Source organism: Kitasatospora sp. NPDC057940 (assembly GCF_042887425.1).
Lineage (GTDB): Bacteria > Actinomycetota > Actinomycetes > Streptomycetales > Streptomycetaceae > Kitasatospora.
On record NZ_JBHVPH010000012.1, the window covers coordinates 1 to 54394 of the forward strand.

The 54394-nt window shown below is 74.2% G+C and carries 52 protein-coding genes and 1 riboswitch (1 of these 53 cut by a window edge); of the genes, 26 read left to right on the top strand and 26 right to left on the bottom strand.

Features of this window, described 5'->3' with window-relative positions; genetic code table 11:
* Window positions 1–130 precede the first annotated feature (130 nt).
* The gene (locus ACFVTF_RS19420) at window positions 131–1078 is read right to left on the bottom strand and encodes an ROK family protein (protein WP_387814944.1); all 948 of its coding nucleotides are present in this window, start codon (window positions 1076–1078) and stop codon (window positions 131–133) included.
* A gap of 293 nt (window positions 1079–1371) precedes the next feature.
* Between ACFVTF_RS19420 and ACFVTF_RS19425 the strand changes: the two genes are divergently transcribed.
* Window positions 1372–2652 carry an extracellular solute-binding protein gene (locus ACFVTF_RS19425; RefSeq protein WP_387814946.1) on the top strand — a complete coding sequence of 427 codons (1281 nt, stop codon included), beginning with the start codon at window positions 1372–1374 and terminating at the stop codon, window positions 2650–2652.
* A gap of 63 nt (window positions 2653–2715) precedes the next feature.
* Here ACFVTF_RS19425 and ACFVTF_RS19430 read toward each other — a convergent pair whose 3' ends face one another.
* A complete protein-coding gene (locus ACFVTF_RS19430; protein WP_063348234.1) occupies window positions 2716–3066 on the bottom strand; it encodes a cupin domain-containing protein in 351 nt (116 codons plus the stop codon).
* 67 nt (window positions 3067–3133) lie between these two features.
* Between ACFVTF_RS19430 and ACFVTF_RS19435 the strand changes: the two genes are divergently transcribed.
* On the top strand, window positions 3134–3394 hold the full coding sequence (locus ACFVTF_RS19435; RefSeq protein WP_363584876.1) for a DUF3263 domain-containing protein: 261 nt from the start codon (window positions 3134–3136) through the stop codon (window positions 3392–3394).
* Between the two features lie 30 nt (window positions 3395–3424).
* Window positions 3425–4264: a trehalose-phosphatase gene (gene otsB / locus ACFVTF_RS19440; protein WP_371517535.1), complete on the top strand. Its 840-nt coding sequence runs from the start codon at window positions 3425–3427 to the stop codon at window positions 4262–4264.
* Window positions 4265–4330: 66 nt separating this feature from the next.
* On the opposite strand, the gene ACFVTF_RS19445 is transcribed toward otsB, so the two are convergent.
* Together ACFVTF_RS19445 and ACFVTF_RS19450 are read right to left on the bottom strand one after the other, a co-directional pair.
* Window positions 4331–5797, bottom strand: coding sequence for a trehalose-6-phosphate synthase (locus tag ACFVTF_RS19445; protein WP_387814949.1), 1467 nt, complete (start codon window positions 5795–5797; stop codon window positions 4331–4333).
* Between the two features lie 50 nt (window positions 5798–5847).
* Complete coding sequence (locus ACFVTF_RS19450) at window positions 5848–6825, bottom strand: glucosyl-3-phosphoglycerate synthase (RefSeq protein WP_363632276.1); 978 nt, start codon at window positions 6823–6825, stop codon at window positions 5848–5850.
* Between the two features lie 171 nt (window positions 6826–6996).
* Window positions 6997–7133: riboswitch (SAM riboswitch) on the top strand.
* Window positions 7134–7150: 17 nt separating this feature from the next.
* Here ACFVTF_RS19450 and thrC point away from each other — a divergent pair.
* The 8 genes from thrC (at window position 7151) to ACFVTF_RS19490 (ending at window position 14201) form a co-directional block, all read left to right on the top strand.
* Window positions 7151–8431: a threonine synthase gene (gene thrC, locus ACFVTF_RS19455; RefSeq protein ID WP_371517533.1), complete on the top strand. Its 1281-nt coding sequence runs from the start codon at window positions 7151–7153 to the stop codon at window positions 8429–8431.
* A gap of 40 nt (window positions 8432–8471) precedes the next feature.
* Entirely contained in the window at window positions 8472–8750 is a 279-nt protein-coding gene (locus ACFVTF_RS19460; protein ID WP_350877443.1) for a MoaD/ThiS family protein, read from the top strand.
* Between the two features lie 593 nt (window positions 8751–9343).
* Window positions 9344–9547, top strand: coding sequence for a cold-shock protein (locus ACFVTF_RS19465; protein ID WP_030289665.1), 204 nt, complete (start codon window positions 9344–9346; stop codon window positions 9545–9547).
* A 346-nt stretch (window positions 9548–9893) separates the two neighbouring features.
* Window positions 9894–11516, top strand: coding sequence for a chaperonin GroEL (groL, locus tag ACFVTF_RS19470; RefSeq protein WP_049652341.1), 1623 nt, complete (start codon window positions 9894–9896; stop codon window positions 11514–11516).
* Between the two features lie 95 nt (window positions 11517–11611).
* Window positions 11612–11968, top strand: coding sequence for a hypothetical protein (locus ACFVTF_RS19475; RefSeq protein ID WP_063348227.1), 357 nt, complete (start codon window positions 11612–11614; stop codon window positions 11966–11968).
* A gap of 110 nt (window positions 11969–12078) precedes the next feature.
* Window positions 12079–12462, top strand: coding sequence for a PadR family transcriptional regulator (locus tag ACFVTF_RS19480; protein ID WP_387814952.1), 384 nt, complete (start codon window positions 12079–12081; stop codon window positions 12460–12462).
* Complete coding sequence (locus tag ACFVTF_RS19485) at window positions 12459–13457, top strand: hypothetical protein (RefSeq protein ID WP_387814954.1); 999 nt, start codon at window positions 12459–12461, stop codon at window positions 13455–13457. Before ACFVTF_RS19480 ends, ACFVTF_RS19485 begins: the two co-directional genes overlap by 4 nt.
* Before the next feature lie 57 nt (window positions 13458–13514).
* Window positions 13515–14201 (top strand): copper homeostasis protein CutC, encoded by a 687-nt coding sequence (locus ACFVTF_RS19490; protein ID WP_387814956.1) that lies wholly within the window; start codon window positions 13515–13517, stop codon window positions 14199–14201.
* Between the two features lie 58 nt (window positions 14202–14259).
* Here the strand turns inward: ACFVTF_RS19490 and ACFVTF_RS19495 are convergent, their stop codons facing one another.
* Together ACFVTF_RS19495 and ACFVTF_RS19500 are read right to left on the bottom strand one after the other, a co-directional pair.
* Window positions 14260–16311 carry a HelD family protein gene (locus tag ACFVTF_RS19495; protein ID WP_387814958.1) on the bottom strand — a complete coding sequence of 684 codons (2052 nt, stop codon included), beginning with the start codon at window positions 16309–16311 and terminating at the stop codon, window positions 14260–14262.
* Window positions 16312–16594: 283 nt separating this feature from the next.
* Window positions 16595–18232, bottom strand: a complete 1638-nt coding sequence (locus tag ACFVTF_RS19500) for a DNA repair helicase XPB (protein WP_063348223.1) — start codon at window positions 18230–18232, stop codon at window positions 16595–16597.
* Between the two features lie 189 nt (window positions 18233–18421).
* Here ACFVTF_RS19500 and ACFVTF_RS19505 point away from each other — a divergent pair, with 189 nt between their 5' ends.
* Window positions 18422–18673, top strand: a complete 252-nt coding sequence (locus ACFVTF_RS19505; RefSeq protein ID WP_280678786.1) for a hypothetical protein — start codon at window positions 18422–18424, stop codon at window positions 18671–18673.
* A gap of 20 nt (window positions 18674–18693) precedes the next feature.
* Here the strand turns inward: ACFVTF_RS19505 and ACFVTF_RS19510 are convergent, their stop codons facing one another.
* Window positions 18694–21195: a helicase-associated domain-containing protein gene (locus tag ACFVTF_RS19510; protein WP_387814961.1), complete on the bottom strand. Its 2502-nt coding sequence runs from the start codon at window positions 21193–21195 to the stop codon at window positions 18694–18696.
* Between the two features lie 343 nt (window positions 21196–21538).
* Here ACFVTF_RS19510 and ACFVTF_RS19515 point away from each other — a divergent pair, with 343 nt between their 5' ends.
* Window positions 21539–22387 (top strand): hypothetical protein, encoded by an 849-nt coding sequence (locus ACFVTF_RS19515; protein ID WP_387814963.1) that lies wholly within the window; start codon window positions 21539–21541, stop codon window positions 22385–22387.
* On the opposite strand, the gene ACFVTF_RS19520 is transcribed toward ACFVTF_RS19515, so the two are convergent.
* Complete coding sequence (locus tag ACFVTF_RS19520) at window positions 22284–23018, bottom strand: TetR/AcrR family transcriptional regulator (protein WP_387814965.1); 735 nt, start codon at window positions 23016–23018, stop codon at window positions 22284–22286. The genes ACFVTF_RS19515 and ACFVTF_RS19520 overlap by 104 nt on opposite strands.
* Before the next feature lie 101 nt (window positions 23019–23119).
* Here ACFVTF_RS19520 and ACFVTF_RS19525 point away from each other — a divergent pair, with 101 nt between their 5' ends.
* Window positions 23120–23770 (top strand): hypothetical protein, encoded by a 651-nt coding sequence (locus ACFVTF_RS19525; protein WP_387814966.1) that lies wholly within the window; start codon window positions 23120–23122, stop codon window positions 23768–23770.
* Between the two features lie 104 nt (window positions 23771–23874).
* Here the strand turns inward: ACFVTF_RS19525 and ACFVTF_RS19530 are convergent, their stop codons facing one another.
* Window positions 23875–24237, bottom strand: coding sequence for a nuclear transport factor 2 family protein (locus tag ACFVTF_RS19530; protein ID WP_387814968.1), 363 nt, complete (start codon window positions 24235–24237; stop codon window positions 23875–23877).
* Between the two features lie 70 nt (window positions 24238–24307).
* On the opposite strand from ACFVTF_RS19530, the gene ACFVTF_RS19535 reads away from it, so the two are divergent.
* Window positions 24308–25186 (top strand): LysR family transcriptional regulator, encoded by an 879-nt coding sequence (locus ACFVTF_RS19535; RefSeq protein ID WP_387814970.1) that lies wholly within the window; start codon window positions 24308–24310, stop codon window positions 25184–25186.
* Between the two features lie 33 nt (window positions 25187–25219).
* Here ACFVTF_RS19535 and ACFVTF_RS19540 read toward each other — a convergent pair whose 3' ends face one another.
* Complete coding sequence (locus tag ACFVTF_RS19540) at window positions 25220–25825, bottom strand: TIGR03086 family metal-binding protein (RefSeq protein ID WP_387814972.1); 606 nt, start codon at window positions 25823–25825, stop codon at window positions 25220–25222.
* 234 nt (window positions 25826–26059) lie between these two features.
* Between ACFVTF_RS19540 and ACFVTF_RS19545 the strand changes: the two genes are divergently transcribed.
* Complete coding sequence (locus ACFVTF_RS19545) at window positions 26060–27493, top strand: MFS transporter (protein WP_387814973.1); 1434 nt, start codon at window positions 26060–26062, stop codon at window positions 27491–27493.
* Here the strand turns inward: ACFVTF_RS19545 and ACFVTF_RS19550 are convergent.
* Complete coding sequence (locus ACFVTF_RS19550) at window positions 27490–27933, bottom strand: MarR family winged helix-turn-helix transcriptional regulator (protein WP_371517520.1); 444 nt, start codon at window positions 27931–27933, stop codon at window positions 27490–27492. The two genes, ACFVTF_RS19545 and ACFVTF_RS19550, sit on opposite strands and share 4 nt — an antisense overlap.
* A gap of 101 nt (window positions 27934–28034) precedes the next feature.
* Between ACFVTF_RS19550 and ACFVTF_RS19555 the strand changes: the two genes are divergently transcribed.
* Window positions 28035–28868, top strand: coding sequence for a DUF6597 domain-containing transcriptional factor (locus ACFVTF_RS19555; RefSeq protein ID WP_387814975.1), 834 nt, complete (start codon window positions 28035–28037; stop codon window positions 28866–28868).
* Here the strand turns inward: ACFVTF_RS19555 and ACFVTF_RS19560 are convergent.
* The 4 genes from ACFVTF_RS19560 to ACFVTF_RS19575 all read right to left on the bottom strand — a co-directional run bounded on the left by ACFVTF_RS19560 (window position 28831) and on the right by ACFVTF_RS19575 (window position 32780).
* Window positions 28831–29802 (bottom strand): ABC transporter substrate-binding protein, encoded by a 972-nt coding sequence (locus tag ACFVTF_RS19560; protein ID WP_387814977.1) that lies wholly within the window; start codon window positions 29800–29802, stop codon window positions 28831–28833. The two genes, ACFVTF_RS19555 and ACFVTF_RS19560, sit on opposite strands and share 38 nt — an antisense overlap.
* Before the next feature lie 67 nt (window positions 29803–29869).
* Window positions 29870–30676, bottom strand: coding sequence for an ABC transporter ATP-binding protein (locus ACFVTF_RS19565; RefSeq protein ID WP_371517517.1), 807 nt, complete (start codon window positions 30674–30676; stop codon window positions 29870–29872).
* On the bottom strand, window positions 30676–31752 hold the full coding sequence (locus tag ACFVTF_RS19570) for a FecCD family ABC transporter permease (protein WP_387814980.1): 1077 nt from the start codon (window positions 31750–31752) through the stop codon (window positions 30676–30678). Before ACFVTF_RS19570 ends, ACFVTF_RS19565 begins: the two co-directional genes overlap by 1 nt.
* Window positions 31749–32780, bottom strand: a complete 1032-nt coding sequence (locus ACFVTF_RS19575) for an iron ABC transporter permease (protein ID WP_350877476.1) — start codon at window positions 32778–32780, stop codon at window positions 31749–31751. The genes ACFVTF_RS19570 and ACFVTF_RS19575 overlap by 4 nt, the downstream gene beginning before the upstream one ends.
* Before the next feature lie 100 nt (window positions 32781–32880).
* Between ACFVTF_RS19575 and ACFVTF_RS19580 the strand changes: the two genes are divergently transcribed.
* Window positions 32881–33507, top strand: a complete 627-nt coding sequence (locus ACFVTF_RS19580; RefSeq protein ID WP_387814982.1) for an HAD family hydrolase — start codon at window positions 32881–32883, stop codon at window positions 33505–33507.
* A 22-nt stretch (window positions 33508–33529) separates the two neighbouring features.
* On the opposite strand, the gene ACFVTF_RS19585 is transcribed toward ACFVTF_RS19580, so the two are convergent.
* The gene (locus ACFVTF_RS19585; protein WP_350877480.1) at window positions 33530–33772 is read right to left on the bottom strand and encodes a hypothetical protein; all 243 of its coding nucleotides are present in this window, start codon (window positions 33770–33772) and stop codon (window positions 33530–33532) included.
* 474 nt (window positions 33773–34246) lie between these two features.
* On the opposite strand from ACFVTF_RS19585, the gene ACFVTF_RS19590 reads away from it, so the two are divergent.
* Window positions 34247–34630, top strand: a complete 384-nt coding sequence (locus ACFVTF_RS19590; RefSeq protein WP_063348207.1) for a cold-shock protein — start codon at window positions 34247–34249, stop codon at window positions 34628–34630.
* A 10-nt stretch (window positions 34631–34640) separates the two neighbouring features.
* Here the strand turns inward: ACFVTF_RS19590 and ACFVTF_RS19595 are convergent, their stop codons facing one another.
* From ACFVTF_RS19595 to ACFVTF_RS19610, 4 genes are all read right to left on the bottom strand, one after another.
* Window positions 34641–35492 carry a 1,4-dihydroxy-6-naphthoate synthase gene (locus ACFVTF_RS19595; RefSeq protein WP_387814985.1) on the bottom strand — a complete coding sequence of 284 codons (852 nt, stop codon included), beginning with the start codon at window positions 35490–35492 and terminating at the stop codon, window positions 34641–34643.
* On the bottom strand, window positions 35485–36249 hold the full coding sequence (locus ACFVTF_RS19600; RefSeq protein ID WP_387814986.1) for a futalosine hydrolase: 765 nt from the start codon (window positions 36247–36249) through the stop codon (window positions 35485–35487). The genes ACFVTF_RS19595 and ACFVTF_RS19600 overlap by 8 nt, the downstream gene beginning before the upstream one ends.
* Before the next feature lie 10 nt (window positions 36250–36259).
* The gene (locus ACFVTF_RS19605; protein WP_387814988.1) at window positions 36260–36790 is read right to left on the bottom strand and encodes a hypothetical protein; all 531 of its coding nucleotides are present in this window, start codon (window positions 36788–36790) and stop codon (window positions 36260–36262) included.
* A gap of 72 nt (window positions 36791–36862) precedes the next feature.
* The gene (locus ACFVTF_RS19610) at window positions 36863–38218 is read right to left on the bottom strand and encodes an MFS transporter (RefSeq protein WP_387815213.1); all 1356 of its coding nucleotides are present in this window, start codon (window positions 38216–38218) and stop codon (window positions 36863–36865) included.
* 582 nt (window positions 38219–38800) lie between these two features.
* Between ACFVTF_RS19610 and ACFVTF_RS19615 the strand changes: the two genes are divergently transcribed.
* Together ACFVTF_RS19615 and ACFVTF_RS19620 are read left to right on the top strand one after the other, a co-directional pair.
* Window positions 38801–39682: a DUF3027 domain-containing protein gene (locus tag ACFVTF_RS19615; RefSeq protein ID WP_363585068.1), complete on the top strand. Its 882-nt coding sequence runs from the start codon at window positions 38801–38803 to the stop codon at window positions 39680–39682.
* Between the two features lie 174 nt (window positions 39683–39856).
* Window positions 39857–43153, top strand: coding sequence for a sacsin N-terminal ATP-binding-like domain-containing protein (locus tag ACFVTF_RS19620; protein WP_387814990.1), 3297 nt, complete (start codon window positions 39857–39859; stop codon window positions 43151–43153).
* Window positions 43154–43157: 4 nt separating this feature from the next.
* On the opposite strand, the gene ACFVTF_RS19625 is transcribed toward ACFVTF_RS19620, so the two are convergent.
* The 3 genes from ACFVTF_RS19625 to ACFVTF_RS19635 form a co-directional block, all read right to left on the bottom strand.
* Entirely contained in the window at window positions 43158–43415 is a 258-nt protein-coding gene (locus tag ACFVTF_RS19625; RefSeq protein WP_371517509.1) for a hypothetical protein, read from the bottom strand.
* Window positions 43416–43513: 98 nt separating this feature from the next.
* Window positions 43514–45988 carry an HAD-IC family P-type ATPase gene (locus ACFVTF_RS19630; RefSeq protein WP_387814993.1) on the bottom strand — a complete coding sequence of 825 codons (2475 nt, stop codon included), beginning with the start codon at window positions 45986–45988 and terminating at the stop codon, window positions 43514–43516.
* A gap of 52 nt (window positions 45989–46040) precedes the next feature.
* Entirely contained in the window at window positions 46041–46343 is a 303-nt protein-coding gene (locus ACFVTF_RS19635) for a DUF2530 domain-containing protein (protein ID WP_363584948.1), read from the bottom strand.
* A gap of 162 nt (window positions 46344–46505) precedes the next feature.
* Between ACFVTF_RS19635 and ACFVTF_RS19640 the strand changes: the two genes are divergently transcribed.
* A complete protein-coding gene (locus tag ACFVTF_RS19640; RefSeq protein ID WP_387814995.1) occupies window positions 46506–47966 on the top strand; it encodes an NCS2 family permease in 1461 nt (486 codons plus the stop codon).
* A 94-nt stretch (window positions 47967–48060) separates the two neighbouring features.
* Here ACFVTF_RS19640 and ACFVTF_RS19645 read toward each other — a convergent pair whose 3' ends face one another.
* The gene (locus tag ACFVTF_RS19645) at window positions 48061–48510 is read right to left on the bottom strand and encodes a VOC family protein (protein ID WP_387814997.1); all 450 of its coding nucleotides are present in this window, start codon (window positions 48508–48510) and stop codon (window positions 48061–48063) included.
* 129 nt (window positions 48511–48639) lie between these two features.
* Between ACFVTF_RS19645 and ACFVTF_RS19650 the strand changes: the two genes are divergently transcribed.
* Window positions 48640–49563, top strand: coding sequence for a DUF4231 domain-containing protein (locus ACFVTF_RS19650; RefSeq protein ID WP_350877520.1), 924 nt, complete (start codon window positions 48640–48642; stop codon window positions 49561–49563).
* Between the two features lie 260 nt (window positions 49564–49823).
* On the top strand, window positions 49824–51536 hold the full coding sequence (locus tag ACFVTF_RS19655) for an enoyl-CoA hydratase-related protein (protein WP_387815000.1): 1713 nt from the start codon (window positions 49824–49826) through the stop codon (window positions 51534–51536).
* A gap of 143 nt (window positions 51537–51679) precedes the next feature.
* Here ACFVTF_RS19655 and ACFVTF_RS19660 read toward each other — a convergent pair whose 3' ends face one another.
* Both ACFVTF_RS19660 and ACFVTF_RS19665 read right to left on the bottom strand, forming a co-directional pair.
* The gene (locus tag ACFVTF_RS19660; protein WP_387815001.1) at window positions 51680–52495 is read right to left on the bottom strand and encodes an MHYT domain-containing protein; all 816 of its coding nucleotides are present in this window, start codon (window positions 52493–52495) and stop codon (window positions 51680–51682) included.
* A gap of 351 nt (window positions 52496–52846) precedes the next feature.
* Window positions 52847–53278, bottom strand: a complete 432-nt coding sequence (locus ACFVTF_RS19665; protein ID WP_387815003.1) for a VOC family protein — start codon at window positions 53276–53278, stop codon at window positions 52847–52849.
* 151 nt (window positions 53279–53429) lie between these two features.
* On the opposite strand from ACFVTF_RS19665, the gene ACFVTF_RS19670 reads away from it, so the two are divergent.
* Window positions 53430–53864, top strand: coding sequence for a MarR family winged helix-turn-helix transcriptional regulator (locus ACFVTF_RS19670; RefSeq protein WP_063348195.1), 435 nt, complete (start codon window positions 53430–53432; stop codon window positions 53862–53864).
* A 357-nt stretch (window positions 53865–54221) separates the two neighbouring features.
* Window positions 54222–54394, top strand: partial view of an MFS transporter gene (locus tag ACFVTF_RS19675; RefSeq protein ID WP_387815215.1) — the beginning only. The gene runs 1117 nt beyond the window's last position; 173 of the gene's 1290 nt are visible here — the first part of the coding sequence; its start codon is at window positions 54222–54224; its stop codon lies off the right edge, out of view.

Consider the following 54394-nt stretch of genomic DNA (forward strand, 5'->3'; position numbering starts at 1 on the left):
CCCGGCTCGCTCCCGCCTCCGAGGCCGGCGATCCGGTCGCCCTCGACGGCCAGGCGGCCGCCCTCGACGACGCCGCCGGGCAGGACCAGCCGGGCGCCGGCCAGTGCGGTACGGTCACGGTCCGCGGTGGTCACGCGGTCACCTCCATGGAGAGCAGATCCCAGGCGAGCAGGCCCGCGCCCAGGGACGCGGCGGTGTCTTTGAGCATGGCGGGTACGACCTTCGGGGGCATCTGGAAGGTCAGGCGCTCGGTGACCGCCGTGCGCAGCGGGCCGAAGAGCGTGTCACCGGCCTCGGCCAGCCCGCCGCCGACGATCACCGTGGACGGGTCGAGCAGGCTCTGGGCGAGCACGATCCCGTCGGCGAGGGCGTCGACGGCGCCCTGCCAGACCGCGAGCGCGCGGTCGTCCCCGGCGTCCACCGCGGCGGCGCAGGATGCCGCGTCGGCGTCGGGGTCGCCGCTGGCCGCGGCCCAGGCACGGGACACGGCGGAGGCGGAGGCGAGCGTCTCCAGGCAGCCGCGGGCGCCGCAGCCGCACTGCGGTCCGCCCGGGCGGACCACGACGTGGCCGATCTCGCCGCCGTAGCCGTGCGCGCCGGCCTCGATCCGGCCGCCGATGCCGATGGCACCGGCGATGCCGGTGCCCAGCGCGATGAACAGGAAGCGGTCGACGCCCCGGCCGGCGCCGAGCCGGCCCTCGGCCAGGCCGCCCGAGCGCACGTCGTGGCCGAGTGCGACGGGGATGCCGGCGCGGTCGGGCCCGGCCAGGCGCTCGCCCAGGAGCTTGCGCAGCGGGAGGTCCCGCCAGCCGAGGTTGGCCGAGTAGACCGCGATGCCGTTCCTCTCGTCGATCGTGCCGGGGACGGCGACGCCGGCCGCGAGCGGGGCGACGCCGAAGCGGCCCCGGCCCTCGTCCGCCAGGTCGGCGGCGAAGTCGAGGATGGCGGTGACCACGGCGTCCGTGCCATGCTCCCGCCCGGTCGGTCGGCGTGCTTCGAACAGCACGGAGCCGTCCTGGGCGAGCAGCGCGGCCTTCATGCCGGTGCCGCCTACATCGAGTGCGATGACGTGCTTCACGGAGGACAGTTTCCCTTGGTCGGGTAGAAGAGGTCTAGTCCAGTTGTCGGATTGGTCTGGTCCAAAGTAGGTGAGCTTTGTCGCAGATGGGGGCGGTGTGAGCGGCTTTGCGCCGGGCGCCTTCCGTTCACCTTCTGTTGCGCATCGTGCAATGACGTCCGCACTTCGATAACTACTCGGCGGGCTCGGCACAGTGGTGTGGACCACCGCCCGGTGGGTTTGGCAGTGTTGCGCCTCCCCCCTCCCGGATTCCCCCGTCCGGTCGCAGTTCTCCCCTGAAGGCGGTACCCGCGTTGAACAGGCGCGCCCACGTTCCCACCCGCGTCCTCGGCACCGCGCTGGCCGGAGCACTGGTACTCACCGCCGTCAGCGCCTGCGGCGGGAAGGACGACGGGCCGGTCACCCTCAAGCTGGTCGCCGCCGACTACGGGGAGAACGCCGACACCAGCTCCAAGCTGTACTGGGACGAGATCGCGCGCGGCTTCGAGGCCGCCAACCCCGGCATCAAGGTCGACGTCGAGGTGGACAGCTGGACCGACATCGGCAAGAAGGTCGACGACATGATCGCGGCCGGCAAGTCCCCCGACCTGCTGCAGACCGGCGGTTTCGCCGACCAGGTCGCGGCGGACCGGCTGTACCCGGCCGCCGACGTGCTCTCGATGGACACCCAGGCCAATTTCCTGGACACCTTCGCGCACGCCGGGCAGGTGCTCGGCACCCAGTACGGCATCCCGTTCGTCTCCTCCTCCCGGGTGCTCTTCTACAACAAGGCGGTCTTCCGCCAGGCCGGCATCACCCAGCCGCCGGCCACCTGGAACGAACTGCGCCAGGACGCCGAGAAGATCAAGGCCAAGGTGCCGGGCGTGACCCCGTACGGGCTGCCGCTCGGGCCGGAGGAGGCGCCCGCCGAGTCCATGCTGTGGTCGCTGAGCGGCGGCGGCAGCCTCTCCGACGACGTCGGCAACTACACCATCGACAGCACCCAGAACCAGGCCACCTTCAGCTGGCTGAAGAACAACCTGGTGGCCACCGGGCTGACCTATCCGGACCCGGGCAAGATGAACCGCACCCCGGTCTTCCAGGACTTCGCGGCCGGGAAGGTCGCGATGCTGAACGGGCACCCGACGCTGCTGCGGATGGCCACCGCCGGGAAGATCGACTTCGGGACGGCGCCGATCCCCAAGAAGGACGGCGTGGGCAAGACCGGCAGCCTCGGCGTCGCGGACTGGATGATGGCGTTCAAGGCCAACGGGCACAAGAACGAGATCAAGAAGTTCCTGTCCTTCGCCTACTCCCGCGAGTTCCAGCTGAAGTTCGACGAGCAGTACAACCTGCTGCCGGTCACCCAGGACGCGTTCAACCAGATGACGTCCGACCCGAAGCACGAGGACCTCAAGCAGTTCGCGGTCGGGTTGACCAACGCCAGCTTCTACCCGTTCGGGGACCCGGCCTGGGGCGACGTCAGCAACCGGATCAAGGCCGGGATCGGGCAGGCCGTCACCGGGGACCCGAAGCAGGCGCTCGCCGGGCTGCAGGACGCGGCGGTCAAGGAGGCGGCCCGGGTCCGCAAGTGAACCCGGGCCGGGGCGCCCTCCGGGGGCGGGGTCGTCAGGGTCGGGGCCGTCGGTGCGGGCTCGTCAGGGGAGCGTGATGGCGTAGGCCTTGCGGAGCGTCTCGTGGACCGTCCAGGTGGTCCGGTCGCCCTCGCGCAGCACGGCGCAGTCGCCCGGGCCGACCTCCAGGGTCGGGCCGCCCTCGACCTCGATGGTGGCCCGGCCGCTGAGCACCACGAACAGCTCGTCGGCCTCCACGTCGGTGACCACGCCCGGGGTGATCTGCCAGATGCCGCGCAGCTGGCGGCCGTCGGGGGACTCGGAGAGGACCAGGCCGGAGACCTCCGGGGTGCCGGAGACGATCTGGGCCGGGTCGAGCGGATCGGGTTCGAGGTCGGCGGTGGGGATGTGCACGGCGAAGCTGGGCGTGGTCATACCGCCGACGCTAGCCGGGGCGGCCGGGCGCCGGAGGGCGCACAGTGTGTCCGGCTCACGCGGGAGAATGACACTCCGTAGTGATGGCGGAGGTGTCCTGGTGGGCGAGCTGAGTGAGCGGGACGTGGCGGTGCTGGCCCTGGAGGGGCGGCAGTGGCGGACGGCCGGGGCCAAGGAACGGGCGATCCGGGAGGAGCTGGGGCTCTCCTCCACCCGGTACTACCAGCTGCTGAACGCGCTGCTGGACCGGCCGGAGGCCCTGGCGCACGCCCCGGTCCTGGTGAACCGGCTGCGCCGGATCCGGGAGGCCCGGCGGGCGGCACGGTAGCGGGACGGGGCCGCGGGGTAGGGCTCGGGCATGGGCTTTGACGAGAAGTGGGCGCCGGTCACGGCTGCCGGGCGGGACGGGCTGCGGGCGATCCTGGCGGCGCCGGGTGACGCGGTGATCGCGCTGGACTTCGACGGGACGCTGGCGCCGATCGTGGCGGACCCCGATCGGGCGCGGGCGCATCCGGGGGCGGCGGCCGCGCTGCGGGCGCTGGTGCCGGCGGTGCGGGCCGTGGTGGTGGTGACGGGGCGGCCGGCCGCGCTGGCGGCGGAGTACGGCGGCCTGGACGGGCTGCCCGGGGTCGTGGTGCTGGGGCACTACGGCGCCGAGCGCTGGGAGGGCGGCGAGGTGACCGCGCCGCCGGTGCACCCCGGGGTGGCCGGGGCACGGGCGGCGCTGCCTGGCCTGCTGGCGGCGGCGGGGGCGCCCGAGGGGACGTGGCTGGAGGACAAGGGGCGCTCGCTGGCGGTGCACACCCGGCGCACGGCGGCACCCGAGGAGGCGCTGGAGCTGCTGCGGGCGCCGGTCGGCGAGCTGGCGGCCGGGCACGGGCTGGTGGTGGAGCCCGGGCGGCTGGTGCTGGAGCTGCGGCCGCCGGGGGTGGACAAGGGCGCGGCGCTGACCGGCTTCCTGCGTGAGCGCGGGGCGGCTTCGGTGCTGTACGCGGGGGACGACCTGGGGGACGTGGCGGCCTTCGCGGCGGTGGAGAAGCTGCGCGGCGAGGGGGTGGCGGGGCTGCTGGTGTGCAGCGGCGCGGTGGGGGACGCGCCGGTGCGCGAGCTCGCCGACCGGGCGGACCTGGTGGTCCCGGGCCCGGCCGGCGTGGTGGAGCTGCTCGCGGCGCTGGGCGCGGCCGTCGGCGCGGGCTGAGCCGGGCGGCGGCGCGCCGAGCGGGTTCAGCGTGCGTCGAGCCGGTTCACAGCGCGTTGAGCCGGTTCACAGCGCGTTGAGCTGGTCGAGGAACCACTGCTGCGGGGGCAGCGCGGTGGCCGCCGCCGCGAGGCGCTTGGTGCGGTCGGCGCGCTCCTCCTCGGGCATGGTGAGGCCGGCGTGCAGGGCGTCGGCGGTGGCGATGACGTCGTACGGGTTGACGGTGAGCGCGTCTTCGGCGAGTTCGGCGTGCGCGCCGGCCTCGCGGGAGAGCACCAGGGCGCAGCCGTGGTCGGACACCACCGGAACCTCCTTGGCGACCAGGTTCATGCCGTCCCGGATCGGGTTGACCAGGGCCACGTCGGCGAGCCGGTAGGCGGCCAGGGAGCGCGGGAAGTCGTCGTCGACGTGCAGGATCAGCGGCTGCCAGGCGGGGGTGGCGAACTCGGCGTTGATGTCCTCGGCGAGCCGTTGGACCTGCGCGGTGTAGGCGCGGTACTCGGCGAGGTCGGTGCGCGAGGGGTAGGCGAAGGCGATGTGCACCACCCGGTCGTGCCATTCGGGGCGGGTGCGCAGCAGGTGCCGGTAGGCCTGGAGGCCGCGGACGATGTTCTTGCTCAGCTCGGTGCGGTCGACCCGGACGATGGTGCGGCGCCCGCCGACGGCCTCGCGGAGGGCGGCGAGGCGTTCGTCGACGTCCGGGCGGTGGGAGCGTTCGCGCAGGAAGTCGGCGTCGGCGCCGAGCGCGTGCACGCCGAGCCGGGTGGTGCGGCCGGCGTGGGTGACGGTCATGGCGTCCCGGTCGACCTCGGCACCGAGCAGGTCGGCGCAGCAGTCGGCGAAGGCCAGCGCCCAGCGGCGGGTGAGGAAGCCGGCCCGGTCGGCGCCCAGGATGCCGGTGAGGACGGCCTCGGCGACGTCGTCGGGCAGCAGCCGGAAGTACTCGGGCGGGGCCCACGGGGTGTGCGAGAAGTGGCCGATCCGCAGGTCGGGGCGGGCGGCGCGGAGCAGGGCCGGGGTCAGCGAGAGGTGGTAGTCCTGGACCAGCACGGCGGCCCCGGGGGCGGCCTCGGCGGCCAGCGCCTCGGCGAAGGCGGCGTTGTAGGCGCGGTAGGCGGCCCACTCGGTGCGGAACCCGGCGTCGAAGGCGGGGGCGGTGGGGGTGGCGTAGAGCAGGTGGTGGACGAACCAGAGGGTGGAGTTGGCGACGCCGTTGTAGGCGCGGGCGAAGGTGTCGGCATCGATGTCCAGCATGCGGACGGCCTGGCCGCCCACGTCGTGCCCGGCGAGGTCGAGGCGGCCGTCCGGGGCCTCCCTGGCGGCCTGCCGGTCGGCCGCGCCGAGGGCGGCGCAGACCCAGACGGCGTCGGGGTCGTCGATGGCGGAGAGGCCGGAGACCAGGCCTCCGCCGCCGCGGCGGAGGGTCAGCGCGCCGTCGTCCGCGGTGCTGAACGACACCGGTCCCCGATTGGAGGCCACCAGGACGGGGGCGGTGCCGGTCACACTCGAACGTTCGGTCGTGAGATCGCCCATGGTTGGTACGTTGCCGGGGCTCCGGAGCGGCAAACCCTTTCGGTGGGTGTTCAGTGTCGGGTCGCGTACTCGGGCACGGTGTGCATGGGCGGGCGTTCCAGGGCGGTCACCGGGTGGGTGTGGGCGGTGAACTCCCGGCTCTGCGGGTCGCGGGTGAACTGGGTCAGCAGCGGGTGGACGAGGTCGGCCGAGGCCTTCAGCCGGTGGGTGCGGTCGAGGCGTTCCAGGGCGGTGCGGTAGATGGTCGCGGCCATCCGGCCGAGGGCCTGGCCGTCCTGGTGCCGGTGGTGCCGGACGCCGACGTCCACCTGGGCCAGGGCGTCCAGCCCGACCGTCTCCAGCGCGTCGACCAGCAGGCCGAGTTCGACGCCGTAGCCGGTGGGGAAGGGGAGCCGTTCGAGCAGCGCGCGGCGGGCCGCGTACTCGCCGCCGAGCGGCTGGACGAAACCGGCGAGTTCCGGCCAGTGCAGGTTGAGCAGCGGGCGGGCGACCAGTTCGGTGACCCGGCCGCCGCCGGCCGGGACCACCGCCCCCTCGGTCTCCAGCGGCCGGTCGTACATGGCCTTGACCAGCTGGATGTCCGGTTCGGTGAGCAGCGGGCCGAGGATGCCGGAGACGAAGGCCGGGTCGAACTCGCGCAGGTCGGCGTCGACGAAGCAGACGATGTCGCCGCGGGTGACCAGCAGCGAGCGCCAGAGCACCTCGCCCTTGCCGGGGACGGCGGGCAGCCGGGGCAGGATCGCGTCGCGGTACTCCACCCGGGCGCCGGCCCGGGCGGCGACGGCGGCGGTGGCGTCGGCCGAGCCGGAGTCGACCACGACGAGTTCGTCGACCAGCGGGAGGCGCTCCATCAGCTCGCGGCGGATGGTGCGGACGATGTCGCCGACGGTGGCCTCCTCGTCCAGCGCGGGCAGCACCACGCTGACCGTGTGGCCGGTCCGGCGCTTGGCCTCCAGCAGGGCGTGCACCGGCCGGTCGACCGCGCTCCACGAGCGGCGGCGCAGCCAGGACGCCGCCTGCGGGAGCAGCGCGGGGGTCGGTTCGGCGGGCACGGGACTCTCCTCGGCGGGGTCGGTGGGACGCGCCATCTCGCGTGGCGGACGATCCCATTCGGGGTTGACGCCTTCGGATACAGTCTTCGTACAGCGGCCGGACCTTTGCACGCCGGGGTCGCCGTTGAGCACCACCACAATTTCACATGCTCATCCAGAGGGACTGAGGGAACGGCCCGTTGACGTCCCGGCAACCTTCTCGCGCGGCTGTCTGTCGACAGGCCCCGGCGGGACAGGTGCCAATTCCGGCCTGTGGCGCGACCGTGCCACGGGGAAGATGAGGAGAGAGGCCTCCGCCATCATGGCTATCGACACTGTCGCACCCGCATCCGTGGACCTCGGCCCCGCCACCGCGCTGTCCTGTCGGGAGTGCGGCACCCGCTTCCCGCTCGGTCCGAGCTTCGCCTGCCTGGAGTGCTTCGGCCCGCTGGAGATCGCGTACGACTTCGGCAGCGAGGACGCCGAGGAGCTGCGCCGCCGGATCGAGGCCGGCCCGAGCTCGATCTGGCGCTACGCGCCGCTGCTGCCCGTCCCGGCCGACGTCGCCACCAAGCCCAACCTGAACCCCGGCTGGACCCCGCTGGTCAAGGCGGACAACCTGGGCCGCGAGCTGGGCTTCACCGCGCAGCTGCACATCAAGGACGACTCGGGCAACCCGACCCACTCGTTCAAGGACCGCGTGGTGGCCTGCGCCATCGAGGCCGCGCGGGCCTTCGACTTCACGACGCTCTCCTGCTCCTCCACCGGCAACCTGGCCGGCGCGGTGGGCGCGGCGGCCGCCCGGGCCGGCTTCAAGTCCTGCGTGTTCATCCCGCACGACCTGGAGCAGGGCAAGGTCGTCATGGCCGGGGTGTACGGCGGCGAGCTGGTCGGCATCGAGGGCAACTACGACGATGTGAACCGCTTCTGCTCGGAGCTGATCGGCGACCCGGCCGGCGAGGGCTGGGGCTTCGTCAACGTCAACCTGCGCCCGTACTACGGCGAGGGCTCCAAGACGCTGGCGTACGAGATCTGCGAGCAGCTCGGCTGGCGGCTGCCGGAGCAGATCGTCATCCCGATCGCCTCCGGCTCCCAGCTGACCAAGATCGACAAGGGGCTGCAGGAGCTGATCAGGCTCGGCCTGGTCGAGGACCGGCCGTACAAGGTCTTCGGCGCCCAGGCGGCGGGGTGCTCCCCGGTGTCGGCGGCGTTCAAGGCCGGCCAGGACGTGATCCGCCCGGTCAAGCCGGACACCATCGCCAAGTCGCTGGCGATCGGCAACCCGGCGGACGGCCCGTACGTGCTGGACATCGCCCGGCGCACCGGCGGCGCGGTCGAGGACGTCACCGACGCCGAGGTGGTGGACGCGATCCGGCTGCTGGCCCGGACCGAGGGCGTCTTCGCCGAGACCGCGGGCGGGGTGACCGTCGGCGTGCTGAAGAAGCTGGTGGAGACCGGCCAGCTGGACCCGGCCAAGGAGACCGTCGCGATCAACACCGGCGACGGCCTGAAGACCCTGGACGCCGTCGCCGGGTCCGGGATGACCGCCGTCATCCGCCCGACCCTGGCGTCCTTCCACGACGCCGGCCTCGCGTCCGCCTGAACACCCCCCACCCCGCTGGGCCCCGTCCGCTAGGAGAACCATGAGCGCCAACGTCCGTATCCCCACCATCCTGCGCACCTACACCGGCGGCGCCGCCGAGGTGGCCGCCGAGGGCGCCACCCTGGGCGAGGTCATCGCCGACCTGGAGAAGAACCACGCGGGGATCTCCGCCCGCATCCTGGACGACGCCGGCAAGCTGCGCCGCTTCGTCAACGTCTACGTGAACGACGACGACGTGCGCTTCGCCGAGGGCCTGGCGACCGGGATCGCGGACGGCGCCAGCGTCTCGATCATCCCGGCGGTGGCCGGCGGCTGCTGAGCCGCGCCCCGATCGATCCGGGCACCCCGCCCGAGCCGTTCGTCCGACCGGCCGTCCGCGCGTACGGAATTCCGTTCTCCGTACGCACGGGCGGCCGGCCGCATTTCGGCGGGAATATGGCGGGGTCAAGTCGGAGTAGAGTGTGGCTCGGTTGGGAACAGGGCTTCCCCTCATCCTCACCCGCGAATCACCCGCGAATCGCCGGACGGTCGTCCGGCCGCTGAGACCGGTCGGGTGCCCGGGCCGTGAAACATGTCAGGCAGATGTCAGAATTCCCGCGGGGATTTGTAGTAATCCGTCCGCTATGTCCGGCGTGAAATGCCGAATTCCTCCCGCTTTGGCCCGTCCTGCCCCTTGGCGCGGTGCCGGAATTCCCCGCAGCTGACCCTGTTGCAGAGGGCGTCGATCCGGATACATTCAGCCGCGGTCGACGTAATCACCCGCTCACAGGGCGCCGTCAGGCACCCCCGGCGGAGGATTGCGGCGTGCACGGCTGCGCCCAGGGGGGGTTCCCCGGGCCGGCCTTCAAACCAGACCCGGGCCCGCGACCTGCGGGCGCGTGAAGGGCCAGCACAGCACTAGGGGAGTTCGGAATGGCTCAGGGCACCGTCAAGTGGTTCAACGCGGAGAAGGGCTACGGCTTCATCGCGGTCGACGGTGGTGCGGACGTCTTCGTCCACTACAGCGCGATCCAGATGGACGGCTACCGCACCCTCGAGGAGGGCCAGCGGGTCGAGTTCGAGATCTCCCAGGGACAGAAGGGCCCGCAGGCGGACATGGTCCGCGCCGCGGTGTGACCCCCTTCCGACCCCAGGAGCTCGGCGCGGCCCACGGCTGGTGACCACTCGCTTCTCGGCGGGCCCGTACGACACGTGTCGTGCGGGCCCGTCGGCGTTCCCCGGCGGGGAGTTGCGCGGGTCGGCGGGAGCGCCCCGGACGGCTCGCGGGATCGCGATTGGGCTTGCACTCGACCACCCGGAGTGCTAATCATTGGCGTTAGCACTCACAGCGTGAGAGTGACAGCGGACCGGGTCGGTGAGGCCCCCGGGAGCGGTAGGGGAAAGGACCCCCGCACACCAGGGCCGTCCGTCGCGGGCACCCCTTGGTCCGAGCAGTCGACCGTGTCCCGGAGGACCACTTCTGATGGCCAAGATCATCGCCTTTGATGAGGAAGCTCGCCGCGGCCTTGAGCGTGGCATGAACCAGCTCGCCGACGCAGTGAAGGTCACGCTCGGCCCCAAGGGTCGCAACGTCGTGCTGGAGAAGAAGTGGGGCGCCCCCACGATCACCAACGACGGTGTCTCCATCGCCAAGGAGATCGAGCTCGAGGACCCCTACGAGAAGATCGGCGCGGAGCTCGTCAAGGAGGTCGCCAAGAAGACCGACGACGTCGCGGGTGACGGCACCACCACCGCCACCGTGCTGGCCCAGGCCCTGGTGCGCGAGGGTCTGCGCAACGTCGCCGCCGGCGCCAACCCGATGGCCCTGAAGCGCGGTATCGAGAAGGCCGTCGCCGCCGTCTCCGACCAGCTGCTGGCCCAGGCCAAGGACGTGGAGACCAAGGAGCAGATCGCCTCCACCGCCTCCATCTCGGCCGCCGACACCCAGATCGGCGAGCTCATCGCCGAGGCCATGGACAAGGTCGGCAAGGAAGGCGTCATCACCGTCGAGGAGAGCAACACCTTCGGTCTGGAGCTCGAGCTCACCGAGGGCATGCGCTTCGACAAGGGCTACATCTCCGCCTACTTCGCGACCGACCTGGAGCGCATGGAGGCGACGTTCGAGGACCCCTACATCCTCATCGCCAACTCCAAGATCGGCTCGGTCAAGGACCTGCTGCCGCTGCTGGAGAAGGTCATGCAGAGCGGCAAGCCGCTCGTCATCATCGCCGAGGACGTCGAGGGCGAGGCCCTGTCGACCCTGGTCGTGAACAAGATCCGCGGCACCTTCAAGTCCGTGGCCGTCAAGGCCCCGGGCTTCGGCGACCGCCGCAAGGCCATGCTCGGCGACATCGCCATCCTCACCGGTGGCACCGTGATCTCCGAGGAGGTCGGCCTCAAGCTGGAGAACGCCGGCATCGACCTGCTGGGCACCGCCCGCAAGGTGGTCATCACCAAGGACGAGACCACCATCGTCGACGGTGGCGGTGACAGCGAGCAGGTCGCCGGCCGCGTGAACCAGATCCGCGCCGAGATCGAGAACAGCGACTCGGACTACGACCGCGAGAAGCTCCAGGAGCGCCTCGCCAAGCTGGCCGGCGGCGTGGCCGTCATCAAGGCCGGCGCGGCCACCGAGGTGGAGCTCAAGGAGCGCAAGCACCGCATCGAGGACGCCGTCCGCAACGCGAAGGCCGCCGTCGAGGAGGGCATCGTCGCCGGTGGTGGCGTCGCGCTGCTGCAGGCCGGTGTCGCCTTCGACAAGCTGGAGCTGGAGGGCGACGAGGCCACCGGTGCCAACATCGTCAAGGTCGCGCTGGAGGCCCCGATCAAGCAGATCGCGACCAACGCCGGCCTGGAGGGTGGCGTCGTGGTGGAGAAGGTGCGCAACCTCCCCGCCGGTCACGGCCTGAACGCGGCCACCAACACCTACGTCGACCTGATCGCCGAGGGCATCATCGACCCGGCCAAGGTGACCCGCTCCGCGCTGCAGAACGCCGCCTCCATCGCGGCGCTGTTCCTCACCACCGAGGCCGTCATCGCCGACAAGCCGGAGAAGGCCGCTGCGGCCGCCGGCGGCGGCATGCCGGGCGGTGACATGGACTTCTGATCCTGATCGCACCGATCGGATCGGCTGGTTCCTGATCGTGTGGGCGGTTCCCTTCGGGGGGCCGCCCACACGGCGTTCTACCGGAGAATGGACAGATGGCTTCCGACGACATCGAGACCGCGCTGCACAACGCGCGGGCGCTGATCCTGGCCGACCTCACCGCACGGGACGTGGCGGACGCCGCCGTCGTCTCCCTGGTGGAGCAGGCCGTGACGCACCGCCGCTGGTGGCTGGAGCAGTGGCCGGACGGCACCGAGTACGTGCTCGGGCTGGTCGCCCAGGACGTCCAGGACGCGCTGCTGGAGGCGTACGGGCGCTGGCCGCTGTGCACCGCCTGCGCCGCCGACGGGGACCCGCACGCGCTCGGCGTGGAGCCGGAGCTGGGGCCGGAGCCGCACTGGGTGTGCGGCAAGCAGGGCGCGGTGGTCGCGCCGGTGGGGGAGCTCTCCTAGCCTGCGTCCGGCCTGCGCCTGGTCCCTTTTCAGCCCGCTCGTGGTCCGCGTCGTGGACCGGGCGGCGGGAGTACTGGACCTATAGGTAGGTTGGCGATATATGTAGTCGTATGACTGAACGCTCGATGCAGGAGCCGACGCTGCTGCTGCTCACCGCCCTGGCGGACGCCCCGAGACACGGCTACGCCCTCATCCAGGAGATCGCCGCCATCTCCGAGGGCCGGGTCAAGATGCGCACCGGCACCCTGTACGGCGCCCTCGACCGGCTGCTCCAGCAGGGGCTGATCGAGGTCGCCGCGGAGGAGGTCGTGGACGGGCGGGCGCGGCGCAGCTACGCGCTGACCAGCGTCGGCCGGGAGGCGCTGGCCTCCGAGGCGGAGCGGCTGCGGGCCGTCGCCACCGAGGCGGAGCGCCGCCTCGCGAACGTCCTGTCGGTGCTGCAGGGCAAGCCGGAGCCGGAGGGGAAGTCGACGATGAGGGGGTTCTTCGCATGACGATGACCACGCCGACGATCGGGACGCCGTCGACCGTGCTGCGGGCGGCGCTGCAGTTCTACCCGCCGCGCTACCGCCGGGAGCGCGGCGAGGAACTGGCCGCGGTGTTCGCCGACACCACGGCGGAGGCGGGCCGTTCGGCCGTCGTCCGTGAGGCGATCGACCTGGCCGCGTACGGGCTGCGGGTGCGGCTCGGGCTGACCGGCTCCTCGCTGGCCGGGCGGGTGCTCGCGCTGGCCGCGCCGATGGTCGCCGGGGCGCTGGCCGGTGCGGGGCTGGTGCCGTGGGTGCGCGATGCGGAGCTGGCCGCCCACCGGCTGACCTGGGACACCTCGTACAGCACGTACGCGCTGACCATCGCGCCGCCGGTGATCGCGCTGCTGCTCGCGGTGGCCGTCGTGACGGGGCGCTGGACGGCGGTGCGGGTCATCTCGCTGGTCCAGGCCGTCTCCGCGCTGTTCGTGCTGGCGCAGGCCGTCGTGCTGCCGCAGGAATTCGACCTCTGGGGGGTGGGGGACAGCAGCGCGTCCACCATGCCGTTCGTGCTGGGGGCGCTGGTGGTGGCCGCGGCGCCGACGGAGTTGCTGCCCAGGGCCTCCTGGCGCTCCGGCGGGCTGGCGCTGGCCTCGGTCCTCGGGGGCGGGGTGCTGGTGGCGGTCCAGCACTGGGGCGACTCCACCTTCCCGCTGGACATGCAGTGGTTCGCGGTGCTGCTGGTCGGGCCGCTGCTGCTGACCTTCACCGCGCTGCGCGGCCGGGTGCTGCCGGCGGCCGTCGGGGTCGCGGTGCTGTCGCTGACGATGTTCGCGGGCCTGTTCAACATCTGGCGCGAGGGCCGCGGGTTCTGGCACGTGCTGCCGATGGCGGCGCCGGTGCTGCTGCTCCTGGTGGCGGCCGCGGTGGCGATGCGCCGGATCGGGACCGGCGACGGGTTCGGCGGACGGTTCGGCGGATGGTTCGGCGGGGACTCCGGGAAGGGGCGCAGCCTGGCGTGACCCGGGGGGTGGGGAGAAGGGCTCGCCGGGCCCGGCCGGATGTGGCAACCTACTGATATGTCTAGACCAATTTTCGAAGTCATCGCGCTGACGCCCCAGGACGCCCAGGCTGCCGAGTCGGGCGGCGCCGACCGGCTCGAACTGGTCACCGACATGGCCGCGGACGGGCTCACCCCGTCCGTCGAGGACTTCGCCCGGATCCGGGCCGCCGTCGACATCCCGCTGCGCGTCATGCTCCGGATCCGGGACGGCTTCGCGCCCGGCGACCTGGAGGAACTGGCCGCCCGGGCCGCCGCGTTGCGGGCCGAGGGCGCCGAGGAGTTCGTCTTCGGCTTCCTCCACGGCGACGGCGCCGTCGACCTGGCCGCCACCGCCGCCGTCGCCGAGGCGGTGGCCGGCTGCCGCTGGACCTTCCACCGGGCGATCGACCACAGCGCCGACCGGGCCGCCCTGCGGGCCGCCGTCGGCGCGCTGCCCGGGCTGGACACCTTCCTCACCTCGGGCGCACCCGCCGGCGTCGACGCCGGGTACGAGGTGCTGCTGGCGGAGCTGGCCCGCGCGGGCGAGCCCGGGTACGGGCAGCGGATCCTGATCGGCGGCGGCCTGCGGGCCGAACACCTGAAGGGGCTGCGGGCCGAGGGCTTCGACGGCTTCCACGTCGGCGGTGCGGTGCGGGTCGACGGCTGGCGGACGCCGGTGGACGCGGCCAAGGTCGCCGAGTGGCGGGCGCTGATCGACGCCTGAGCGCGCGCGGAGGGCGGGGGCCGGTCCCGGTCGGGGCCGGCCCCCGCCGCCCGGTTCCTCAGCGCAACTGCGCGGGCAGCGGTTCGCCGTGCAGCACCGTCAGGCCCGAGACGGCACGGGTGAGCGCCACGTACAGCCGTCGCAGGCCCGTCCGCTCGTCCGGCTCGCCCGCGATCACCGCGGCCGGCTCGTCCAGCACCACGTAGTCGTACTCCAGGCCCTTGGCCAGCGAGGCCGGGACGAGCGTCAGCCGGGCCTCGGCGCTGGTCTCGGCGCCGGGGGACAGGTACGGCAGGCCGGCCGCGGTCAGCGCCTCGGCGAGCATCGGGATCCGGGCGTCGGCGGCGATCAGCCCGGTCGAGCCCTCGTGCTCCAGCGCCTCGCGGCAGGCCGCCACGACGGCGGGCGCGGCCTCCGCGTCCGGGAGGTGGCGGATCGTCAGCGAGCCGGGGGCGTCGCGGACGGAGGTCGCCGGGGCCAGGCCCGGGGCGATCGCCGGGAGCAGCCGGGAGGCGTACGCGATGACCTCCTCCGGCACCCGGAAGCCCTTGGTCAGCTCCTCGACGTGGGCGTCCGGCTTGCCCAGGTGGCGCAGCGCGTCCGGCCAGCTCGCCGTCGCCCACGGGGTGGTGCCCTGGGCGAGGTCGCCGAGGACGGTCGCCGAGCCGGTCGTGCAGCGGCGGCCGACCGCGCGGTACTGCATCGGGGAGAGGTCCTGCGCCTCGTCCAGCACCACGTGCCCGAGCGAGGGGGTGCGCTGCACCAGGTCCGTCGCCTCGTCGACCAGGACGGCGTCGGCCTGCGTCCAGCGGGCCGTCTTCACCGAGCGGCCCGGCTTGGGCCACAGCACCGCCTGCTGCTCCTCCGGGGTCAGCACGCCCTCCGCGCAGGCGGCCAGGAACTCCGGGTCGGAGAGCAGCCGCAGCACCAGCTTCGCCGGGTCGACGGCCGGCCAGCACTCCTTGGCCACCGCCTTGACCGCGGCGTTGCGGGCCACCGCGTCCTGCACCCGGTCGTCGGGGGCCTCGCCGGACTGCTCCATCTTCAGCAGCACGGTGTGCGCGATCCGCTGCGGCAGGGCGTCCCTGGCGGCGCCGTAGCGCACCTCGCGGCCCTTCAGCTCCTCGATGATCGCGGTGAGCTCGTGCACCTGGACGCGCCAGCGGCGGGAGCCGCGGACCACCACGCAGGGCTCGGTGGGCAGCGTGATGCCCACGCGCACCGCCCGGCGCAGCACCTCGGCCATCCGGGCGTCGCCCTTCAGCCGGGCCGCCTGCGGGTCGTCCTCGCCGCGCACCTCGACGTGCCCGACCAGCTGCTGCACGGTCGCCTGGTTGACGTCCAGCTCGCCCAGGGCCGGGAGCACCTGCTCGATGTAGGAGAGGAAGGCGTTGTTCGGCCCGATCACCAGCGTGCCCGTCCGGGCGAGGCGCTCGCGGTGCGCGTACAGCAGGTACGCGACGCGGTGCAGGCCCACGGCCGTCTTCCCGGTGCCGGGGGCGCCCTGGACGCAGATGGTGCCCGTCACGTCGGAGCGGACGATCTCGTCCTGCTCGGGCTGGATGGTGGCGACGATGTCGCGCATCGGGCCGACGCGGGGCTTCTCGATCTCGGCGGCGAGCAGGGCGGAGGCGGTGTCGGCCTCCGCCGGGTCGCTCAGGTGCTCGTCCTCGTAGGCGGTGAGCTCGCCGCCGGTGTAGCCGAAGCGGCGGCGGCGTTCGACGTCCAGCGGCTCGGTGCGGCTGGCCCGGTAGAACGGCTGGGAGACCGGCGCGCGCCAGTCGATCACCATCGGGTCGCCGTCGGCGTCGTGGACGTGCCGGCGTCCGATGTAGAAGTTCTCGCCGCCTCCGCCTTCGCTCAGCTCCTCGCTGATCGTGTGCAGGTAGTCCAGGCGGCCGAAGAACAGCGGGGTGTGCGAGAGGTCGGCGAGGGCGGCGATCCGGGCCTCGATCTGGTTCTGGAGGACGGCGGCGGACACCCAGGTGCCGGTCACGTCGCGCAGGTCCAGCGACTGGACGTCCTCGCGCATCGCTCGCAGCGCGGACCGGGACGCGGCCAGGTGGTCGCGTTCGCGCTGGAGGGGGTCGGTGGTGGGGGTGGCGGGCACAGCGAACCTTCCCGGCTGCGCCGGAAGCGGGCGCAGCGGATCGATGGAGCTCACGGTGGGTACGGCCGACCGGTTGCCGTGCGGTCGGCGCCTCCCCCGGCTGCCTGCGCGACTTCAGCAGGTACCACGGTTCGGGAGGGGGCAGACGGACGATCCTAGACCCGTGGGCCCCGGGGTTCCAGCCCAGCAGCTCCCGGGCCCGCAGGTCCCGGCCCCGTACGGGCCGCAGGACGTGCGCGACGGCGGCACCGTTCCGGGCACCGCCGCGCGCCTGCCGCACGTCCTACAGCACGTCGTCCGCGTCGATGATGCGGTACGCGTAGCCCTGCTCGGCCAGGAAGCGCTGCCGGTGGGCGGCGAAGTCCTGGTCCACGGTGTCCCGGGCGACCACCGAGTAGAAGTGCGCCGAGTGGCCGTCCGCCTTCGGACGCAGGACGCGGCCCAGGCGCTGGGCCTCCTCCTGGCGGGAGCCGAACGTCCCGGAGACCTGGATGGCCACGGTGGCCTCGGGCAGGTCGATCGAGAAGTTCGCGACCTTGGAGACCACCAGGACGCCGATCTCCTTGTTGCGGAACGCCTCGAACAGCTTCTCGCGCTGGGCGTTGCTGGTCTCGCCCTTGATCACGGGCGCGTCCAGCACCTCGCCGAGCTCGTCCAGCTGGTCGATGTACTGGCCGATGACCAGCGTCTGGTCCTTCTCGTGCTTCTTCACCAGCGCCTCCACCACCCGCCGCTTGGTCGCCGTGGTGGCGCAGAAGCGGTAGCGCTCCTCGGGCTCGGCGGTGGCGTAGGCCAGGCGCTCCGAGTCGGTCAGGGTGACCCGCACCTCGCAGCAGTCGGCGGGCGCGATGTAGCCCTGCGCCTCGATCTCCTTCCACGGCGCGTCGAAGCGCTTGGGCCCGATCAGGCTGAACACGTCGCCCTCGCGGCCGTCCTCGCGCACCAGCGTCGCGGTCAGGCCCAGGCGGCGGCGGGCCTGGAGGTCGGCGGTGAACTTGAACACCGGCGCCGGCAGCAGGTGCACCTCGTCGTAGACCACCAGGCCCCAGTTGCGGGCGTCGAACAGCTCCAGGTGCGCGTAGGCGCCCTTCCGCTTGGTGGTCATCACCTGGTAGGTGGCGATGGTGACCGGGCGGATCTCCTTGCGCGTCCCGCTGTACTCGCCGATCTCCTCCTCGGTGAGCGAGGTGCGCTTGACCAGCTCGTGCTTCCACTGGCGGGCCGAGACGGTGTTGGTGACCAGGATCAGCGTCGTCGACTTGGCGTGCGCCATCGCGGCGGCGCCGACCAGCGTCTTGCCGGCGCCGCAGGGCAGCACCACGACGCCCGAGCCGCCGTGCCAGAAGCCCTCGACGGCCTGCGCCTGGTACGGGCGCAGCCGCCAGCCGTCCTCGTCCAGCTCGATCGGGTGCGCCTCGCCGTCCACGTACCCGGCGAAGTCCTCGGCCGGCCAGCCGAGCTTGAGCAGCACCTGCTTGATCTGGCCGCGCTCGGAGGGGTGCACCACCACCGTGTCCGGGTCGACCCGGGCGCCGACCAGCGGGGCGATCTTCTTGGAGCGCAGCACCTCCTCCAGCACCGGCCGGTCGGTGGTGGCGAGCACCAGCCCGTGCGTCGGGTGCTTGAGCAGCTGGAGCCGCCCGTAGCGGCCCATGGTGTCCGCCACGTCCACCAGCAGCGCGTGCGGCACCGGGTAGCGCGAGTACGTCACCAGGGCGTCGACCACCTGCTCGGCGTCGTGCCCGGCCGCCCGCGCGTTCCACAGCCCGAGCGGCGTCACCCGGTACGTGTGCACGTGCTCGGGGGCGCGCTCCAACTCGGCGAACGGCGCGATGACGCGGCGGCACTCGGCGGCCTTGGGGTGATCGATCTCCAGGAGAAGAGTTTTGTCGCTCTGGACGATGAGCGGTCCGTCGTTCACGCGGGGAAGCCCTCCACTGGCTGACAGGCTGGATTGACGCAGACCCTCCAGTGTCGCGCATTCCGCGGCGAACGTGGTCGGGCTCCTTCCGAACGGGAGCGGGCACCTTCCGTTCGTACGGGTGAGCGCGCCCGCGCTCCGGGCGGCGGCGCCGGGTGACCACGGTGCGCATCGCTCGTTGAGCCGGTCATGAAGAAGTCGAAGCGCGTTCTCACCGCTCTCGCCCTGATGGGCACGGCCTTCGCGGCCACCGCCTCGTCCGCCGGCTCCGCGCACGCCCTCGCGGGGATCGGGGAGGGGCCCGGCGGGCTGCTCGCAGCGCCCGGATTCCTGATCGCCGACCAGGTCGGCGGCGGCTCGCTGCCGGTCGGACAGGGGGAGATCGGCAGCCTGGCGGACAAGGCCGTCAAGGAGAAGATGAAGGAGTCGCAGGGGCACTGAGCCCGGCCCTGCCGCCGGGGTTACTCGTCGAGCTCCGCGACGCCGGTGATGCGGTGCAGGGCGAAGGTGCGGAGCTCGTCGGCGTGGTGGTCGAAGGCGGTGACGAAGCCGCCTTCGACCTTGACCGGGTCGATGATCCGCTGGCTGGCGATGCCCTCGGCGTTGAGGTAGCCGATCCACATCCGTTCGCCGAGCAGGACGGCGGTCTGCAGGGCCGCGAGGGTCTCGGCGGCGGCGGTGCGGGGCAGCTGGCGCGGGTCGGGGGTGGCGTCCCGGCGGTTGACGGTGGCGGCGCGGTCGCCGGCCCGGATGGCCTTGATGGCGGCGGCGAGCAGGGTGTCGTCCGGGGTCGGCGGGCCGTCCGGGACGGGCGCGGGGGCGGTGCGGGGCGGGGTGCGGTGGCTGTCCTGGCGGGTGATCAGGACGTCGCCCTCGGCGGACTCGGCGGCCGGGGCGTAGCCCATCGTGCGCAGGGCGGCGAGCAGGACGTCCGGGGCGGCCTGGGCGGCGAGGACGGTGGGGGCGAGCAGCCGGAGCCGCAGGTCGGCGGAGCGGCGGTCGGCGAGGACCTCGTTCAGCAGGGACGGGTCGTCGCAGCGCAGGTAGGAGGAGGCGGCGCCGACCCGCAGGATGCCGTGCCGGCGGGCGACGTCGTCGATCAGGTAGGCGAGCGGCTGCGGGACGGGCGTCCGGGAGTGCTGCTCCAGGAAGGCCCGCAGGTCGGCGGCGGTGCGTCCGGCGTCGAGGGCGCGGCGGACGGACACCGGGGTGAAGCGGTAGACGGTGGCGCCGCCCTTGGACTCGATGTCGGCGCACAGCGCGAGGGCCTGGGCGAGCGGGGTGAGCAGCGGGCCGGGGGCGATCGCGGTGAGGTCCGGTTGCAGGATCACGTGGTCGAGCGGCTGCGGCAGCAGCGGGGCGAGCACCTCGGCCGGGTCGGCTTCGGCGGTGAGCAGGGCGCGGGCGGGGGCGGCGAGGGCGCCGCGGCCGGTGACGCCGAGGAGTTCGGCCTCGGCGAGGGTCCAGGCGGCGAGGTCGTCGCGCAGCTCGTGGCCGTCCGGGCCGGTCGGGCCGCCGCGCAGCGGGCGCTGCCAGCGCAGGGTGGGCAGGAGTTCGGCGGCGGTGGCGGGGGTGCCGGGCGGGAGCTCGGCGAGCAGCGCGAGGGTGGCGCGGCGGACGGACGGGGCGAGGGTGCGGTCGAGCTCGGGCCCGAGGGCGGCGCGCGGCTTGCCCTTGCCGTCCGGGGTGCCGGTGAGGGCGGGGACGCGGGTGGCGGCGAGCCAGGCGGCGGCGAGGACGGACCAGCGTTCGGCGGTGTCCCGCTGGAGCCAGCCGTCGTAGGCCGGGGTCGGGGCCCAGCGTTCGTCGGCCTCGCCGTCGGGGGCCAGCAGTCCGGCGGCGTAGGCGAGTTCGAGCCAGAAGGCGGCCTGCTGCTCGGTGGTCTCCAGGGCCTGCGCGGTGCGCTTGAGGTCGCGGACGCCGAGGCCGCCGGCGCGCAGCGTGGGCGGCGGGGTGAGGCCCCAGGCGTCGAGGAGTTCCTCGACGGTCTTGACGGCGGTGTGGGCCTGGCCGGCCGCCGCGCCGTCCACAGCCTGTGGATCGCGCGGGGCGGCGGCCGGGGCGGGCTCGGGCTGGACCGGCTCGACGGCGCGGTGGGTGCGGCCGCCGCGCAGGTGCAGGGCCAGTTCGCGCGGCAGGACGACGCTGCCCGGCCCGCTGGGCAGCAGCAGCCCGCGGGCGAGCAGCCACTCGACGGGGCTCTGCGCGTCCTCGGCGGTGACCGGGCGGGTGGCGTCCGGGACGGTACCGGTCGGCGGCCCCCAGACCAGCCGTTCCAGCAGCCGCAGCGCGGCCTCGGGGGCGGTGTCGAGCAGCGCCGCGCAGCGGGCGCGGTCGTTCAGCAGGGAGGTGAGCGCGTCGACGGCGGTGACCGGGTCCGGGGTGGCGGGCTGCCCGGCGGAGGCGAGCAGCTGCTGCAGCCGGGCCGGGGACATCCCGACGGTCGCGTCGGAGAGGGTCGGGCCGAGGCCGGTGCGACCGGGGTTGGCGGCCGTCGGGGCGAGTGCCTCGCGGACGGCGAGGACCAGCCGCAGGCCGTTGTCCGGGCCCCAGAGCAACGCCCGGTTGCGCAGGGTGGCGATCGCCCGGGGGAGGGCGGCGGCGACGGCGGACCGGTCGGCGGGCGTCAGCGGGGTCGCGCCGGGGTGCGGCTTGACCTTGGCCGGGCCGGTCAGCAGGGTGCGGACGGTGGCCAGGCCGGTGCCGTCCGGAGCGGTGGCCAGGACCTCGGCGACCTGCAGGGTGAAGCGGTCCAGGCGCTCCAGGGCGCGCAGCGCCGAGGCGCGGGAGGAGAGCCGGGCGGACAGCTGGGTGAGGTCGCCGGGGACGGGGTTGAGCAGGTCGGGGCGGGAGCGGAGCAGGGCGGCGATCGCGTCGTCGGGGCGGGCGCGCAACTCCTCGGCGAGGGTGCGGGGGCCGGCGGCGGACCTGCCCTGGCGTTGAGGGCCCTGCTGTGTGGTCATTCGACCTAGGTTAGTCGGGCGGGCGGACGGCGGGGTGTCCGTGCGGCGGCCCGTGGTGGACCGGCCCTCAGGACTCGCGCGCGCGGGGGCGGGGTGGGTAGCGTCACGGCCGAGGGTGGTTCGGTGGGCCGGGGTTCGGGCGCGAGGCGGGGTGTCGGTGATGACGGACGGCGAGTGGTGGCGCAGGAGCGGGCCGTGGAGCGGCCGTTCGGGGGGCGGGGAGGGGGCCTCCGGCGGGTCCGCCGGGTCCGGTGCTGCCGGCGACAGGGGCGGTTCGGGCGGTTCGGGTGCGTCCGGCGCCTCCGGTGCGTCCGGTCCGTCCGGTGCCTCCGACGGTGACAGCGTGTACGACACGGCGGCGCCGGGCGGCGGGACCCCGTCGGTGCCGCTGGACCCCCCCCGGACGCCGCGCGCCCCGGGGGCCGGGGCGCCGCCCGTACAGCTGGACAAGCAGCCTCTCGGCGGGCCCGAGGACGATCCGGGCTCCATCCCGCCGCCCCAGGTGTACAGCTCCGGCGCGAACGGCTGGGATCTGGTGCTGCTCAACTTCTCGGACGCGCCGCAGGCTCCGCCGAAGCCGATCCCCGAGCAGCGCGCCGGGGGCGGGGCGGGAGCGGCGGGTGCGCAGGCCGCCGATCCGGCGGGGGCTGCGGCTGGGGCGGCTGCGGCGGCCTCGGCGAAGGGGAAGAAGCAGCGCAAGGCCAAGTGGAGGGCGGCCGCCGCCGGGGGGAAGGCGAAGGCGCAGCCGGCCGCCCCCGCCCCCGCCGGCCAGGCCGATGCCGGTGCCGGTGCGGGCGCAAGTGCGGGCGCGGGCGCAGGCGCGGGCCTCGGGGCCCGGCGGCCGTCCCTGCTGGTGCTGCTCTCCTGCGGGCTGCTGATCGGCGGCGCCGCCATGAGCTTCTTCCCGGCCATGCTGGTCGGCTGGGCCCTCGGCTACCTGTCCCGCCAACTCTCCGATCTGATGCGCAAGTTCGTCATCCTCGGGATTCCGCTGATCACGATGAGCGCGGCCACCCTGCACGCCATGCAGGCCAAGCCGGGCGCCCAGGGCGGCGCGGGCGTGCAGGCCGGTGCGCAGTTCAGTCAGATCAGCTGGTCGGCGGCCCCGGGCGTGCTGCGCCTGTCGGCGGTGCTGTCGGCGGTGGTGCTGCTGCTGTTGAGCCTGCGCCGTCGTCCGCCGCAGCAGGGCTGACGCCCGGGACGAGGGCGGCGAAGCCGGTGCAGAGCAGTCGGATGCTCTGGGTGAACTTCTCGTCCTGGCCGATCCGGGGGATCAACTCGCCCATGATCAGCGGGAACTGCGCGCACAGGTCGGCGTAGAGCTCGGCGCTGACGGGCGGTGGGGCCGCCGGCTGGTTCTGTTCCTGGAGGACGAAGCCGGTGACGTGGCTGAGCAGGATGTCGGCGGCGATGCCGCAGTGGACGGTGGGCAGGCCGGCGTCGAGGAGGGTGCGCAGCAGGCGTTCCATCAGGGAGAGGCCGCCGGAGCTGAGGACACCGGGGCTCTCGGCGAGGAGCAGTGCGCCGCCGGGGTGTTGCCGGATGCTGCGGCGCAGGGTGGCGGCCTGGGCCTCGACCCGGTCCCGCCAGGTGGCGTCGGGGGGCAGGGCGGCGAGGGCCGCGGTGCCGGTGTCGTAGGCCTGTCGGCAGACGCGGTCGGCCATCAGGGTGAGCAACTCCTCCTTGCCGCGCACGTGGTAGTAGAGGCTGCCGGCGTGGGCGTCGAGGCGGTCGGCGACCTGGCGCATGGACAGGTTGTGGTAGCCGACCTCCGCGAAGACGGCCATGCCCGCATCGACGATGCGCTCCTTGGTGAGCTTCATGGCTCCACCGTACAACGTTTTCCAACGCCGTTTGAAAACTGTGTTAGCTTTGCCCTGCCGGTTTTCGAACGGTGTTGGAATGCGATGGGGGAGGGGCAGTCATGGGGGCGATCCTGTTCAACGTGACCACGGCCGCGCTGATGGTCATGATGGTCAACTGCGGGCTCGGCGTGGTCGGCCGGGACACGCTGCGGGGGCGGCCGATCCCGTGGGCGGCGGTCGCCCTGACCGCGCTCGCCGTCGGCGGCGTGCTGCTCCAGCTGCTCTGGTCCGGCGCCATGGACGCGCTCGACGCCGACCCCGCCAAGTCCGGCTGGTGGCGCGAGTTCACCTCGGTCCTCATGCAGAACGGCGGCCTCGGCGGCGGACTGTGGAACCTCGCCACCCTCGCCGCCGTCGCCGCGCTCGCCCAGTGGTACTGGGGCGGCCCGCTCACCCTCGCCTTCTTCCTCGCGGGCATCCTGCTGCCCGGCCGGATCGACGACCTGCTCGGCTTCGGCGACGGCCCCAGCACCGACCCCCGCAACTTCGCCGGCAGTTCCGGCGCCACCTACTTCCTCGGCGCCACCCTGGCCCTCGCCTTCCTCACCCGCACCCGCCTGCCCAAGGAGCGCGCCCTGGCCGCCGGCGTCCCGGTGCTGGGCCTCGCCATGTGGCTCGCCCAGGACAACGGGCACGGCCTGGTGGCGGTCTACGGCTTCGCCCTCGGCGCGGCGGCCTGGGCGGTTCGCGGCCGGCCGGCGCGTCGGTAGCCGGGCCCGCCCCGATCCGGCCCGCCGGGCTGGATCACCCGGCCCGGCGGGCCGGACCGCTTGGCCCGGAGCTCCTCGGCCCGGCCGCGTGGTGTGGAATCCGCTCAGCGGGCGAAGCCCGCCAGCAGCTCCCGCGGGTCGAAGGCCACCCGGATCCGGGTGATCCGCCCGTTCTCCACGTGGCTCCAGTTCGCCGTCGGCGCCGGCGGCGCGATGCTCGTGTGCAGGTCGAACCAGGTGACCACGTCGTCCCCCTCGGCCACCCGGGCGTGCACCTCGATCTTCTCCAGCACCTGCCCGAGCCCCTTCAGCCCGGCCAGGGCGTCCTCCGCCCCCGACACCGTGGCCAGAGGGCCCACGAAGTCGACGTCCTCCGCCAGCAGCCCCCGCAGCGTCTCGAAGTCGCCCGCCTGCCAGGCCGCGAAGTAGGTCTCGGAAATCTCACGCGCAGTCTTCGTCGTCGTCATGCCTCCATCCTTCCGAGCCCTCCGCCATCCGTCCAACAGATGGATCGGATCCCAGCTATCATCACTGGTTATGGAGATGCACCAGCTGCGCTACTTCGCGGCCGTCGTCGACGAGGGCTCCTTCACCGCCGCCGCGACCCGCCTGCACGTGAGCCAGTCCGGCATCAGCACCCAGGTCGGCAAGCTGGAACGCGAGCTGGGCCAGCTGCTCCTCGACCGTTCCGGCCGCCGGGTCCGCCTCACCCCCGCCGGCGAGGCCGTCCTGCCGCTGGCCAAGGACGCCCTCGCCACCCTCGAAGCCATCCAGCACACCGCCGCCGAGTTCGCTGACGCCGTCCGCGGCCGCGTCCGGCTCGGGATGATCATGGGGTGCGCGATCCCGCCGTTCCTCGACGTCGTCGCCGACCTCGGTCGCACCCACCCCGGCATCGAACTGAGCCTGCACGAGGGCCACTCCGAGCTGCTCCAGGCGCAGGTCCTCTCCGGGGCCCTCGACCTCGCGCTGATCGGTTTCGCCAAGGAGGCCGGCCCCGGTCTGGACGTCACCGTCGTCGTCGACGAGCCGATCGCCGCCGTCGTCCCCGTCGGCCACCGGCTGGACCGCCCCTCCGTCCGGCTCGCCGACCTCGCGTCCGAGAAGATCCTCTGCCTCTCCCCGGGCACCGGCATCCGCGCCGCCTACGAGCACTCCTGCCTGCAACTCGGCCTCGACCCGCGGGTGGACATCGACGCCAGCTCCCCGGCCACGCTGTTCCGGCTCGCCCAACGTGGCGCCGGCGTCGCCGTCCTCAGCCCCTCCTCCGCCGCCGGCGAGGGCCTCCGGAGCGTCCCCGTCGCCGATGCGCCGGTCCGGGCCTGCCTCGGCCTGGCCGCCCGGCCCGGTCGGCACTCGCCGGCCGTGCGCCTGCTGCACGCCCGGCTCCGCGCGTCCCTGCGGGCGACGGGCTGAGGGCCTGACCGACCGGCCGGCCCGCTCAGCCGCTCACGCGTTCCAGCGCGGATCGCGCCCGGAGGCGGCCAGCGCGCGGTCCAGCGCCGGGGCGCCGTCCGGCACCCCCACCGGGGCGGCGAAGCCGCCGTACTGGCGGTACAGCTCGGCGTTCTCCTCGACGACCTCCAGCACCAGCCGCGCGAGCTCCTCGTCGATCTCGACCGGACCGCCGGTCGCCCGGGCGACGTCCCAGCCGTGCAGGACGAGCTCCGCGATCAGCATCCGGGCGACTCCCTCCGCCGGTGCCGGGGAGCCGCCGAGGTTGACGTCCCCTGCCCAGGCGGCCGGGTCGGCCCACGCCGCGACGGCGCGGTCCAGCTGGGCCGCGTAGGCGGCGGGCCAGCCGGGGTCGGCGGTGAAGTCGTGGTCGACCAGTGCCGCGGGCAGTTCGGTGCGTCGGGCCCGGTGCTCCAGGCCGTGCGAGGTGTAGAGCACCCAGTGGTTGACGAGGGCGCGGGCGTCGAAGTCCGTGCAGGGCGTCGGGCCGTCCAGCGGGTGGTCCGCCGGGACGCCGTCGGCGACGCGGGCGGCGGCCGCGGCGGCGCGGGCCAGCAGGGGGTGCAGCGGGTGGGTGTCCGGGGTCGGGTGATCGTTCATACCCCGATCCTGCGCCGGTCGGGGCCGCCGGGTCTTGAAGAAACGCGACGGTGGGCGCCCTGACCAGGGGCGTCGGGCCGGGGCTCGCGGCGGCCCGCCCCGACTGCGGCGAACGCTTCAAAATGGGCAGGCTGCCTGCTAATATTCAGCAGGTAGCCTGCCTATCTCCGCCGGGATCTCCCCAGCAGGCCCGCCCCGTCGCAGAGGTCCCGGAGGAAGCGGAAGGAACCCGGCATGCCGCTCCCCGGCGACACCCGCACCCCACCGTCAGCGGCCACGACCCCGGCGCCCGCCGGCAACCCCTTCGGCCCGCGCTTCGTGGCCCCGCTGTACCTGGGGGCCTCGCTCAACCCGGTCAACAGCTCGATCATCGCGACCGCACTGGTGGCCATCGCGGCCGCCTTGCACCTCCCCGTCGGGGACACCGCCGTCCTGATCTCCTGCCTGTACCTCACCAGCGCACTGGCCCAGCCCGCCGCCGGGCGGCTCGCCGAGGAGTTCGGACCCCGACGGATCTTCGTCGCCGGCATCGTGCTCGTCTTCGCGGCCGGGATCGTCGGCACGCTGGCCCACTCGATGGCCGCCCTGATCGCGGCCCGGGTGCTGATCGGCGCGGGCACCTCGGCCGGCTACCCGGCCGCGATGCTGCTGATCCGCCGCCGCGCCGAACAGGCCGGGTACCGGACCCCGCCGCGCGGGGTGCTCGGCGGCCTGGCGATCACCGGCGCCGCCACCGTCGCCGTCGGCCCCGCCCTCGGCGGGCTGCTGGTGGGCTGGTTCGGCTGGCAGACCGCCTTCTGGATCAACATTCCGGTCGCCGCCGTCGCCCTGGTCCTGGCCTTGGTGGGGATCGCGCCGGACCCCGACCCGGTGCGCCTCGGTTCACCCCGCGCCCTCGCCTCCCGCCTCGACCTGACTGGCATGCTGGGCTTCGGCGGCTCGCTGGCCGCCCTGATGGTCTTCCTCTCCGCCCTGCCGCGCCCGGACTGGCCCGCGCTCGCCGCCGCCCTCGTCCTCGCCGCGGTGCTGGTCGGCTGGGAACTGCGCGCCGCCCACCCGTTCCTCGACGTCCGGCTGCTCGCCTCCAACGGGGCCCTGACCCGCACCTACGTGCGCAACGGCCTGACGCTGATGGGGACGTACGTGATCCTCTACGGGCTCACCCAGTGGCTGGAGGCGGCCCGCGGGCTGTCCGCCTACCAGGCCGGCCTGGCGCTGATGCCGATGGGCGTCCTGAGCGCCGTGACCGCCCGGGTGGTGGCACGACGGACGGGCGTGCGGCTGCCGTTGATCGCCTGCGCGGTGCTGCTGCTGCTCGGCGCGGTGGCCGTGCTGTTCGTCGGCGGCGGCACCCCGATGGCGGCGGTCGTCGCCGTCAGCGCGGTGTTCGGCCTGACCTCCGGCGCCGGGGCGATCGCCAACCAGACCGTCCTCTACCAGGAGGCCCCCGCCGCGACGGTCGGCACCGCCTCCGGGCTGCTGCGCACCTTCGGCTACCTCGGCTCCATCGCCTCGGCGGCGATCACCGGCACCGCCTTCCACGACCGGGTGGGCGACGCCGGCCTGCACTCCATCGCCTGGGTACTGGTCGCGATCTCCGCCCTCCTCCTCGTCCTGACCGTCTGCGACCGCCGACTCGCCCGGCGTGATCTGAAAGAGAGCCCCTAGCTGTCCGCCAGGCGGTTCATGATCTCGGCGGCCCGGTCGAGCGTCTTGCGCTCGCCGGCCCGGAGGGTGGAGCCGATCACCTCGGCCAGCCACGCCTCCCGTGCCGCCGGGATCCGCTCGCACAGGTCGGCTCCGGCCGGGGTCGCGCTGAAGAGGGACTTGCGCCCGTCGTTCGGGTCCTTGGCGGCGCTGACCAGGCCGCCGGCCCGCAGCGCGGCCACGGTCTCCGCCATGGACTGGCGGCGCACGTGCTCGGCCTGGGCGAGTTCGGTCACGGTCGCCGGGCCCTGCTGCACGACGCGGTGCAGGGTGGTCAGGTGCGACCAGTTCCACGGCAGGTCGTCGATCGGGGCCTCGGTGCGCAACCGTGCCCGCAGCCGCGTCATCGCGCGCATCAGCTCGACGGCGGTGTCCTCGGGCGGGGCCGGTTCGCTACTCACCGCGCCAGCTTATGGCAGGGCACGGCTGCCCCCACCGGCGCCGGAACCCGGGCGTCGCGGGCCCGGAGAGTCCATACCGGACAAGGCCTAGCCTGGCGGGTATGGACTCTCCCGACCTCGGACGCGGCGTGCTCCACCCCGCCCGCGCGGCGGAGGCGATCAGGGTGGAGCGGCTCGCGCCCGCCCCCGCCGTGGCGCGCTTCGTCGAGTTCTACTGGCTGGTCCGCTGGGACCTGCGCGGCCGGCCCCCGTACGAGCAGAAGGTGCTCGCCCACCCGAACGTGCACCTGGTCTTCGAGGCCCCGCGGGCCCGCGTCTACGGGGTCGACCGGTCGCTCTTCGTCCGCCGCCTGGAGGGCGCCGGGCACGCGCTGGGCGTGAAGTTCCGGCCGGGCGCGTTCCGTTCGTTCGCCGGGCACCCGGTGGCCGGGCTCGCGGACCGGTCGGTGCCCGCGGCCGCCTACTTCGGCCCGGAGGCGGACCGGCTCAACGAGGACGTCCTCGGCGAAGGGCCGCAGGACTGGGCCGCCCTCGTGGACGCCTTCCTGCTGCCCCGGCTGCCCGCGCCCGACCCGGTCGCGCAGGAGGTCGCCGCCATGGTGGAGCGGATCACCGGCACCCCCGACCTGTGCCGGGTCGACGACCTGGCGCGGGAGTCGGGCCTCACCGTCCGCCGGCTCCAGCGGCTGTTCGCCGAGTACGTCGGCGCCTCCCCGAAGTGGGTGCTGCGCCGCGCCCGCCTCCACGAGGCCGCCGAACGCGCCGACGCGGGCGGCGCGTTGGACCTGGCGGCGCTCGCGGCCGAACTCGGCTACGCCGACCAGGCCCATCTCACCCGCGACTTCACGGCCGCCGTCGGCACCTCCCCGGCCCGCTACGCCGACGCCGCGCGGCGGGTCACGCCCCCAGGAAGCGCTGCAGCTCGGCCAGCATGAAGTTGGCGCCGGTGTACCCGATCCCCTGGAACCACAGCTGGTCGTCCACCGGGAACGCCCGGTGCGCCTTGACCACCCCCAGCGCCTGCCAACCCGGGCTCTCCAGCACGGCGTTGGTGTCGGCCAGGCCCTGGTCGCCGAAGGTGGCGTACAGCAGCAGGTCGCCGTCCGCCTTCGCGATCTGGTCCAGCGGGATCTCGACGTCGGACTGGTCGACGTTCTGCGCGTCCGGCCGCCCCACCTGGGCGTCCGACAGCACGATCCCGGGGAAGCTCTGCTTCCCGAACATCCGGATCCCGCCGCCCTCCACGAACCGCACCAGGCTCACCTTCTGGCCGGAGGCCTTCGCATCCGCCAGGGCCTGCACCACCTGGTTGGCGTGCCGCTGGTACGAGGAGACGAAGGCCGCCGCCGCGGCCTCCCGGCTCAACGCCTGGGCGTGCACCTGGAAGTCGGCCTTCCACGGCGCGCCGGTGGTCTGGGTGAGCACGGTCGGCGCGATCTCCCGCAGCTGGTCGTAGCGGTCGCCGTCGCGCGCCTGGTTGGAGAGGATCAGATCCGGCCGCAGCGCCCGGATCGCGACCAGGTCCGGGGCGCCGGCCAGGCCGACCCGGTGGATCCCGGCGACCCGGGAGGCCGGCCAGTAGTCGGGGAACCGGATGTCGGCGGCCGGCAGCGCGGCGCCCACCGGGGTGATGCCGAGGGTCAGCGCCGAGTCCAGCACGTCCGTGTCGAGGACGACCACCCGCAGCGGCTGGCCCGGCACCAGCACCGGCCCGGTGGCCGCGTTCACCGTGACCGGCGGCACCGGGGTGGGCGAGGCGGACGCGCCCAGGCCGTCGGCGGTCGGCGGCGCCGACCGCCCGGTCGTGCAGGCCACGAGCGCGGCCCCGCCGAGACCGGCGAGGAACGAACGGCGGGCGATCCGGTGCATCGGCGGTCCTCGGGCGGTGAGGCTTCGGGGGCGCGCCGATTATGTCCGGTTTGGTGTGGAATTTCCGTCAGGCGTCCACGGCCGCCGCCCACGGGGCCCCCGGAACGACCAACGGCGTGCCCGTCACCGGGTCCGGCACCACCACCGACTCCAGCCCGAACACCTCCCGCACCAGCTCGGCCGTCACCACCTCGGTCGGCGGGCCCTGTGCCACCACCCGGCCGTCCCGCATCGCCACCAGGTGGTCCGCGTACCGGGCCGCCTGGTTGAGGTCGTGCAGCACCGCCACCACCGTCCGGCCGCGCTCGACGTTCAGCCGGCGGACCAGGTCCAGCACCTCCACCTGGTGCGCGATGTCCAGGTAGGTGGTCGGCTCGTCCAGCAGCAGGATGTCCGTGCCCTGCGCCAGCGCCATCGCGATCCACGCCCGCTGCCGCTGGCCGCCGGACAGCTCGTCCATGCTGCGCTCGGCCAGCTCCGCCGTGGACGTCCGCTCCAGCGCCTCCGTCACCGCCGCCTCGTCCTCCGGCGACCACTGCTGCCACCAGCTCTGGTGCGGCTGGCGGCCCCGCGAGACCAGGTCCGCCACCGAGATGCCCTCCGGCGCCGTCGGCGACTGCGGCAGCAGGCCCAGCCGCTGGGCGATCCGCTTCGTCGGGATCCGCGCCAGTTCCTCGCCGTCCAGCAGCACCGCGCCCCGGACCGGCTTCAGCAGGCGCCCCAGGGCCCGCAGCAGCGTCGACTTGCCGCAGGCGTTCGGGCCGACGATCACCGTCACCCGCCCGTCCGGGATGCCGACGTCCAGGCCCTCGACGACCGTGCGCGCCTCGTAGGCCAGGGTGAGGCCCCGGGCCTCCAGACGGTGAGCGGACATCAGGAACCTCCACGACGGGAACGGATCAGCAGCCACATCAAGTACGGCGCGCCGACCATGCCGGTCACCACGCCCACCGGCAGTTCGGTCGGCGCCATCAGCCGCCGGGCGATCAGATCGGCCAGCACGACCACCAGCGCGCCCGTCAGCGCCGAGCAGAACAGCGGGACCTGCGCGGACCGGACCAGCCGCAGCGCGATCTGCGGGGCCATCAGCGCCACGAAGTCCACCGGCCCGGCGGCGCCCGCCGCGCACGAGGCCAGCACGATGCCCAGCAGTGCCATGCCGAGGCGGATCCGGTCCAGCCGCAGGCCCAGGCCGACGGCCGTCGCGTCGTCGAAGGAGATCGAGCGCTGCGCCCGCGCCGCCCACAGGACGACGGGCACGGCGGCGAGCAGCACCCAGGCCAGCCAGTCGGCCTGGTCGTAGCCGGCGCCGTTCAGGCTGCCCGTCATCCAGACCTTCGCGGCCTGCGCCTGGAAGCCGTCGCCCTTGGTCAGGAACACGGAGGTCAGCGAGGACAGGGCCACGCTGATCCCGATCCCGATCAGCACGAAGCGCTGCGCGTGCAGGCCGCGCCGCCAGGCCAGCGCGTACACCAGCAGCCCGGCCACCAGCCCGCCCGCGACCGCCGCGTACGGGGCCTGGCCGGTCGAGCCGACCACGCCGTACGCCATCAGCCCGACGACGGTGACGGTCGCGCCCCAGGTCACGCCCACCACGTCGGGGCTGGCCAGCGGATTGCGGGCGACGGTCTGGATCAGCGCCCCGGCCAGTCCCAGCGCGGTGCCGACCAGCAGGCCCACGACCACCCGGGGCAGCCGGAACTCGCCGACCACCAGCTCGTGCGGGCTCGGCTGCCCGAGCACCACCTTCACCACCTCGACCGGGGACACGGCCGACTCGCCCAGGCAGAGCGAGGCGACGACCGTCCCGGCCAGCGCGATCAGCAGGCCCAGCGCCACCACCGCCGCCCGGCGGTGCAGCAGCACGGACGCCCGCCCGGCCCGCAGCACGGCGTACCCGCGCGGGGAGACGGCGCCGCGCCCGACGGTTCGCCCGCCCTGCGCGCTCATGACGCGACCACCTTCCGGCGGCGCACCAGCGCGACCAGGACCGGGACGCCGACGAGCGCCGTCATCACGCCCGCCGGGACCTCCGACGGCGGGAAGAGGACCCGCCCCAGGGTGTCGGCGAGCAGCAGCAGGGCCGGGCCGAGGACGGCCGAGAAGGCGAGCACCCAGCGGTGGTCCGCGCCGGCGACGGCCCGCGCCGCGTGCGGGACGGCGAGGCCGACGAAGGCGATCGGCCCGGCGGCCGCGACGGCCGAGCCGGTCAGCACCGTCGCGCCGAGCGCGCCGACCGCCCGGACCAGGCCGGTCTTGGCGCCGAGGCCCTTGGCGGTGTCCTCGCCGAGCGCGAGCGCGTCCAGGCCGCGGGCCACCGCGACCACCAGCACCGTGCCGACGGCGAGGAACGGCAGCAACTGCCAGGCCACGTCCGAGGTCCGCCCGGAGAGCGAGCCGACGTGCCAGAAGCGGAACTGGTCCATGGTGGCCGCGTCGGTCGTCAGCACCATGGTGTTGAGCGAGGCGATGAACGCGGACATCGCCGAGCCGGCCAGCGCCAGCTTGATCGGGGTGGCCCCGCCCCGGCCGCGCCCGGCCAGGCCGTACACGAGCACGGTGGCGATCACGGCGCCCGCGAAGCCGAACCAGACGTAGCCGGTGAGGGTGGAGACGCCGAAGCCGGAGATGGCGAGGACCACGCCGGCCGCCGCGCCCTGGGAGACGCCGAGGATGCCGGGGTCGGCGATCGGGTTGCGGGTGAGGCCCTGCATGACGGCCCCGGCGAGGCCGAGCGCCGCGCCGACGGCCAGCCCGACGACGGTGCGCGGCACCCGCAGCTCGCGGACGACGACGGCGTTGGCCGTGTCGCCGCCGTGCAGCAGGGCGTCGAGGGTGTCGCCGAAGGGGATGGTGCGGCTGCCGACCGCCAGGCTCAGCAGCACCGCGGCGGCCAGGACGGCCAGCGCGGCGGCGAGCCACAGTATTCGGTGGCGCGCTGTCCGTCGCGCGCCGGGCGGCGCGGTGGTGTCGGTCATGGGCCCTCTCCGCAGACAACTCAGGTAAACCTAAGTTCCCGTCGGAAGCCGGGGCAAATTGCCTCGTCCCCCCGAACCGCCCGTTGGATAGCCTGGCAGCATGCCCGAGACCCGCACCGCCCCGCTCACCGTCGGCTTCGACCTCGACATGACGCTGCTGGACACCCGGCCGGGTATCCACGCCACCTACCTGGCGCTCGCGGCCGAGACCGGCGCCCGCATCGACGCCGACCTGGTGGTCACCCGGCTCGGCCCGCCGCTGCTGGACGAGATCCGCAACTGGTTCCCGGAGGACGAGGTGGAGCGCGCCGCCGCCCGCTACCGCGAGCTCTACCGCGACCTCGCCTTCGCCCCGACCGTCGCCCTCCCCGGCGCGCACGCCGCCGTCGAGGCGGTCCGCGACCACGGCGGCCGGGTCGCGGTGATCACCGGCAAGTACGAGCCGAACGCCCGCCTGCACCTGGAGCACGCCGGGCTGCACGCGGACGCGCTGGTCGGCGACCTCTGGGCGGAGACCAAGGGCGAGGCGCTGCGCGAGCACGGCGCGAGCGTCTACGTCGGCGACCACCTCGGCGACATCCGGGGCGCCCGGAGCGCGGACGCCGTCGCGGTGTGCGTGGCCACCGGCCCGTACAGCGCGGACGAACTGCGCGCGGCCGGGGCGGACGTGGTGCTGGCGGACCTCACCGGCTTCCCGGCCTGGCTCGACGCCCACCTGGCCGGCTGAGTCCCGGCCCCGGGGCCAGGGTTCAGGAGGCGCCCGCGGACTCCACCCGGCGGCGCTGGGCCCGCGCGTTCAGGAACAGCCCGGTCAGCGCGGCCAGGAAGCCCGCCGGCATCAGCATGCTCAGCCAGTACGCGGCCGTCGGCAGCGGCGTCAGGTGCAGGAACAGCGGGACGAAGGTGACCAGGGTGGCGAGCGCGCCCAGACCGAAGACGATCGTTCCGGCCTTGACGTACACGTCGCCGGGGTCGGCGCTCTGGCTGCTCACGTCTGCTCGCTCCTCGGGGCTGGTCGGGCCGGTCCGTCCAGTCTGGCAGAGCGGCCGCCGGCCCCCGCCACCGGAGCGGTCCGGTCACGTTGCGCAGTTTCTCGGAAGCTGAACGTTTTGATCCCTGCTGGGCGGGGGTATGCAGGGGGTGCCGAGGGGTGCGACAGGTGCGCCCCGTTTCCTCAGACCCGGGGGGTGTGAGCCGATGGACCGTGCTGAGCCGCGCCCCGGCCGTGCCAGTACCGGGTCGCCCGTGATCGCGAGAACGCCGCGCCCGTACCGCCCCCAACGGGCCTTGGAACGCGGATCTTTCGCGGAACGCGGATGAGGCAGTGACGGACCGTTAGTCTGCTCCTGACAGCGTGCTGACCGTGAGCGCCCGCGGGCGCCGAGCCGAGGTCGGCTGCCTTCCCCACCACCCAGTGATCCCCGGCCAGGGCCGGGATCCCTCACACCCATTCGAGGACTGTCGAGATGCCCACCGGCCAGGTCAAGTGGTTCAACGAGACGAAGGGCTTCGGCTTCCTGTCGCGCGACGACGGCGGCGACGTCTTCGTCCACACCAAGGCGCTGCCCGCCGGTGTCACCGTGCTGAAGCCGGGCCAGCGGGTCGAGTTCGGCGTGGTCGCCGGCCACCGCGGCGACCAGGCGATGGCCGTGCAGCTGCTGGACGCACTGCCGTCGGTGGCCGCCGCGCAGCGCAAGAGCGCCGACGACATGGCGCCGATCGTCCAGGACCTGATCACCACGCTGGACGCGGTGCTGCCGGGCCTCCAGCACGGGCGCTACCCGGCCAAGGCGACCGGCCAGAAGCTGGCCGGCCTGCTGCGCGCGGTGGCCGACCAGTTCGACGTCTGACCGAGGGGGATCAGAACGCCAGCGCACCCGGGTCGAGCGGGGGCACCAGCCCCTCCGCGGCGGCCCGGGTGAGCAGGGCGCGGACGGCCGCGTAGCCGTCCTCGCCGAGCTCCGAGGTGAACTCGTTCACGTACAGGGCGATGTGCTGGTCGGCGACGGCCGGGTCCATCTCCTGGGCGTGCGCCAGCACGTACTCCCGGCTGGCGCTCGGGTCCGCCCAGGCCTGCCGGACGGAGGCGCGGACGGCGTCGGCGAGCGCGCGCAGCCGTTCGGCGCCGAGCGAGCGCCGGGCGACGATCGCGCCGAGCGGGATCGGCAGGCCGGTCTCCTGCTCCCAGGCCTCGCCCATGTCGGCCAGGCTGTGCAGGCCGTACTGCCGGTACGTGAACCGGGCCTCGTGGATCACCAGGCCGGCGTCCACCCGGCCGTCCCGGACGGCGGGCATGATCTCGTGGAACGGCAGGACGACGATCTCGCCGAAGCCGCCCGGCACCGCCTTCGCGGCCCAGAGCCGGAACAGCAGGTAGGCGGTGGAGCGCTCGGACGGCACCGCCACCGTCTTCCCGGTGAGGTCCGCGGGGGCGTCCGTGCCCGGCCGGGTGAGCACCAGCGGGCCGCAGCCGCGCCCGAGCGCGCCGCCGCAGGGCAGCAGGGCGTACTCGTCCAGGACCCAGGGCAGCGCGCCGTAGCTGATCTTCAGGACGTCCAGCTCGCCGCGCTCGGCCAGGCCGTTGGTGATGTCGATGTCCGCGAAGGTCACCTCGGGGGCGTCCGCCCCGGGCACCAGGCCGTGCGCCCAGGCGTGGAAGACGAAGGTGTCGTTCGGGCAGGGCGAGTACGCGATGCTCAGCCGTTCAGCCACGGCCGGCCTCCTCGATCAGTTCGTGGACGGGCAGTGCGGCGAAGGCCCGCTCCAGGGCGGCCAGCGCCTCGCCGATCCGCCAGGCGGCCCGGTCGCGCGGGCCGACCGGGTTGGAGACGGTCCGCAGTTCGAACACCGGCACGCCGTACCGGGCGGCGGCCTCGGCCACGCCGAAGCCCTCCATCGCCTCGGCCAGGGCGCCCGGGTGGCGGGCGGCCAGCGCGGCGGCCCGCTCGGCGCTGCCGGTGACGGTGGAGACGGTCAGCACCGGGCCGGTGGCGGCGCCCAGGGCCCGGGCGGCCAGCGCGACGGCGGCCGGGGGAGGGGTGTGCCGGACGGTGCCGAAGCCCAGTTCGGTGACGTCGGCGAAGCCCTCGGGGGTCTCGGCGCCGAGGTCGGCGGTGACGATCGCGTCGGCCAGCACGGTGGTGCCGACCGGGGCGTGCGGGGCGAATCCGCCGGCGATCCCGGCCGAGACGACCAGGCCGTAGCGGCCCCCCGGGGCAGCCTGCGCGCCCAGCGCGGCGGAGGCGGCGGCCGCGGCGGCGGCCGGGCCGACCCCGCCCGCCAGGACGTCCACCGGGGCGCCCGCGGCCCGGTGCAGCGCACCGCCGGGCAGCGGCAGCACGGTGGCCGGGCCGGGCAGGCCGCGCAGGACGGCCTCGGCCTCGGCGGGCACCGCGACGACGACGAGCAGCCGGGCCCGGTCGGGGCCCGGCTGCTCGTCGCGCTCGTCCGCGACGGCGTGTGCGGTCATCGCGGGAGCGTCAGCTGTCCTGGGTGTTCAGCTGGAAGTACCAGACGGCGATCGGGTTGTCCGAGTTCTTGTCGCCCTCGACCACGGTGACCAGGGTCTTGCCGGAGGCGTTCAGCACCTGGCTCGCCGGCTGGGAGCCGGAGAAGGTCGGGCCCTTGGCGTAGGAGAACAGGCTGAAGCGCCCGCCCTGGCCCTGCGAGCCGCCGTTGGTGAAGGCCCACCAGCCCGTGTCGGCCACGTTCGGGGAGACGCCGACGCCGACCCGGTCGCTCACCGCGACGTCGGAGGTCGGCAGGGTGCCATCCGCGAGGGCCTGGGTGGCCTTCTGCTGGCACTCCTGCTGCAGGTCCTCCGTGATCGGGCTGCCGCCGTTGAAGCACAGCGGGTCCGCGACGATCGAGGAGTTGCCGACCTGGAGGGTCGCGCGGTGGGAGCTGTGCTCGGTCTGGCCGCTCGCGATGGCGACGGACGTGCCGACCGTGGCAGCACCGACCACGACGACGGCGCCGAGGGCGGCGATGGCACGGGTATTGAGGCTCATGCGTCAGAATCTACCGGGCTTCGTCGATCACGCTACGCGGGGGTCGGCCACCGCGTGTTGCCCGTGGCCGGTTCAGGCCACCCTGGGCGCCGTCGGGCGCCGTCGCAGGCCCACCCGGAACAGCGTGCGGACCGTCCACAGCAGCATCAGGCCCACCACCCCGGCGGCCACCGACAGACCCAGCACGCCGTTCAGCGGCAGCAGGATGCCGACCGCGCCGCCGGCCACCCAGGACAACTGGAGCAGCGTCTCCGACCGCGCGAACGCCGAGGTCCGCACCGCCTCCGGGACGTCCCGCTGGATCAGCGCGTCCAGCGACAGCTTGCCCAGCGAGGCCGCCACCCCGGCCACGCCGGCGACCAGGACCACCGTCACCACGCCGTACCAGAGCGCGGCCGCCGCCGTCGCGCCGGTCGCCAGCAGCAGCATCGTGGTGACCGTCGCCTCCGGGCCCCGGGTGCGCAGCCAGGAGCCCAGCACCGAACCCAGCGCGTTGCCCGTCCCCGCCGCCAGCGCCACCAGGCCCAGCGCCAGTGTCGGCCGCAGGCCCCCGATCGGCTCGTCGCGCAGCAGGAACGCCAGGAACATCACCAGGAAGCCGACCAGCCAGCGCAGCGCCGACATCGCCCGCAGCGCCAGGATCACCGACGGGCCGACGGTGCGCAGCGAGGCCTTCGGGGCCCTGGCGTCCTCCGGCGCCCGCCCGCCGTGCACCTCGCCGTGGACCTCGGCGTGCAGGAGGGCGCGCTGCTCGCCCTTGGCGGAGTCCACCGCGTGCGGCAGGTGGAAGGCCATCAGGGTGCCGATCACGAAGACCAGGAACGCGCCGCGCAGCGGCCAGCCCGGCCCGATCAGGTGCAGCAGACCGCCCACCCCGGCCGCCACCCCGGTGGCCAGCAGCCCGGCCAGGGTGACCCGGGAGTTCGCCTTCACCAGCGACAGCCGGCTCGGCAGCAGCCGCGGCACCACCACGCTGCGCACCACCCCGTACGCCTTGGACGCCACCAGCACGCCCAGCGCCTCCGGGTACAGCGCCAGGCCGCCGCCGGTGACCACCCCGGCCATCGTCCAGGCCAGCACCGCCCGGGCCAGCATCGACATCGCCATCGCCGCCCGGCGGCCGTGCGGCAGCCGGTCCAGCAGCGGGCCGATCACCGGGGCCAGCAGCGCGAACGGGGCCATCGTGATCAGCAGGTACAGCGACACCCGGCCGCGGGCCTCGCCGGTGGGCACGGAGAAGAAGATGGTCGAGGCCAGCGCGACGGTGATCAGCATGTCGCCGAAGGAGTTCAGCGCGTGCAGTTCGATCAGCTTCGCCAGGCCGGATTCGCCCGCGCCCTCCGCGGAGGTGGCCTTGCGGATCCGGCGGCCGGTGCCGTGCACCACCCGGCCGGTGCGGGCGCCGGCCGCGGAGGCGGTCCGGACCAGGAGGTTGCGGCTCGGCTCGGGGTCCTCTTCTCCAGGGTCCCCGTCCAGGGCGGCGAGCTGCCGGGCGTGGACGGCCGGGGCGGCGCCGGTGCCGGGCAGGGTGGCGATCGCGGCGCCGGTCTTGACGAGGCTCACGGGGGCGGTGGGCGACTCGAAATCGCCCCCCGGCTGCGGTTCGCCCGCAGCGGGGGCCGGAGACTGCTGTCGCGGCACGGCGTCCGCCTGGTCGGGGCTGTCGGCCTGCGAGGCGTGCAGTGCGTGCTGCGACGGGTCCTCGTCCGCCACATGCCCATCCTGCCCCAGAATCGCCGCAGTGACGCGGGAATCCACCCCCCTCGGCGCGGTCCCGGAACGGCCGCCACCGCCCCGGACTGTGCCGGGGCGCCGACCGGCGGGTAGCCTGCCCAAGGGCCGCGCGCCGAGCGCCGGGGCGCCGGCAGGCCCGGACGAGCGGCGCGGCCGGTATCCGCGGCGGCCCCTGGTCGCGCAGAATGGACAAGGGACTATCGAGCCGCGACGGAACAGGCAACACGCCGTGGGCGACAGAAGAACTGGGAGAGAATCGACGCCGTGAGTGCTGCGATGCGAAGCCGTACCCCCGATCGGCTCTGTGCCGAGGCCGTCGAACTCGCCCGGAAGGCGGCCGAGGAGGCCGTCGGCCCGGAGACCGTCGGACCACATCTCGGCGCCCAGGCGGACGCCGACCGCGTCGTCACCCACACCTTCGAGTGCCTGGACGCCGCCTACCGTGGCTGGCACTGGGCGGTCACCGTCGCCCGCGCGCCGCGCGCCAAGAACGTCACCCTCGACGAGGTCGTCCTGCTGCCCGGCGCCGACGCCGTCCTCGCCCCCCAGTGGGTGCCGTGGAGCGAGCGGCTGCGCCCGGGCGACATGGGGCCGGGCGACCTGTTGCCCACCGGCGCCGACGACGCGCGCCTGGAGCCCGGCTGGAGCGGCGAGGACGAGCCCGCCCCGAACTCCGCGGTCGCCCTCGCGGCCGAGGAGGACGTGGTCGTCACCGACCCGGGCATCCAGCCCGCCCCGGCCCGGGCCCGGATCAACGCCGTCGCCGAGGAGCTCGGCATGGGCCGCAGCCGGGTGCTCTCCCGGCTCGGTCTGCACCTGGCCGCCGACCGCTGGGAGAAGGCGCACGGCGCGCAGACGCCGATGGCGCAGGCCGCGCCCGCCGCGTGCGGCAGCTGCGGCTTCCTGATCCCGATCGGCGGCTCGCTCGGACAGGCCTTCGGCGTGTGCGGCAACGAGTTCGGGCCGGCGGACGGGCAGATCGTCTCCTTCGCGTACGGCTGCGGCGGGCACTCCGAGGCGGCCGTCATCCCGGCCCCGCCGGCGCCGTCCGAGCTGATCCTGGACGAGCTGGTGGTCGAGCCGATGCAGCTGCACCCGGACCGCACCTCCGGCTCGGTCGAGCCGGACGCCCCGGCGGAGGAGCTCGGGCACTCCTGACCGGCTGTCGTCGCTCGCGGCCCGCTCCACCGAACCGGTGGGGCGGGCCGCGGCGTTCGTGCGGGTGGGGGCCCTGCGGGCGCCCGGCGGCGGGGGCGCGGTCCGGAGCAGCGGCCGGGGCGGGGGAGAATGCCCCCCGTACGAAGTACAGGGCGGCGGAAGGCGGCAGGTCCAGTGGAACCTCGGATCATCGGCAGCGGCACGGACGAGCACCTCGCGGACCCCTTCGGGAGCGCCGCGCTGCGCCGGCGGGTGCTGGACGCCTGGGCCGCCTCGCCGGCCCGGTTCCGGGAGGACGCCAACGCCGAGGAGGAACTCGCGCTCGGCGGCTACCGCGACCGCCTGGTCGTCGAGTTGGCGCAGAACGCGGCCGACGCCGCGGTCCGGGCCGGGCACGGGCCCGGCCGGCTGCGGCTCACCCTCGCCGACGGCGTGCTCGCCGCCGCCAACACCGGAGCCCCGCTGGACGCGGCCGCCGTCGAGTCGCTGTCCACCCTGCGCGCCTCCTCCAAGCGCGGTGAGACGCCCGCCGTCGGCCGGTTCGGCGTCGGCTTCGCCGCCGTGCTCGCCGTCACCGACGAGCCCGCCGTGCTCGGTGCCGCCGGCGGGGTGCGCTGGTCGCTCGGCGAGGCCCGCTCGCTGGCCCAGGCGCAGCCCGCGCTGGCCGAGGAACTGCGCCGCCGGGACGGCCACGTGCCGCTGCTGCGGCTGCCGTTCGCCGCCGAGGGCCCGGCCCCCGACGGCTACGACACGGTGGTCGTGCTGCCGCTGCGGGACGCCGCCGCCGAGGACCTGACCCGCCGTCTGCTCGCCGGCATCGACGACGCGCTGCTGCTCACCCTGCCCGGCCTCGCCGAGGTCGTGGTGGAGACCCCGGAGGGCACCCGGACGCTCACCCGGGCCGCCGACGAGCCCCGCCCGGACGGCGTCACCGAGGTCACCGTGACCGACGACGCGGACGGCCGGCCGCGGCGGACCCGCTGGCAGACCGCCGGGGCCACCGGCACCCTTTCCGCCGAACTGCTCGCCGACCGCCCCACCGAGGAGCGCGCCCGCCCGTACTGGACGGTCACCTGGGCCGTCCCGGTCGCCGCCGACGGCACCCCGCAGGCGCCCGGCATCGCGCCGGTGCTGCACGCGCCCACGCCCAGCGACGAGCCGATCGGCCTGCCCGCGCTGCTCATCGCCTCCTACCCGCTGGACTCCACCCGCCGGCACGTCGCCCCCGGCGCGCTCGCCGACTTCCTCACCGAGCGCGCCGCCGACAGCTACGCCGACCTGCTGCGCGCCCGCGGTGCCGACCTCGGCTCGCTCGGCCTCGTCCCCGGGCCGCTCGGCCAGGGCGCGCTCGACAACGCGCTCCGCGCGGCCGTCCTGTCCCGGCTGCCCGGCACGCCGTTCCTGCCGCACCCGGCGCCGGTCGAGGCGGGCACGCCCGCGCTGCGCCCCCGGGACGCCACCCTGCTGGAGGGCGCGGACGGCTCGGTGGTCGAGGCGCTGGCGCCGATCTTCCCCGGGCTGCTGCCGGCCGGGCTGGAGCGCCGCACCGAGCTGCGGGTGCTGAACGTGCGCCGGGTGCCGCTGGCCGACGTGGTCGACCAGCTCGGCGGCCTGGACCGCGAGCCCGCCTGGTGGCGCAACCTGTACGCGGCGCTGGGCGCCGCCGACCCGGAGGCGCTCGGCGCGCTGCCCGTCCCGCTCGCCGACGGCCGGACCATCACCGGGCCCCGGCGCGTCCTGCTGCCCTCCGAGGACGCCGACTGGGCGGCCTTCCCCGGCTACCCCGAGTCGCTGGCCGACGCGCTCGCCGCCCTGGACCTGCGGCTCGCCCACCCCGAGGCCGCCCACCCGCTGCTCGCCAAGCTCGGCGCCGGCACCGCCACCCCGGCCGGGGTGCTCGACACCCCCGAGGTGCGGGCCGCCGTGGCCCGCTCCTACCAGGTGGCCGAGGACGACGTCGAGGCCGCGCTCGAACTGGCCGACGCCGTCCTGGCGCTGGTCAAGGTCGCCGGCCCGGCCGCCGGCGAGCACCCCTGGCTGGCCCGGCTGGCCCTGCTCGACGACGAGGGCGAGCCCGCCCGCGCCGGTGAACTCGTCCTGCCCGGGAGCCCGTTCGCGGCCCTCGCCCGCGAGGAGGACGCCGGCTGGGTGGACGACGAGCTGCTGGAGCGCTGGGGCCCGGAGGTGCTCACCGCCGTCGGCGTGCTCGCCGACTTCGTCCTCGTCCGCGCCGAGGACGTGGTGCTCGACCCGGACGACCTGGAACGGCTCGACCCCACCGCGCCCGCCGACCGCGCGGCCGGCGGCCACCCCACCGGGCTGCTCGACGAGGCGCCCGACGGCCTCGCCGACTGGGCCGAGGACGCCCTCGAAGCCCTCCAGGCCGACGACGTCGCGGGCGTCCCGCCGGTGGCCGCCGAACTGCTGGCCGTCCGCGACCTCGACCTGGTCGACGACGACGCCTGGCCCGAGGCGCTCGCCGCGCTCTCCCGCCCGCCGTACCGGGACGCCGTCGTCAACCCCGTCCGCACCCTGCTGCCGGACGGCTCCTACACCGACCTGCCGCCGTACACCGCCTGGTGGCTGCGCGACCACCCGGTGCTGGACGGCCGGGAGCCCGCCGGGCTGCGCGCGGCCGGTGCCGACCCGCTGCTGCGCGGCCTCTACGACGAGGCCCGGACGACCCTGGACGAGCAGTTCCTGCACGCGCTCGGGGTGCGCACCACGCTGGCCGCGCTGCTCGCCGAACCGCACGGCCCGGACGAGGTGCTGGACCGGCTCACCGATCAGGCCTCCGATGTCGGCCACCGCCAACTGCACGGCCTGCACAGCGCGTTGGCGCGGGTCGAGATCGAACGGATCGAACCGGTCGACGTGGTGCGGGCGCTGCCGCCGCTCGACCCGGACACCGGCCGCCGACCGGCCCACACGGTGATCGTCGACTCCTCCAGGGCGGTCGTCGCCGACGCGCCCGACCTCGTCCAGCTCCTGCACCCGTACCCGCTGGTGCCGGTCGCCCCGGCGCTCGCCGCCGACCTCGCCGAGCGGCTGCACGTCTCGCTCGCCAGCGAGGTGGCGGGCGGGCGGGTGCTCTCCGAGGGCGTGCTGCACCGGGTCCCCGCCGTGGTGCGGGAGCTGCTGCCCGGCTGCCCCGTCGCCTACGAGGAGCACGAGGAGCTGCTGGTGGTCGGCCCGGACGGCAACGACGCCGCCGTGGACTGGCGTTGGGACGTCGAGGCGGACGCCCCGGAGGTGCCCTACGACCCGGACGCGGCCGAGGCCGCCGACGAGGACGACGAGTTCGAGCTCCCGCCGGTGCCCGGGCTGCTGCACGCGGCCACCCCGGAGGGCCTGGCGGCCGGGCTCGCCTGGTCGGTCGGGCAGTGGCACCGGCGGTTCGAGGTGCTGGCCGCGCTCACCGACCCGGACCGGGCGTACGAGCTGTCCGCGGCGCGGGACTTCGAGGGCTGAGCGCTCAGCGGGCCCGCCCGCGGCGCTTGAACCGCAGGTAGACGACGGTGGTGGTGGTCAGCCAGACGGCCGCCACCAGGGCCTTCACGGCCGTCGGCACCCACGGCAGCGCCGGGGCGGTCACCTCGCCGGCGTTCGTCAGCCAGCGGCCGCCCACCAGGGCCAGGACCGTCAGTCCGGCGGCCAGCAGGCCGGCCAGGAAGGCGGCGAACGCCTCCACCTGCCCGGTCTCGCGCTCGGTCTCCCCACCCGTGTGGGCCATGTCGGCACCCCCGTTCCTGGTGGCCATCATGCAGGCCGGGAGGGCGGACCGCCAGAGGCGCCCCGGGCGGGCGCCGCCCCGGTCAGGCACGGCCCCGGTCAGGAGTCGACGCGGCGCTTCATGAAGCGCCAGGCGATCTCCAGGGCCAGGCCGCAGACCACCGCGATGCCGACGCCGACCAGGGGGTCGCGGGTGCCGACCAGCGAGAGCTGGAAGAACTCCGCCAGCCAGGGCACCAGCAGGACCAGGGCGAAGGCGCCGCCCATGGTGCCGATCAGCAGCAGGCGCCACCAGTTGTAGGGGCGGGCGACGATGGCGAGCACCCAGATGGCGATCAGGAAGAGCGTCAGGGTGGCCACGCTGGTGTCGGCCTTGAGGTCGGTCGCGTGGTCGGCGCGGGCCAGCGCGTAGGCGACGAAGGTGCCGGTGCCGGCGATGACGCCGCCCGGCACGGCGAGCCGCAGGACGCGCTTCACGAAGCCGGTGCGGGCCCGCTCGTTGTTGGGGGCGAGGGCGAGGAAGAAGGCCGGCACGCCGATGGTGAGGGTGGAGAGCACGGTGGAGTGCCGGGGCAGGAACGGGTACGGCGAGTGGGTGAAGATCACCAGCAGGGCCAGCAGGACCGAGTAGACCGTCTTCACCAGGAACAGGCCCGCGACCCGCTCGATGTTGCCGATCACCCGGCGGCCCTCGGCGACCACCGAGGGCAGGGTGGCGAACGAGTCGTTGAGCAGCACGATCTGGGCGACCGCCTTGGTGGCGTCGCTGCCGGTGCCCATCGCCACGCCGATGTCGGCGTCCTTGAGCGCGAGCACGTCGTTGACGCCGTCGCCGGTCATCGCCACGGTGTGCCCGCGGGACTGCAGGGCGGCGACCAGCTGGCGCTTCTGCTGCGGGGTGACCCGGCCGAAGACCGTGGTCCGTTCGGCCGTGTCGGCGAGGGCGTCCGGTTCGGTGGGCAGCGTCCGGGCGTCCAGCGGGTGGTCGGCGCCGGGCAGGCCGAGGTGGCCGGCGACCGCGCCGACCGAGACCGCGGCGTCGCCGGAGATGACCTTGGCCTGCACCTGCTGGCCCTCGAAGTAGCGCAGGGTCTCGGCGGCGTCGTGGCGCAGCCGCTGCTGGAGCACCACCAGGGCGAGCGGGGCGAGCCCGGCGGCCGGGTCGGGGGAGTCCAGCGGGGTGGGGGTGCGGCCGAGCAGCAGCACCCGCAGGCCCTTGGCGCCCAGCTCGTCGACCTCGGTGAGCGCCGGGTGCCCGGGGGGCAGCAGCACGTCGGGGGCGCCGAGCAGCCAGCTGGCCTCGCCGCCCTGCGGCTCCAGCAGCTGCACGCCGCTCCACTTGCGGGCGGAGGAGAACGGCATCGCCTCGATCACCCGCCAGCCGTTGGCGGCCGGGGCGCCGCTGGCCTCCGATGCGCCGCCGTCGCCGCGCCCGTAGGCGTCGATGACCGCCTGCATGGAGGGGTTGGGGCGGGCGTCGGCGCCGGCCATCACGCCGAGCGCGTGCTTGATGGTGTCCGGGTCGAGGGCGCCGGGCTCGCCGTCGGAGAGGACCCGCAGGTCGACGACGTCCATGCCGCCCTCGGTGAGGGTGCCGGTCTTGTCCAGGCAGACGGTGTCGACCCGGGCCAGGCCCTCGATCGCCGGAAGCTCCTGGACCAGGCACTGCTTGCGGCCCAGCCGGATCACGCCGATCGCGAAGGCGACCGAGGTCAGCAGGACCAGCCCCTCGGGGACCATCGGTACGATCCCGGCCACCATCCGGCGCACGGCCTCGCGCCAGTCGCGGCCCTCGACGGCCAGCTGGCTGATGATCAGGCCGATGGCGGTGGGGATCAGCAGGTAGGTGATGAAGCGCAGGATGCTGTTGATGCCGCTGCGCAGCTCCGACTTCACCAGGGTGAACCGGCTGGCCTCCTCGGCGAGCTGCGCCGCGTACGCCTCGCGGCCGACCCTGGTGGCGGTGAACGCGCCCGCGCCGGCCACCACGAAGCTGCCGGACATGACCTGGTCGCCGGGCTGCTTGAGGACGGGGTCGGGCTCGCCGGTGAGCAGCGACTCGTCGATCTCCAGGCCGTCCGCCTCGGTGACCTCGCCGTCGACGATCACCTTGTCGCCGATGCCGAGCAGCACCGTGTCGTCGAGCACGATCTCGGCGACGGCGATCTGTTCGACGGTGCCGTCCCGGCGGACCTCGGGGCGGGCCTCGCCGATCAGGGCCAGGCTGTCCAGGGTCTTCTTGGCGCGCAGCTCCTGGATGATGCCGATCGCCGTGTTGGCGACGATGACCAGGCCGAACAGGCCGTCCTGGATCGGACCGACGATCAGGATGATCCCGAACATCACGCCGATGATCGCGTTGAAGCGGGTGAAGACGTTGGCCCGGACGATCTCCTTGGCGGAGCGGCTGGACCGTACGGGGACGTCGTTGACCTGTCCGCGCGCGATCCGTTCGGCGACCTCGGCGGAGGTCAGTCCGCCGCGTCGGCCGGGCAGCAGCCCGAGGGGGTGCGCACCGTCGGGGCGGTCGGCGTCGCCGGGCTGCTCTTCCGCGGGGTGGGCAGGCTGCGTCATGGCACCGACTCTACGGGTGCCTTATGTCCGGTGCGTGCTACTAAAGGACTATTCAGTCCGACCGGGTGGCCGGGTCCTGGCCGTCGTTTCCGGCCGCCCGGTTCGCGGCCTCGGCGGCGCGGTCGCGGGCGATGGCGTCCCGTCGGGCCCGGCAGTACCAGAGGCCGATCAGGCCGAGCAGGCCGCCGGAGAGGCAGATCCACGGCCAGGTGCCGTGGCCGTGGTCGGAGAGGGTGCCCTGGAAGGGGAGCAGCGCCAGGAAGGCGACGAACCACAGCACCGTGCCGCCGCCGACGATGGCGACGTCGTTGGCCTCCAGCGGAGGGGGCGAGGGGTGCAGCGGCTTCTTGGGCATGGGGCCTAGCGTACGGTGCGGCGGCCGGCCCTCAGGGGCCCTTGGGCTTCTACGCGCGAAGATAGCGCGTGTGCGATCGGGAAACCATACTGAAAGTTCCCCGCCCGGCCACCGTCGCCCCGGGCGTCACCCCTCCTCAGCTCCCCCACAGAGGACGCACGCATGCCTGTGGTCCAGCCGACCACCGAGTCGCCCGAACCCGCCTCCAGCGCCCCCAAGCCCCCCGCCGGCGCCCTGGACCGTTACTTCCGGATCAGCGAGCGCGGCTCCACCCTGCCGCGCGAGATCCGCGGCGGCGTCGCCACCTTCTTCACCATGGCGTACATCCTGGTGCTGAACCCGATCATCCTGGCCAGCGCCACGGACATGACCGGGGCCCACCTGGACAGCGCCCAGCTGGTCACCGCCACCGCCCTCACCGCAGGTCTCACCACCCTGCTGATGGGCGTGATCGGCAACGTCCCGATCGGCCTGGCCGCCGGCCTCGGCGTCAACACCATCGTGGCGCTCCAGCTCGCCCCCAAGATGACCTGGCCGGACGCCATGGGCATGGTCGTGCTGGCCGGCTTCGCGATCATGCTGCTGGTCGCCACCGGCCTGCGCGAGCGGGTCATGAACGCCGTGCCGCTCGGGCTGCGCAAGGCCATCGCGATCGGTATCGGCCTGTTCATCAGCCTCGTCGGCCTGGTCGACTCCGGCTTCGTCAGCCGCATGCCGGACGCCGCGCACACCACCGTCCCGCTGCAGCTCGGCGGCAGCGGGCACCTGCTCGGCTGGCCGGTGCTGATCTTCGTGTTCGGCCTGCTGCTCACCCTCGTGCTGCTGATCCGCAAGGTGCCCGGCGCCATCCTGATCAGCATCGTGGTCAGCACCGCGCTCGCCGTGGTGATCGACAAGCTCGTCGACATCCCGGCGCTCAAGTGGGGCCTGACCGTCCCGGCCTGGCCGGGCAACCCGGTCGCCGCCCCCGACTTCGGCCTGGTCGGCAAGGTCAGCCTGTTCGGCGGCTTCGAGAAGGTCGGCTTGCTGACCGGCGTGCTGTTCGTCTTCACCGTGCTGATGTCCTGCTTCTTCGACGCGATGGGCACCATCCTCGGCGTCGCCGACGAGGCCCACCTGCTCGACGAGAACGGCGACCTGCCCGGCATCAACAAGATCCTGATGGTCGACGGCATCGCCACCGCGGCCGGCGGCGCCACCTCCGCCTCCGCGAACACCTGCTTCGTGGAGTCCACCGCCGGTGTCGGCGAGGGCGCCCGGACCGGCTTCGCCTCGATCGTCACCGGCCTGCTCTTCGTGGTCGCGCTCTTCCTCACGCCGCTCGCCACCATGGTCCCGGCCCAGGCCGCGACCCCGGCCCTGGTCGCCGTCGGCTTCCTGATCCTGGCGGGCTCGATCAAGGAGATCGACTGGTCGGACCACACCATCGCGATCCCGGCCTTCCTGACGATCGTGATGATGCCGTTCACCTACAGCATCACCAACGGCATCGGCTTCGGCTTCATCGCCTTCTGCGTCCTGCGCGTGGCCGCCGGGCGCGGGCGCAGCGTGCCCGTCCCGCTGTACGCGGTGGCGGCGGTGTTCGCCTTCTACTACCTGATGCCGGCCCTCGGCCTGCTCTGACGCCGTACCGCTCCACCGGCGGCCCCGTCCTCTCCCCCTGGGGGGAAGGGCGGGGCCGCCGTCGTTCCCGGGGGCGCCGCCCCGGGGCCGGCGGTCAGTGGACGCAGAACTCGTTGCCCTCGGGGTCTGCCATGAGCGTCCACGAGCCGCCCTGCTCCTCGACGTCGTGCAGCACGGTGGCGCCGAGCGCCTGGAGGCGGGCGACGGTCGACTCGCGCTCGCCCGGGCCCGGGTGCACGTCGAGGTGGAGGCGGTTCTTGCCGTGCTTCGGCTCGGGGACGGCCTGGAAGAGCAGGCGGCGGCCCAGGCCGGTGCCGGTGGCGGGGTCGTACGGGTCCTCGGGGTGGCGGACGGCGGCGAGGGTGCGCCAGGCGGGGTGGCCGTCGACCTCGGTGATGGCGTCCGGGGTGACGGCACCGGCGTCGAGCAGGCGGGTGATCAGGGCGCTGTGCTCCTCAAGGGTGTGGTCGAGGGCGGCGGCCCAGAAGGCGGCCAGGCGGTTCGGGTCGGCGCAGTCGATGACGAGCTTCCAGTGCAGCGGCATGCAACCGGTTGTACCGGTTCCGGGGGCGGTGTGGCGATCATTGCCGGGAAAAATGTCAAGAATGGCCCTGTGTAGCGAAGTTGACGGAGGGAATACTGCCTGGACGGACACCGGGAGGGGGCTCGACCGATGGTGCAACAGGATCCGCCCGGGGGAGACGAGGCGAAGCTGCTGCCGGAGCTGTTCTGGACGGCGGACAAGGCCTCGCTGGACGGCCAGCGCGAGACGCTGCGCTGGTACCGCGGACTGATCGCCATGCTGGTGATCGCCGCCGTGATCGGCTCGTTCCCCGGGCCGAAGGACCGCGGCTCCTTCGACAGCGTGCCGCTGTACTCGGTGGGCGCCTTCCTGATCGCCGGCTACTTCTGGTCCCGGCTGCGCCGCAGCAACCCGCAGGGGCGCTGGTACGAGGCCCGGGCGGCGGCCGAGTCGGTCAAGACGCTGGCCTGGAAGTACACCGTCCGGGCCCGGCCGTTCGACGGCGAGGCGGAGTCCGCGGACGTGGACCGCGGCTACCTGCTCCAGGTCGAGGACGTGCTGCGGGCCTTCGAGGACCCGGAGATCGTGCCGCCCGGCACCGTCCCCGAGATCACCCCGGAGATGCGGCGGATGCGGGCCGGCAGCCTGACCGCGCGCCGCATGCTCTACCTGCGCACCCGGGTCGAGGGCCAGCGCACCTGGTACCGCGCCCGGGCCGAGGCGTGCGAGACGCAGGCGGTGTCCTGGGGGCTCGGCATCGCGGCGCTGATCATCATCGGCGCGGCGGCGGCCGTCGCCCAGGCCACCGGCGCCCTCCAGGTGCACGTCTTCGGCGCCAGTTCGGCCGCGGCGGCCGCCGTCATCGCCTGGACCCAGCTCAAGCAGCTGCGCCCGCTGGCCGCCGCCTACCAGCTGGCCGCGCGCGAACTGGAGAACGTCGGCAACCAGCTCTCCGACCTGGACCTCAAGACGCCGGACGCCGAGGCGCGCTGGGCCCGGATGGCCGCCGAGGCGGAGGACGCGGTGTCCCGCGAGCACACCACCTGGCGGGCCCGCCGGGCGTTTCCGAGGTAGCGGCCGGGGCCGTCGACTCCGGGGAGCGACCGCTGCCGTCAACGTCGGCGAGCGGTCGCCGCCGTCGATGCCGGCGAACGGCCGGGTCCGTCAACTCCGGGGAGGGGCTGGGGAGATCCGGCGAAGCGGGCGCCACGCCGGGGGCACAGGTGTGCGGAGTGCGTGAGGGTCGGGCGGGAAGGCGTAGAACGTAATCATTACGTGTCCATGCCCTGGTTTCATCGCCTGCGCGCGACCCCAGTCCCTGTCCGGAGGCCCTCTTGCGCATTCTCCTGATCGCCAGCGCGTTCAACAGCCTGACCCAGCGCGTCCACACCGAGCTGCGCGGGCGCGGCCACCAGGTCGCCGTCCAACTCGCCCTCGGCGACGAGGCGATGAGGACGGCGGTGGACCGTACCGACCCCGAGCTGATCATCTGTCCGATGCTCACCAAGGCCGTCCCGCAGGACATCTGGTCCACCCGGACCGTCCTGATCGTGCACCCCGGGCCCCAGGGCGACCGCGGCCCCTCCTCGCTCGACTGGGCGATCACCGAGGGGGCGGACCGCTGGGGCGTGACCGTCCTCCAGGCCGTCGAGGAGATGGACGCCGGTGACATCTGGGCGTCCGTCGAGTTCCCCGTCACCGACTGCGGCAAGAGCGAGCTGTACCGGGGCGAGGTCGCCGACGCCGCCGTCGAGGCCGTCCTGCTCGCCGTCCAGCGCTTCGAGGGCGGGCTGTTCACCCCCGAACCGCTCGACTACGACCGGCCGGACGTCCACGGCAGGCTGCGGCCCCTGCTGCGGCAGGACGCGCGCCGGATCGACTGGGCCGCCGACGACACCGCCACCGTGCTGCGCAAGCTCCGCGCCGCCGACTCCCAACCCGGCGTGCTCGACGAGCTGTTCGGACGCGAGTACTTCCTGCACGGCGGCCACCCCGAGGACGAGCTGCGCGGCCCGGTGCCCGGCGCCGTGCTCGCCACCCGCGACGGCGCGATCTGCCGCGCCACCGTGGACGGCGCGGTCTGGATCCCCCAGCTGCGCCCGCGCCGCACCCCGGGCGGGCCCGCCACCTTCAAGCAGCCGGCCGCGACGGTGCTCGCCGGCCGGCTGCACCGGGTCCGCGAAGTCCCGGTGACGCCGGCCTCGGCGGCCCGCCGGGACACCTGGTCGGAGCTGCGCTACCGCGAGGAGGGCGACGTCGGCTACCTCGAATTCGCCTACGCGGGCGGGGCGATGAGCACCGGGCAGTGCCGCCGGCTGCTCGCCGCCTACCGTGAGGCCGCCGACCGGCCCACCTCGGTGCTGGTGCTCGGGGCACCCCGGGACTTCTACTCCAACGGGATCCACCTCAACGTCATCGAGGGTGCGGCCTTCCCGGCGCTGGAGTCCTGGGAGAACATCAACGCGATGGACGACCTGGTCCACGCGGTCCTCACCACGACCGACAAGCTCACCGTCGCCGCCCTGGCCGGGAACGCGGCGGCCGGCGGCCTGATGGCGGCCCTCGCCGCCGACGAGGTGTGGTGCCGGGAGTCGGCGGTGCTCAACCCGCACTACCGGCTGATGGGCCTCTACGGCTCCGAGTACTGGACGTACACCCTGCCGCGCCGGGTCGGCGACGAGCAGGCCGCGCGGCTGACCACCGAGGCGCTGCCGGTCGGCGCCGAACACGCGCGCCGGATCGGCCTGGTGGACCGCACCTGCGGCGGGGACGCGGCCGCCTTCCGGCGCTGGGTGGCCCGGGAGGCCGCCGCGCTCGGCGCCTCGCCCGAACTCACCGGGCGGCTGGTCGACAAGAAACGCCGGCGGTCCGTCGACGAGGAGGCGAAGCCGCTGGCCGAGTACCGGGCGGAGGAACTGCGGCGGATGCACGCCAACTTCTACCGGGCGGGCGAGCCGTACCACGCGCTGCGGCGGGACTTCGTGCACAAGGTCTGCCCGGTGGCCACGCCCGCGCACCTGACCGGGCTGCTGGGGCGGCCGGAGTGAGCGGGCGGCTTCGGCCGGAGTGAGACGGCGACGCCCGCCGGAGTGATGCGGGGGCGGCCGCCGGAAGTGAGCCGAGGGCGCCCGGCCGGGGTGGGGGACCCGGTCGGACGCCCTCGGGGCTTGGGGGGTGGGGCCCGCCCGGCTCAGCGCCTGGCGCCGGTCTCGCCCCGCTGCCGCCGCTGGCGCGGGACCAGGGGGGCCAGCGGGGCCGCGGGGCCGAGCAGGAGCGGCTGCGTGGTGCCGCGGCTCGGCGAGACGGCGAAGGCCAGCGAGCCGAAGAAGACGTAGCAGCCGAGCCCGACCCCGAGCGGGAAGATGAACTGCAGCGCCATCACGCCGCCCTGGGTCGAGTGCGAGAAGTCGAGCCGCACCGAGAGCGCCGCCATGCCGGTGTAGTGCATCGCGCACACCGCCACGCCCATGACCGGCGCGGCCGCCAGGACGGCGAGCGTGCCGCGGATGTTCAGGGTGGCCCACAGCGCGGCGGTGGCTGCGAACACCGCGATGGCGACGGACAGTCCGACCGTGAGCCGGTCGTAGTCGAGGTGGCCGGGCAGGACCATCGCGGCCATTCCGAGGTAGTGCATCGCCGCGACCCCGAGGCCGGTGGTCAGCCCGCCGGCCAGCAGGGACAGGACGGGCCGGCGGCTGTACCCGACGGTGAACAGGCCGATGCCGACGACGGCGATGGCGACCAGCAGGCTGAGCACGGTCAGCCCGGGCCGGTAGCTGATGTCGACCCCGGTGACGGAGAAGCCGAGCATCGCGATGAAGTGCATGGACCAGATCCCGGCGCCGAGCGAGGTCGAGGCGAAGAGCAGCCAGACCACCCTGGTTCGGCCCTGCGAGACGAGTGCCCAGCGGGCGCTGCGCAGGGCGACGAAGGCGCCGAGGCAGGCGACGAAGTACGAGACCGCCGGTGTCACCCAGCCGTGGTCGGCATGATGGATCTCACCCAAGAGAGCTCCCAGGACGGATGCGGGGGAGGAAGGGCGCCAGGCCTCGGGCGGACACGGATGGTCGGAAGGGGACGCGGCAACGGGCGCGGGAACGGCGCCGCCGAAGGGAGACCTGGCGTGTGGTGCCCCTGACAACGGGGGACAGTAACCACTACCGGACGGTCGCACAAGGTTCGCGCTTTTCGTGAAGTCCCTGGTCAGGATGGACCTTTACGCGGCCTGCATGATCTTGGCACCAACTCCTGACACCGCCTGCGCACGGCCGCCGGGCGGTTCGTCCGTTACTCCGGGTTCGTCACTCCGGGCTCGTCACCCCGGGTTCGTCGCTCCGGGTCCGTCACTGCGCGTTCGTCACTCCAGCGGGGCTAGCCCGAACGGGTGGCCGGCCGGGTCGATCAGCACCTTGAGCGTCCGGCCGTGCTGGTACGTCGGCTCGGTCGCGCCGAGCGCGAGCGCCTTCGCGATGGCCTCGTCCAGGTCGTCCACGTAGAAGTCCAGGTGGAAGTGCTTGCCGCCGTCCGGCTCCGTCCACGGCTCCGGCCGGTAGCCCGTCACCCGGCCGAATCCCAGCGGGCTGCCGCCCTCCGGGTTGTCCAGGATCGCGAACTGCTCGTCCAGGTGGCGGCTCTCCCAGCCCAGCAGCTCGCCGTAGAACCCGGCCAGCGCGATCGGGTCGGCGCAGTCGATGGTGACCATGGCGAGGCGGGCGAAGCCGGTGTCGCCCGGCCCGGCGGCGAGGCCGGAGGTGGGGCCGGCGGCGGGGTCGGCGGCGAGGTCGGACATGTCTGGTCGGCCCTTCCAGTCGAGATCATTCGAGACCCAGCACCAGCATCGCACCGGGCCGATCTTCCGGCGCGCGGTGAACGGACGGGGCCGACGGGGTGGAATGGGAACGCATTTTCCTTAGCGAGAGTAATGACGTAAGCTAAAGAACATGCCCGAGATGTCCGAGCAGGACCTCGCAGCGATCAATCAGCTGCGATCGTCCACGATGCGCCTCTCCCGTCGACTCAAACACCAGAGGGTCGAGGAGTCGCTGAGCCCCACCGAGATGGGGGTGCTCGGCACCCTCGCCAGATGCGGAAAGGCGACACCGGGTGAGCTCGCCCGGAAGGAGCACGTGCAGCCGCCCTCCATGACCAGGATCGTCGCGATGCTGGAGGAGAAGGGGCTGGTGCGGCGCGAGCCGCACCCCGAGGACCGCCGCCAGGTGGTCGTCAGCAGCACCGAGCAGGCCGAGGCGATCCTCGCCGAGAGCCGCCGGCGCCGCAACGTCTGGCTCGCCGAGCTCGCCGAGGGGCTCGACGAGGAGGAGTGGGCCGTCCTCCGGGAGGCCGCGCCCGTGCTCTACAAGCTCGCACACCTCTAGGCACACCGACCCCGGCCCGCCGGCCGGGAGAAGAAGGAGCACCGCATCACCGCAGGACCGATCACCGAAACCAGGAGCACGACGGCCGCAGTTCGGGCCGCCGCGCCGCGAGGGGAGACCACCGTGACACCGCCGGCCGCAGCCAGCGCCGCCGCCATCCGCACCGACGACCAGACCACCGACCCCGCCGCGGCAGGCGCCGCGGCCGCCGACCTCCAGGCGCCCGCCCCCACGGGGCTGCCCGGCAGCGGCGACGACGACCCCGACGAACGCACCGCGGCGGACGACCCCGCCGCTCCCGGACGCACCCACGCGTCCACGTCTCCCACAGGTGCCCGCTTCACGAGGCCCGGGGGGATGTTCTCCTCCCTTCGCGTTCGCAACTACCGCTACTACTTCGCCGGCCAGGTGGTCTCCAACACCGGCACCTGGATGCAGCGGATCGCCCAGGACTGGCTGGTCCTCAGCCTCACCGGCAGCCCCCTCGCGGTCGGCATCACCACCGCCATGCAGTTCCTGCCGATGCTGCT

What these genes read in the sequence shown, in the direction of transcription:
- ACFVTF_RS19430 (WP_063348234.1), bottom strand. Translation starts at nt 3,066, where the DNA reads ATGACCACGCCCAGCTTCGCCGTGCACATCCCCACCGCCGACCTCGAA.
- ACFVTF_RS19435 (WP_363584876.1), top strand. Translation starts at nt 3,134, where the DNA reads ATGACACTCCGTAGTGATGGCGGAGGTGTCCTGGTGGGCGAGCTGAGT.
- otsB (WP_371517535.1), top strand. Translation starts at nt 3,425, where the DNA reads ATGGGCTTTGACGAGAAGTGGGCGCCGGTCACGGCTGCCGGGCGGGAC.
- ACFVTF_RS19445 (WP_387814949.1), bottom strand. Translation starts at nt 5,797, where the DNA reads ATGGGCGATCTCACGACCGAACGTTCGAGTGTGACCGGCACCGCCCCC.
- thrC (WP_371517533.1), top strand. Translation starts at nt 7,151, where the DNA reads ATGGCTATCGACACTGTCGCACCCGCATCCGTGGACCTCGGCCCCGCC.
- ACFVTF_RS19460 (WP_350877443.1), top strand. Translation starts at nt 8,472, where the DNA reads ATGAGCGCCAACGTCCGTATCCCCACCATCCTGCGCACCTACACCGGC.
- ACFVTF_RS19465 (WP_030289665.1), top strand. Translation starts at nt 9,344, where the DNA reads ATGGCTCAGGGCACCGTCAAGTGGTTCAACGCGGAGAAGGGCTACGGC.
- groL (WP_049652341.1), top strand. Translation starts at nt 9,894, where the DNA reads ATGGCCAAGATCATCGCCTTTGATGAGGAAGCTCGCCGCGGCCTTGAG.
- ACFVTF_RS19475 (WP_063348227.1), top strand. Translation starts at nt 11,612, where the DNA reads ATGGCTTCCGACGACATCGAGACCGCGCTGCACAACGCGCGGGCGCTG.
- ACFVTF_RS19480 (WP_387814952.1), top strand. Translation starts at nt 12,079, where the DNA reads ATGACTGAACGCTCGATGCAGGAGCCGACGCTGCTGCTGCTCACCGCC.
- ACFVTF_RS19485 (WP_387814954.1), top strand. Translation starts at nt 12,459, where the DNA reads ATGACGATGACCACGCCGACGATCGGGACGCCGTCGACCGTGCTGCGG.
- ACFVTF_RS19490 (WP_387814956.1), top strand. Translation starts at nt 13,515, where the DNA reads ATGTCTAGACCAATTTTCGAAGTCATCGCGCTGACGCCCCAGGACGCC.
- ACFVTF_RS19505 (WP_280678786.1), top strand. Translation starts at nt 18,422, where the DNA reads ATGAAGAAGTCGAAGCGCGTTCTCACCGCTCTCGCCCTGATGGGCACG.
- ACFVTF_RS19510 (WP_387814961.1), bottom strand. Translation starts at nt 21,195, where the DNA reads ATGACCACACAGCAGGGCCCTCAACGCCAGGGCAGGTCCGCCGCCGGC.
- ACFVTF_RS19520 (WP_387814965.1), bottom strand. Translation starts at nt 23,018, where the DNA reads ATGAAGCTCACCAAGGAGCGCATCGTCGATGCGGGCATGGCCGTCTTC.
- ACFVTF_RS19525 (WP_387814966.1), top strand. Translation starts at nt 23,120, where the DNA reads ATGGGGGCGATCCTGTTCAACGTGACCACGGCCGCGCTGATGGTCATG.
- ACFVTF_RS19530 (WP_387814968.1), bottom strand. Translation starts at nt 24,237, where the DNA reads ATGACGACGACGAAGACTGCGCGTGAGATTTCCGAGACCTACTTCGCG.
- ACFVTF_RS19535 (WP_387814970.1), top strand. Translation starts at nt 24,308, where the DNA reads ATGGAGATGCACCAGCTGCGCTACTTCGCGGCCGTCGTCGACGAGGGC.
- ACFVTF_RS19540 (WP_387814972.1), bottom strand. Translation starts at nt 25,825, where the DNA reads ATGAACGATCACCCGACCCCGGACACCCACCCGCTGCACCCCCTGCTG.
- ACFVTF_RS19545 (WP_387814973.1), top strand. Translation starts at nt 26,060, where the DNA reads ATGCCGCTCCCCGGCGACACCCGCACCCCACCGTCAGCGGCCACGACC.
- ACFVTF_RS19555 (WP_387814975.1), top strand. Translation starts at nt 28,035, where the DNA reads ATGGACTCTCCCGACCTCGGACGCGGCGTGCTCCACCCCGCCCGCGCG.
- ACFVTF_RS19560 (WP_387814977.1), bottom strand. Translation starts at nt 29,802, where the DNA reads ATGCACCGGATCGCCCGCCGTTCGTTCCTCGCCGGTCTCGGCGGGGCC.
- ACFVTF_RS19565 (WP_371517517.1), bottom strand. Translation starts at nt 30,676, where the DNA reads ATGTCCGCTCACCGTCTGGAGGCCCGGGGCCTCACCCTGGCCTACGAG.
- ACFVTF_RS19570 (WP_387814980.1), bottom strand. Translation starts at nt 31,752, where the DNA reads ATGAGCGCGCAGGGCGGGCGAACCGTCGGGCGCGGCGCCGTCTCCCCG.
- ACFVTF_RS19575 (WP_350877476.1), bottom strand. Translation starts at nt 32,780, where the DNA reads ATGACCGACACCACCGCGCCGCCCGGCGCGCGACGGACAGCGCGCCAC.
- ACFVTF_RS19580 (WP_387814982.1), top strand. Translation starts at nt 32,881, where the DNA reads ATGCCCGAGACCCGCACCGCCCCGCTCACCGTCGGCTTCGACCTCGAC.
- ACFVTF_RS19590 (WP_063348207.1), top strand. Translation starts at nt 34,247, where the DNA reads ATGCCCACCGGCCAGGTCAAGTGGTTCAACGAGACGAAGGGCTTCGGC.
- ACFVTF_RS19600 (WP_387814986.1), bottom strand. Translation starts at nt 36,249, where the DNA reads ATGACCGCACACGCCGTCGCGGACGAGCGCGACGAGCAGCCGGGCCCC.
- ACFVTF_RS19605 (WP_387814988.1), bottom strand. Translation starts at nt 36,790, where the DNA reads ATGAGCCTCAATACCCGTGCCATCGCCGCCCTCGGCGCCGTCGTCGTG.
- ACFVTF_RS19615 (WP_363585068.1), top strand. Translation starts at nt 38,801, where the DNA reads ATGCGAAGCCGTACCCCCGATCGGCTCTGTGCCGAGGCCGTCGAACTC.
- ACFVTF_RS19625 (WP_371517509.1), bottom strand. Translation starts at nt 43,415, where the DNA reads ATGGCCCACACGGGTGGGGAGACCGAGCGCGAGACCGGGCAGGTGGAG.
- ACFVTF_RS19630 (WP_387814993.1), bottom strand. Translation starts at nt 45,988, where the DNA reads ATGACGCAGCCTGCCCACCCCGCGGAAGAGCAGCCCGGCGACGCCGAC.
- ACFVTF_RS19635 (WP_363584948.1), bottom strand. Translation starts at nt 46,343, where the DNA reads ATGCCCAAGAAGCCGCTGCACCCCTCGCCCCCTCCGCTGGAGGCCAAC.
- ACFVTF_RS19640 (WP_387814995.1), top strand. Translation starts at nt 46,506, where the DNA reads ATGCCTGTGGTCCAGCCGACCACCGAGTCGCCCGAACCCGCCTCCAGC.
- ACFVTF_RS19645 (WP_387814997.1), bottom strand. Translation starts at nt 48,510, where the DNA reads ATGCCGCTGCACTGGAAGCTCGTCATCGACTGCGCCGACCCGAACCGC.
- ACFVTF_RS19650 (WP_350877520.1), top strand. Translation starts at nt 48,640, where the DNA reads ATGGTGCAACAGGATCCGCCCGGGGGAGACGAGGCGAAGCTGCTGCCG.
- ACFVTF_RS19665 (WP_387815003.1), bottom strand. Translation starts at nt 53,278, where the DNA reads ATGTCCGACCTCGCCGCCGACCCCGCCGCCGGCCCCACCTCCGGCCTC.
- ACFVTF_RS19670 (WP_063348195.1), top strand. Translation starts at nt 53,430, where the DNA reads ATGCCCGAGATGTCCGAGCAGGACCTCGCAGCGATCAATCAGCTGCGA.